The organism is Hanstruepera marina (genome assembly GCF_019880635.1).
Lineage (GTDB): Bacteria > Bacteroidota > Bacteroidia > Flavobacteriales > Flavobacteriaceae > Hanstruepera > Hanstruepera marina.
Window position 1 is genome coordinate 1,277,672 of record NZ_JAINVX010000001.1, and the last position, 57,671, is coordinate 1,335,342.

Annotated in this window: 54 protein-coding genes and 1 other RNA gene (2 of these 55 running past the window's edge); 20 read left to right on the top strand and 35 right to left on the bottom strand. The window is 34.8% G+C overall.

All coding sequences use genetic code 11. From position 1 onward, the window contains the following. Together K7G76_RS05995 and K7G76_RS06000 are read left to right on the top strand one after the other, a co-directional pair. Positions 1-56: the 3' end of a sensor histidine kinase gene (locus tag K7G76_RS05995; RefSeq protein WP_223033259.1), read on the top strand. 1,519 nt of this gene lie to the left of the window's left edge; only the last 56 of its 1,575 coding nucleotides appear in the window; its start codon lies off the left edge, out of view; it ends in the stop codon at positions 54-56. Between the two features lie 4 nt (positions 57-60). Continuing rightward, positions 61-771: a response regulator transcription factor gene (locus tag K7G76_RS06000; RefSeq protein WP_223033260.1), complete on the top strand. Its 711-nt coding sequence runs from the start codon at positions 61-63 to the stop codon at positions 769-771. Positions 772-819: 48 nt separating this feature from the next. Here K7G76_RS06000 and K7G76_RS06005 read toward each other — a convergent pair whose 3' ends face one another. The 9 genes from K7G76_RS06005 to K7G76_RS06045 are packed head-to-tail and all read right to left on the bottom strand — an operon-like array spanning position 820 to position 10,278. Further along, positions 820-1,326, bottom strand: a complete 507-nt coding sequence (locus K7G76_RS06005; protein ID WP_223033261.1) for a nuclear transport factor 2 family protein — start codon at positions 1,324-1,326, stop codon at positions 820-822. Next, positions 1,323-2,234, bottom strand: a complete 912-nt coding sequence (gene miaA, locus K7G76_RS06010) for a tRNA (adenosine(37)-N6)-dimethylallyltransferase MiaA (RefSeq protein WP_223033262.1) — start codon at positions 2,232-2,234, stop codon at positions 1,323-1,325. Before miaA ends, K7G76_RS06005 begins: the two co-directional genes overlap by 4 nt. Beyond that, the gene (locus K7G76_RS06015) at positions 2,227-3,099 is read right to left on the bottom strand and encodes an ion transporter (RefSeq protein WP_223033263.1); all 873 of its coding nucleotides are present in this window, start codon (positions 3,097-3,099) and stop codon (positions 2,227-2,229) included. Before K7G76_RS06015 ends, miaA begins: the two co-directional genes overlap by 8 nt. A gap of 27 nt (positions 3,100-3,126) precedes the next feature. Continuing rightward, on the bottom strand, positions 3,127-5,082 hold the full coding sequence (locus K7G76_RS06020) for a DUF3857 domain-containing protein (RefSeq protein WP_223033264.1): 1,956 nt from the start codon (positions 5,080-5,082) through the stop codon (positions 3,127-3,129). Next, a complete protein-coding gene (locus tag K7G76_RS06025) occupies positions 5,083-6,447 on the bottom strand; it encodes an exonuclease domain-containing protein (protein ID WP_223033265.1) in 1,365 nt (454 codons plus the stop codon). A gap of 22 nt (positions 6,448-6,469) precedes the next feature. After that, the gene (locus K7G76_RS06030) at positions 6,470-7,132 is read right to left on the bottom strand and encodes a YggS family pyridoxal phosphate-dependent enzyme (protein WP_223033615.1); all 663 of its coding nucleotides are present in this window, start codon (positions 7,130-7,132) and stop codon (positions 6,470-6,472) included. Between the two features lies 1 nt (position 7,133). Beyond that, complete coding sequence (locus K7G76_RS06035; RefSeq protein WP_223033266.1) at positions 7,134-8,378, bottom strand: DUF1015 domain-containing protein; 1,245 nt, start codon at positions 8,376-8,378, stop codon at positions 7,134-7,136. Between the two features lie 6 nt (positions 8,379-8,384). Beyond that, a complete protein-coding gene (locus tag K7G76_RS06040; RefSeq protein WP_223033267.1) occupies positions 8,385-9,275 on the bottom strand; it encodes a 3-hydroxyacyl-CoA dehydrogenase family protein in 891 nt (296 codons plus the stop codon). 40 nt (positions 9,276-9,315) lie between these two features. Then, positions 9,316-10,278: a Gfo/Idh/MocA family protein gene (locus K7G76_RS06045; RefSeq protein WP_223033616.1), complete on the bottom strand. Its 963-nt coding sequence runs from the start codon at positions 10,276-10,278 to the stop codon at positions 9,316-9,318. Positions 10,279-10,435: 157 nt separating this feature from the next. Between K7G76_RS06045 and K7G76_RS06050 the strand changes: the two genes are divergently transcribed. Beyond that, the gene (locus tag K7G76_RS06050) at positions 10,436-11,077 is read left to right on the top strand and encodes a protein-L-isoaspartate(D-aspartate) O-methyltransferase (protein WP_223033268.1); all 642 of its coding nucleotides are present in this window, start codon (positions 10,436-10,438) and stop codon (positions 11,075-11,077) included. Here K7G76_RS06050 and K7G76_RS06055 read toward each other — a convergent pair. Continuing rightward, on the bottom strand, positions 11,074-11,601 hold the full coding sequence (locus tag K7G76_RS06055) for a hypothetical protein (RefSeq protein WP_223033269.1): 528 nt from the start codon (positions 11,599-11,601) through the stop codon (positions 11,074-11,076). The two genes, K7G76_RS06050 and K7G76_RS06055, sit on opposite strands and share 4 nt — an antisense overlap. Positions 11,602-11,617: 16 nt before the next feature. Next, positions 11,618-12,073 (bottom strand): SsrA-binding protein SmpB, encoded by a 456-nt coding sequence (gene smpB / locus K7G76_RS06060; RefSeq protein ID WP_223033270.1) that lies wholly within the window; start codon positions 12,071-12,073, stop codon positions 11,618-11,620. Between the two features lie 93 nt (positions 12,074-12,166). Between smpB and K7G76_RS06065 the strand changes: the two genes are divergently transcribed. Beyond that, positions 12,167-12,907 (top strand): DUF6503 family protein, encoded by a 741-nt coding sequence (locus K7G76_RS06065; protein ID WP_223033271.1) that lies wholly within the window; start codon positions 12,167-12,169, stop codon positions 12,905-12,907. Here the strand turns inward: K7G76_RS06065 and K7G76_RS06070 are convergent. From K7G76_RS06070 to clpB, 5 genes are all read right to left on the bottom strand, one after another. Next, positions 12,894-13,427: a phosphoglycerate mutase family protein gene (locus K7G76_RS06070; protein WP_223033272.1), complete on the bottom strand. Its 534-nt coding sequence runs from the start codon at positions 13,425-13,427 to the stop codon at positions 12,894-12,896. The genes K7G76_RS06065 and K7G76_RS06070 overlap by 14 nt on opposite strands. A 4-nt stretch (positions 13,428-13,431) precedes the next feature. After that, positions 13,432-14,217 (bottom strand): alpha/beta hydrolase, encoded by a 786-nt coding sequence (locus tag K7G76_RS06075; protein WP_223033273.1) that lies wholly within the window; start codon positions 14,215-14,217, stop codon positions 13,432-13,434. Positions 14,218-14,295: 78 nt separating this feature from the next. After that, positions 14,296-14,994 carry a purine-nucleoside phosphorylase gene (deoD, locus tag K7G76_RS06080; protein WP_223033274.1) on the bottom strand — a complete coding sequence of 233 codons (699 nt, stop codon included), beginning with the start codon at positions 14,992-14,994 and terminating at the stop codon, positions 14,296-14,298. 3 nt (positions 14,995-14,997) lie between these two features. Further along, the gene (gene deoC, locus K7G76_RS06085) at positions 14,998-15,660 is read right to left on the bottom strand and encodes a deoxyribose-phosphate aldolase (RefSeq protein WP_223033275.1); all 663 of its coding nucleotides are present in this window, start codon (positions 15,658-15,660) and stop codon (positions 14,998-15,000) included. Between the two features lie 348 nt (positions 15,661-16,008). Next, positions 16,009-18,618, bottom strand: coding sequence for an ATP-dependent chaperone ClpB (gene clpB / locus K7G76_RS06090; protein WP_223033276.1), 2,610 nt, complete (start codon positions 18,616-18,618; stop codon positions 16,009-16,011). A 202-nt stretch (positions 18,619-18,820) separates the two neighbouring features. Between clpB and ytxJ the strand changes: the two genes are divergently transcribed. The 5 genes from ytxJ to K7G76_RS06115 all read left to right on the top strand — a co-directional run bounded on the left by ytxJ (position 18,821) and on the right by K7G76_RS06115 (position 23,183). Next, entirely contained in the window at positions 18,821-19,210 is a 390-nt protein-coding gene (gene ytxJ, locus K7G76_RS06095) for a bacillithiol system redox-active protein YtxJ (protein WP_223033277.1), read from the top strand. 67 nt (positions 19,211-19,277) lie between these two features. Beyond that, positions 19,278-20,312, top strand: a complete 1,035-nt coding sequence (locus tag K7G76_RS06100) for a helix-turn-helix domain-containing protein (protein ID WP_223033278.1) — start codon at positions 19,278-19,280, stop codon at positions 20,310-20,312. Positions 20,313-20,408: 96 nt separating this feature from the next. Beyond that, on the top strand, positions 20,409-21,158 hold the full coding sequence (locus K7G76_RS06105) for a type 1 glutamine amidotransferase domain-containing protein (protein ID WP_223033279.1): 750 nt from the start codon (positions 20,409-20,411) through the stop codon (positions 21,156-21,158). A 15-nt stretch (positions 21,159-21,173) separates the two neighbouring features. After that, on the top strand, positions 21,174-21,605 hold the full coding sequence (locus K7G76_RS06110; RefSeq protein WP_223033280.1) for a nuclear transport factor 2 family protein: 432 nt from the start codon (positions 21,174-21,176) through the stop codon (positions 21,603-21,605). A 60-nt stretch (positions 21,606-21,665) separates the two neighbouring features. After that, complete coding sequence (locus tag K7G76_RS06115; RefSeq protein ID WP_223033281.1) at positions 21,666-23,183, top strand: M61 family metallopeptidase; 1,518 nt, start codon at positions 21,666-21,668, stop codon at positions 23,181-23,183. Positions 23,184-23,254: 71 nt separating this feature from the next. On the opposite strand, the gene fahA is transcribed toward K7G76_RS06115, so the two are convergent. Beyond that, positions 23,255-24,547: a fumarylacetoacetase gene (fahA, locus tag K7G76_RS06120; RefSeq protein WP_223033282.1), complete on the bottom strand. Its 1,293-nt coding sequence runs from the start codon at positions 24,545-24,547 to the stop codon at positions 23,255-23,257. Between the two features lie 202 nt (positions 24,548-24,749). On the opposite strand from fahA, the gene K7G76_RS06125 reads away from it, so the two are divergent. Further along, positions 24,750-26,021, top strand: coding sequence for a serine hydroxymethyltransferase (locus K7G76_RS06125; RefSeq protein WP_223033283.1), 1,272 nt, complete (start codon positions 24,750-24,752; stop codon positions 26,019-26,021). Between the two features lie 46 nt (positions 26,022-26,067). Here the strand turns inward: K7G76_RS06125 and K7G76_RS06130 are convergent, their stop codons facing one another. From K7G76_RS06130 to K7G76_RS06155, 6 genes are all read right to left on the bottom strand, one after another. Beyond that, positions 26,068-26,511, bottom strand: a complete 444-nt coding sequence (locus tag K7G76_RS06130) for a nuclear transport factor 2 family protein (RefSeq protein WP_223033284.1) — start codon at positions 26,509-26,511, stop codon at positions 26,068-26,070. 92 nt (positions 26,512-26,603) lie between these two features. Beyond that, entirely contained in the window at positions 26,604-28,169 is a 1,566-nt protein-coding gene (locus K7G76_RS06135; RefSeq protein ID WP_223033285.1) for a hypothetical protein, read from the bottom strand. Positions 28,170-28,266: 97 nt separating this feature from the next. Further along, positions 28,267-29,019, bottom strand: coding sequence for a carboxypeptidase-like regulatory domain-containing protein (locus tag K7G76_RS06140; RefSeq protein WP_223033286.1), 753 nt, complete (start codon positions 29,017-29,019; stop codon positions 28,267-28,269). Positions 29,020-29,111: 92 nt separating this feature from the next. Next, positions 29,112-29,501: an acyl-CoA thioesterase gene (locus K7G76_RS06145; protein WP_223033287.1), complete on the bottom strand. Its 390-nt coding sequence runs from the start codon at positions 29,499-29,501 to the stop codon at positions 29,112-29,114. Between the two features lie 34 nt (positions 29,502-29,535). Then, positions 29,536-30,336 carry a carboxypeptidase-like regulatory domain-containing protein gene (locus K7G76_RS06150; protein ID WP_223033288.1) on the bottom strand — a complete coding sequence of 267 codons (801 nt, stop codon included), beginning with the start codon at positions 30,334-30,336 and terminating at the stop codon, positions 29,536-29,538. A 73-nt stretch (positions 30,337-30,409) separates the two neighbouring features. Then, a complete protein-coding gene (locus K7G76_RS06155) occupies positions 30,410-31,444 on the bottom strand; it encodes a glutaminyl-peptide cyclotransferase (protein WP_223033289.1) in 1,035 nt (344 codons plus the stop codon). Positions 31,445-31,532: 88 nt separating this feature from the next. Between K7G76_RS06155 and ffs the strand changes: the two genes are divergently transcribed. Both ffs and K7G76_RS06165 read left to right on the top strand, forming a co-directional pair. Further along, positions 31,533-31,631: signal recognition particle sRNA small type (gene ffs, locus K7G76_RS06160), an RNA gene on the top strand. 60 nt (positions 31,632-31,691) lie between these two features. Beyond that, positions 31,692-32,495, top strand: a complete 804-nt coding sequence (locus K7G76_RS06165; RefSeq protein WP_223033290.1) for an SDR family oxidoreductase — start codon at positions 31,692-31,694, stop codon at positions 32,493-32,495. A 1-nt stretch (position 32,496) separates the two neighbouring features. Here K7G76_RS06165 and K7G76_RS06170 read toward each other — a convergent pair whose 3' ends face one another. Both K7G76_RS06170 and K7G76_RS06175 read right to left on the bottom strand, forming a co-directional pair. Continuing rightward, on the bottom strand, positions 32,497-33,537 hold the full coding sequence (locus K7G76_RS06170; RefSeq protein ID WP_223033291.1) for a hypothetical protein: 1,041 nt from the start codon (positions 33,535-33,537) through the stop codon (positions 32,497-32,499). A 10-nt stretch (positions 33,538-33,547) separates the two neighbouring features. Beyond that, positions 33,548-34,606 (bottom strand): hypothetical protein, encoded by a 1,059-nt coding sequence (locus tag K7G76_RS06175; RefSeq protein WP_223033292.1) that lies wholly within the window; start codon positions 34,604-34,606, stop codon positions 33,548-33,550. 168 nt (positions 34,607-34,774) lie between these two features. Here K7G76_RS06175 and fsa point away from each other — a divergent pair, with 168 nt between their 5' ends. After that, complete coding sequence (gene fsa, locus K7G76_RS06180) at positions 34,775-35,428, top strand: fructose-6-phosphate aldolase (RefSeq protein ID WP_223033293.1); 654 nt, start codon at positions 34,775-34,777, stop codon at positions 35,426-35,428. 71 nt (positions 35,429-35,499) lie between these two features. On the opposite strand, the gene K7G76_RS06185 is transcribed toward fsa, so the two are convergent. Next, the gene (locus K7G76_RS06185) at positions 35,500-36,939 is read right to left on the bottom strand and encodes a TlpA family protein disulfide reductase (protein WP_223033294.1); all 1,440 of its coding nucleotides are present in this window, start codon (positions 36,937-36,939) and stop codon (positions 35,500-35,502) included. A gap of 155 nt (positions 36,940-37,094) precedes the next feature. Between K7G76_RS06185 and K7G76_RS06190 the strand changes: the two genes are divergently transcribed. After that, the gene (locus tag K7G76_RS06190) at positions 37,095-38,720 is read left to right on the top strand and encodes an ABC-F family ATP-binding cassette domain-containing protein (protein WP_223033295.1); all 1,626 of its coding nucleotides are present in this window, start codon (positions 37,095-37,097) and stop codon (positions 38,718-38,720) included. Positions 38,721-38,725: 5 nt separating this feature from the next. Here K7G76_RS06190 and K7G76_RS06195 read toward each other — a convergent pair whose 3' ends face one another. Then, a complete protein-coding gene (locus K7G76_RS06195; protein ID WP_223033296.1) occupies positions 38,726-38,959 on the bottom strand; it encodes a putative signal transducing protein in 234 nt (77 codons plus the stop codon). A 196-nt stretch (positions 38,960-39,155) separates the two neighbouring features. On the opposite strand from K7G76_RS06195, the gene K7G76_RS06200 reads away from it, so the two are divergent. After that, entirely contained in the window at positions 39,156-39,347 is a 192-nt protein-coding gene (locus K7G76_RS06200; protein WP_223033297.1) for a cold-shock protein, read from the top strand. Between the two features lie 61 nt (positions 39,348-39,408). On the opposite strand, the gene K7G76_RS06205 is transcribed toward K7G76_RS06200, so the two are convergent. After that, the gene (locus K7G76_RS06205; RefSeq protein ID WP_223033298.1) at positions 39,409-40,251 is read right to left on the bottom strand and encodes a phosphatase PAP2 family protein; all 843 of its coding nucleotides are present in this window, start codon (positions 40,249-40,251) and stop codon (positions 39,409-39,411) included. 4 nt (positions 40,252-40,255) lie between these two features. Further along, positions 40,256-42,682: a phenylalanine--tRNA ligase subunit beta gene (pheT, locus tag K7G76_RS06210; protein ID WP_223033299.1), complete on the bottom strand. Its 2,427-nt coding sequence runs from the start codon at positions 42,680-42,682 to the stop codon at positions 40,256-40,258. Positions 42,683-42,817: 135 nt separating this feature from the next. Between pheT and K7G76_RS06215 the strand changes: the two genes are divergently transcribed. Then, positions 42,818-44,029, top strand: a complete 1,212-nt coding sequence (locus K7G76_RS06215) for a TlpA disulfide reductase family protein (RefSeq protein ID WP_223033300.1) — start codon at positions 42,818-42,820, stop codon at positions 44,027-44,029. Between the two features lie 150 nt (positions 44,030-44,179). On the opposite strand, the gene K7G76_RS06220 is transcribed toward K7G76_RS06215, so the two are convergent. Then, positions 44,180-45,253, bottom strand: a complete 1,074-nt coding sequence (locus K7G76_RS06220; RefSeq protein WP_223033301.1) for a hypothetical protein — start codon at positions 45,251-45,253, stop codon at positions 44,180-44,182. Between the two features lie 372 nt (positions 45,254-45,625). On the opposite strand from K7G76_RS06220, the gene K7G76_RS06225 reads away from it, so the two are divergent. Next, the gene (locus K7G76_RS06225; RefSeq protein ID WP_223033302.1) at positions 45,626-46,717 is read left to right on the top strand and encodes a DUF2911 domain-containing protein; all 1,092 of its coding nucleotides are present in this window, start codon (positions 45,626-45,628) and stop codon (positions 46,715-46,717) included. 163 nt (positions 46,718-46,880) lie between these two features. Here the strand turns inward: K7G76_RS06225 and recG are convergent, their stop codons facing one another. Continuing rightward, positions 46,881-48,983: an ATP-dependent DNA helicase RecG gene (gene recG, locus K7G76_RS06230; protein WP_223033303.1), complete on the bottom strand. Its 2,103-nt coding sequence runs from the start codon at positions 48,981-48,983 to the stop codon at positions 46,881-46,883. Between the two features lie 130 nt (positions 48,984-49,113). On the opposite strand from recG, the gene K7G76_RS06235 reads away from it, so the two are divergent. Beyond that, positions 49,114-51,087 (top strand): M1 family metallopeptidase, encoded by a 1,974-nt coding sequence (locus K7G76_RS06235; protein ID WP_255572930.1) that lies wholly within the window; start codon positions 49,114-49,116, stop codon positions 51,085-51,087. A gap of 1 nt (position 51,088) precedes the next feature. Beyond that, positions 51,089-51,988, top strand: a complete 900-nt coding sequence (locus K7G76_RS06240) for a patatin-like phospholipase family protein (RefSeq protein WP_223033305.1) — start codon at positions 51,089-51,091, stop codon at positions 51,986-51,988. Here the strand turns inward: K7G76_RS06240 and K7G76_RS06245 are convergent. Both K7G76_RS06245 and K7G76_RS06250 read right to left on the bottom strand, forming a co-directional pair. Then, positions 51,972-52,493 carry a DUF7935 family protein gene (locus tag K7G76_RS06245; protein ID WP_223033306.1) on the bottom strand — a complete coding sequence of 174 codons (522 nt, stop codon included), beginning with the start codon at positions 52,491-52,493 and terminating at the stop codon, positions 51,972-51,974. The genes K7G76_RS06240 and K7G76_RS06245 overlap by 17 nt on opposite strands. A gap of 11 nt (positions 52,494-52,504) precedes the next feature. After that, complete coding sequence (locus K7G76_RS06250; protein WP_223033307.1) at positions 52,505-54,073, bottom strand: FMN-binding glutamate synthase family protein; 1,569 nt, start codon at positions 54,071-54,073, stop codon at positions 52,505-52,507. Positions 54,074-54,231: 158 nt separating this feature from the next. Between K7G76_RS06250 and K7G76_RS06255 the strand changes: the two genes are divergently transcribed. Next, positions 54,232-56,562, top strand: a complete 2,331-nt coding sequence (locus K7G76_RS06255) for an ATP-dependent helicase (RefSeq protein ID WP_223033308.1) — start codon at positions 54,232-54,234, stop codon at positions 56,560-56,562. A 4-nt stretch (positions 56,563-56,566) separates the two neighbouring features. Here K7G76_RS06255 and K7G76_RS06260 read toward each other — a convergent pair whose 3' ends face one another. Then, the gene (locus K7G76_RS06260) at positions 56,567-57,454 is read right to left on the bottom strand and encodes a hypothetical protein (protein WP_223033309.1); all 888 of its coding nucleotides are present in this window, start codon (positions 57,452-57,454) and stop codon (positions 56,567-56,569) included. Positions 57,455-57,531: 77 nt separating this feature from the next. Then, on the bottom strand, positions 57,532-57,671 hold the 3' end of the coding sequence (locus K7G76_RS06265; RefSeq protein ID WP_223033310.1) for a pepsin/retropepsin-like aspartic protease family protein. It continues 826 nt past the right edge of the window; only the last 140 of its 966 coding nucleotides appear in the window; its start codon lies beyond the right edge, outside the window; the stop codon is at positions 57,532-57,534.

A 57,671-nucleotide genomic window follows, 5' to 3' on the forward strand; every position in this document is an offset into this window, starting at 1 on the left:
AAAGTGAAAAAGAAAAAGGAAGTACATTTATAATTAAGCTTCCATTAATATCGTAAAGTTATGACTGAACAGCAAAAGAAAATCTTATTAGTTGAAGACGACCCAAATTTTGGAACCATTTTAAAAGATTATTTAATAATGAATGAGTATGAAGTTACCCATGCTAAAAATGGTATGGAAGGCTTTGAAAAATTCAAGAAAGATGATTTTGATTTATGTATTCTTGATGTTATGATGCCTTATAAAGATGGGTTTACCTTGGCCAAAGAAATACGAGAAAAAAACACAGATGTGCCCATTGTATTTCTAACAGCTAAAGCTATGAAAGAAGATGTTCTTAAAGGCTATAAAGTTGGTGCAGACGATTACCTAAACAAACCATTTGATAGTGAGGTTTTATTAATGAAAATTAAGGCTATCATACAACGTAAGGCTACTGAAACGGTTGCAGACAGTAAGCAATTTCAGTTTAAGATAGGTAAGTTTGATTTAAACTCAAAATTACGTTTCTTAACTTACGATGGTGGAGAGCAAATTAAATTATCACCTAAAGAAAATGAATTATTGCGCCTTTTGGCTTTACATGAAAATGATTTAATGCCAAGAGAGTTAGCTTTAACAAAAATTTGGAGAGATGATAACTATTTTACGTCTCGTAGTATGGATGTGTATATAGCAAAACTTCGTAAGTACCTTAAGCTTGATCCAAAAGTGGAGATTCTAAATATTCATGGCGAAGGCTTTAGATTGGTGATTAATACAGACTCTTAATTATAACTAATATAGATTTATAACCCAACATGTTCATGTTGGGTTTTTTTAGTATTTAGAATAATCGTTTATGGCAAAAGCGTTGTTATAGGATTCTTCATTAATGGTATTGTTTTCTGAAGAATCATAATCAACAAGAATTTTCCAGATTTCGTTTTCTTTTTTTAACAGCACATGAAACTTCCCATAAAAACTTTGTTCTTGCTCGGTATTAGGGTTGAGTGTTAGTTTGTATATGCCGCGTTCTGAAGCAGATTCATTATTTGCAATGCGCTCTAAAAAACGAAATGATATGGTTTGACTTCGGTTACTGTTAGACCAACGTGATTCGTAACCTTTTATGTAGTCTTTTTTATTTTGAATGTGTTTTCCGTTACCACTTACCCGAATTAAATCTTCGCGATGCAATGATGCAAATAGGTTATAATCAAATGTTTCGAATGCTGATGTAAACGGTTCCCATATTTGCTTGTTTATATCTGTTAAATGAGATTTTTCTTGGGAAAACACTTCACAAACAAAAAAAAGGGTAATAAAAATACATACTTTCTTCATAAGGTTTTAATTTTTGAATTAACAGCTTCAATAATAGTGTTAATGGGTGCTTGATAATCAAACCAAATGGTGTCTTCATTTTTCTTAAACCATGTTAATTGCCTTTTGGCAAATCGCCGGCTATTTTTTTTAATTTCAGAAACAGCAAATTCCAGAGTCCATTCACCATTAAAATAATTGAATAGTTCTTTATACCCAACAGTATTTAAGCTATTTAGATGTTTAAATTTATAAAGATTTTTGGCTTCTTCCAAAAGGCTTTGTTCCATCATAATATCGACACGTTCATTAATACGCTTATAAATGGTTTCGCGATCAGCATTTAATCCTATGGTTAGGGTTTTAAATGGTCTTTTATTTTTCTTTTTGTTTAAATATGAAGAGTAGGGTTGTTGGGTTCCAATACAAATTTCCAAAGCACGCATTACACGATGTGGATTGTCTAGAGCAATAGTTTTGTAGGTTTCTAAATCTAAATGCTCCAATTGTTCTTGTAAGGGTTTTAAGCCTTCATTATCGTATTGTGTTTTTAGTTTCTGCCTAATGTTCGAATCTACTTTCGGGAAATCGTCTAATCCTTTGGTTATAGCATCGACATATAAACCAGAACCACCAACCATAATTACGATGTGATGCTTTTCAAATAATTTTTCAAGTTTTTCAATGGCTTCTTTTTCAAACGTGCCAACATTATAATCATCAACTATAGATTTATGGTGTATAAAGTGATGTGGGGCAGCATTCAGTTCTTCTTGAGTTGGAGCAGCTGTGCCAATTTGCATTTCTTTGAAAAATTGTCTAGAGTCTGAAGAAACTATTTCAGTCTTAAAATAATTAGCTAAAGCAATACTTAAAGATGTTTTGCCTATAGCTGTTGGACCAACGATTGAAATTAAAACTTTAGTCATAATGAAGTTTGCATCCACATTTAAAGCAATATTCAGCACCATCAGCATGCTTTTCGTTTAGACAATTAGCGCAGCACTGCGAATTTAAGTGAACTTCATTCGGGTGGGGCGGTATAGGTCCTAAATCTGAGTTGTCATTGTTGTTAGTCTTTTTTGTATATTCAGCTGAAACAATACCAGTAGGCACGGCAATTATGCCATAACCCAAAATCATAATAATTGTGGCTATAAACTGACCAAGAGGCGTTACCGGTGCTATATCACCAAACCCAACTGTGGTGAGTGTCACAATACACCAATACACACTTTTAGGTATATTAGTAAAACCACTTTCTTCACCTTCAACCAAATACATTATGGTTCCAAAAATGATAGCGGCAATCAATACAGCAAACAAGAAAACAGAAATTTTAGCACGGCTAGCTTTTATGGCCGAAGCTAATTGATTAGAAGCGCCTAAATAACGCGCTAGCTTAAGGATTCGGAATACACGTAACAATCGCAACGCTCTTAAAGCTACAAGGGCATGTGTACCTGCAAAAATTAACGATAGGTATTTAGGTATTGTTGAGAGTAGGTCAATAACACCATAAAAACTGGTAATATACTTGATGGGCTTTTTTACAGAAATTATTCGAAGTATATATTCTATTGAAAATAAAATGGTAATGATCCATTCAGAGATATTAAGAAAAGCATGGTATTTAGCATCTATGCTCTTCACACTTTCAAGCATAACCAATAGAATACTAGCTAAAATAGCAATGAGTAATACAACATCAAATAACTTACCTGCAGGAGTATCTGCTTCATAAATTATTTCATGAAGTTTTGCCTGCCAAGATTTGTTATTGGTGTCGTTCATTATAAATGAATTGCAATTAAAGATAAATTATTTTTTCTTAATCACTATTAATGAGTTGTTTTGTATGTCTACAACATTGCTCATAAAATCTTTTAAATAACTGTAATATTCTTGTTCGTATATTGCTTTAGAAAAGTTAATTTTAAGATATATTTTAACTTGATTGTTTTCTGTTTTAGAAATAAAATTAACTTGACCTGTATTATTAGGTAAGTTAAACGTCTTAGATTCTGGCATTTCAACAACTTCGTACAAATCGTTTAATTCAAGCGTAAGATTGTAGAGATAAGCATCTTTATAACCAAAATCAATTGGGTATGTTCTTTCTTGAAGTTTAAAAGGGTTCTCTTTAAAAAAATTAAAAATAAATGGGTTAATGTAAATATTATCGCCTACAGCTTCTGGTGAATATTCTATTTCGAAATCTTCGTCAAATATAAACTCTGACTTTTCTTTTGTTTTTGTACTGTGGTCTATAACTTCAATATTAGAGTTTTTTTCATTAAAATAATTCACATAATCTTGCTTATTGCTAAAGTATGCCTTTTTTAGTGGAATAGCGTGATAACCACTTGAGGAAGCATGCAATTGTCCTTCTATCAATTCATCTTCGTTAACCGAAAGCTCGGCCTTATATACTATTGTTGATACTTTTTTAGGTGCAATATCAATCCATTCGCTTCCTTTTTTGAAATCTAATTTCCTGCCGTATTGATTAAGGCATCTAAAAGGCAATTCTCCAAAGCTTAAATATTCATCTGTTGCGTCTAATAGATAGGTTTTATTATTGATCTTGGCTTGGACAATTAAATAGTTGAAATCAGAAATAACGGGATATATTTTAGTAGGAAGACCGTTGCCTCTTGTTGACATTAATACTGGAGATACTTCTATATCGTATTCCTCTAAAAGGTTATGAAGCAAAATATTTATTTCGGCCACACTACCTGATTTTTCTCTAGTTAGTTCTTTTACAGAAGACTCATTGTATATGCCATAGCGTTCATTCCAAGTGAAGTTATTCTGAACGTATTTATAAATGCCTTTAGCCCGTTTTAAAAGATTGGTTTCAGATAAAATACTATCAGCAATAGTAACATTTGAGGCTACATTTTTATTTAATTGACGTCCAATATTTTCATCGGTTTTTAATTCCTTGTCAGCAGTCTCCCAAGTTTTGGTTATATTATCTACAGTGCCATCAAAATAGCGGATTATCCTTAATTCGTAGTCTATTTTAGAAAGATAGTTGTCGCGAGTGGTCATGTAGTCTTCTTCTACAAAAGCTGGAATGTTGTTCATAACGTAATCGGCAGTAAAGCAATCAGCATAAGTTCCATTACCACCTTCTATACAACGATTTTTACGTCCTGTTTCATTTTTGACTAATGGAAGTTGGCCTACTAGTTTAATATTGTATTCATAAATAGCAGGTATACTAGTATGATATTCACTATGAATTTTTGGGATATCATCTTGAAACTCCCAGCCTTTATATTTGTAAATAAAAGGCGACTCCATTTCATAACGATACGTAATTACAGAACCCTCTTGCACATTGGGCATGGTAAATTTTACTAGCGTGTAGTTTGCATTATAACGTTCTGTAAAGATTTGATCTTTATTTAATTTTGTTCGAACAACTTTACCATCTACTAAATTTTGAGTTTCAGCATATATGTCGGTTACCTTTTCTTTTTTCTTATTGCTATTGTATAAGTAGATTTTTATGGTGGCTTTTTCAAAACCATCGCGCTTTAGTATTTTTAACTTTTGTTTGTATTCAAAATTTAAGAAAAACGTATTCTTATTAATATAGCTATTACCATATTCATAAATCACCAATGCATTTGCAGTGGTGTCTTTCTTAAAGATATTGGTCTCTAAATCATTTCGCGATACATTATAGTCCTCTGAAGAAAAACTATCTTGAGCATAAGAAGAAAAAGTCAATAAAAACGTAAGTAGGATAAGTAGTCTCATTTAGTCTATTTTAATAATTTTTAATTTTTTATTTCGGCGTATATAGTTTTGTATAATGTGTTGAGCGTCACGATTATTTTCCATAGGTGTAATGATAGATCGTAAAACTTCAACATTGTTAATTTGATAGTTAAGATTAAAATATCCCAAACCTTTAAAAATGCCATTTTCAATTAAAACAGCACTGCGTTCTTCAATATCTCGACCTCTGTCGATAACAACCATATTTTGATTGTCGTAACTATGCTTTGAAATTAGGGATTGAACACGTGCATTATAGTCAGATTCTACTTCTTCTTGAATGCAGGCTCCATTACATTGCTTAATATTATAATTAAAACAACTTGTTTTTGAAGGGTATAAACCCACCAGTTTTTGGCACAAATTGAACTCTTCTACACTATTAAAAAGAAAGCTTTTTGCGCTTTGCCTGTTAGTAAATGTTGTAATGGGTTTTTTACGACCATCTGCTTTGTCGATTTGTAAATTTATGTAACCATTGGCATCTTTAAAACTATAAAGGGCATGTGTAAATAAATTACGTCTCAATGCTCTGTTGAAAAGGGGTTTATTGCGCTTTATCTCTTCGCTTTCTTTTAAAAGAGCTACCAGTTCACTACCAGTTCTTTCATAGGTTACAGCGGCTACTTGCCGTTGTAATTTTTTAGATTTAGATGAGGTGTTAGTAAAATGCTGACTTATTCTGTTTTTAATGTTTTTGCTTTTGCCAATATAAATAACATCACCATTGTCACTGTGCATGTAGTAAATACCAGTGGTGTTTGGTAGTTTATCTATAATCTGCTTTAGATTAGGTGCCATTTGGCTTTTTGGCTCAACCTTTATGGCATCTTGAACAATAAACTTTTCTAAATCTTTAGATAATAGCATTTTAAAGAGCTTAACCGTTGCTATAGCGTCTCCGTTAGCGCGATGCCTATCACTTACAGGAATGCCTAGAGATCTGGCCAGTTTACCCAAACTGTATGAGTCTTGACCAGGAATTAGTTTTTTAGCCAATTCAACAGTGCAGAGTGTTTTTCTTTTAAAACCAAAGCCTAGACGTTTAAACTCTGTTCTTAAAATACGGTAATCAAATTGAGCGTTGTGAGCAACTAAAATACAATCATCAGTAATTTCAACAATACGTTTAGCAACCTCATAAAATTTTGGTGCAGTTCGTAGCATATTGCTATTAATACCCGTAAGATTGACAACAAAGGGTTGTATTTCGCGCTCTGGGTTTACAAGACTAATAAACTGATCGATAACTTTATGTCCATCAAACTTATAAATAGCAATTTCGGTTATACCTTCTTCATTATATTTCCCGCCTGTTGTTTCTATGTCTAAAATTGCGTACAAAAATTTTATCTCTATTTTTTTATTAATTTGAATAATTACGCTCACCAAATATGCTACTTCCAATTCGTACCATATTACTTCCGCATGCAATAGCTAATTGGTAATCACCACTCATGCCCATGCTTATAACTCTTAAATTAGAATCAATGGTTTTTAAATCATCAAAAATGAGTTTTAGAGTATTGAATTCGGTTTTAATTTGATTTTCATTATCTGTAAAGGTAGCCATTCCCATAACACCTGCAATAGTAACATGTTTTAGTTCCTTAAATGCTTCTGATGTTAAAATTGTTTTAGCTTCTTTAGGTGTCATCCCAAATTTAGAATCCTCTTTGGCTATTTTTATTTGCAAAAGACAAGCAATTACACGGTCGTATTTAGCAGCTTGTTTATCGACTTCTTTTAAAACTTTAAAATTTTCAACACCGTGAATAAGGTTCACAAATGGAGCCATGTATTTTACTTTGTTGCGTTGAACATGACCAATCATGTGCCATTCAATATCTTTTGGCATTTGTTCATGTTTTTCAACCATGTCTTGAATTTTGTTTTCGCCAAATATACGTTGTCCCTCGTTATAGGCTTTCATAATATCGCTTACAGGTTTTGTTTTAGATACGGCAACCAATGTTACATGGTTAGGTAAAGCTGATTTTATATTTTTAAGATTTTCTGAAATGGACATATTAAAATTCATAAATGGTTATACCACTGCGCAATTTAGGTAGAATATAAGTGCTCTTTGGTGGCATTTTTAAACCGTCGTCAGCTATTTGCTTCATTTGGGAAATACTTGCATCGCACATGCCAAAACCAACTTTATATTCGCCACTGTCGATACTAGCCTTCATATTTACAACTTCATCAGTGCCATGCGTGTGGGCATAATCTATACGATTGTCGTTACGTAAATCACTTATGCCAAGAATAGGGTTTAAAATAGTTTTGTAAAGTATTTGAGCATCTAACTCATCTAGCGAAGTTTGAAATTCATAATTTGTTTTTCTTAAGTACAACGAATAAAACTCGCCATCTAAATACATGGTAAAGTGATGCTGTTTGGAAGGAGAATAAGGTATAGTGCCTCTATTTTGAATTCTGAAATTAGCATCAAGCTTAATGAGAAATTCTTCTTTGGTTAAATTATTTAAATCCTTTATTAGCCTATTAAAACTGTGTATCACCAAATCTGATTCGGGAATTAAATACGACATAAAAAAGCTATAGGATTCGTTTCCGTTATGGCTTGGGTTTTTCTCCTTTTCTTCCTTATATAGTAAATACGATGAAGCCGATCTATGATGGCCATCGGCAATATAGACGGTTTTCATGTTCTCAAATTCATCTTGAATGATTTTTATAATGGCATCATCATTTACTTTCCATAAGTAATGCGTATCTCTGTAAGTCATAGAAAATTCAAATTCAGCATGCTTTTTTTGAGTTTTCTTTATAATGTCTGCAATAATAGCATTATCCGGATAGGTTAGGAGCACAGGTTCTGCATTAAAACCTACTGTTTTTAAATAGGTTTTAAAGGTTTCCTCACGTAATTCAATAGTGTCCTCATGTTTCCTAATAATATCACGTTCATAATCTTCTGCACTTGTTGCAGCAATAATACCGTTAAAAACCTGATTGTGCCTATTTACTATTTTATAAACATAAAATGAGGGTTTATCATCAGTTATAAATATACCTTCTTCTTTAAATTCCAGATATCGGTTTCTTACCAGTTTGTAACGTTCCTCACCAGTTATAACTTGATCGTACTTATAGCCTGGATTAACAATATGAAGAAAAGTAAAAGGATTGTAATCCATTCGGCTGTCGCGCTCATCTACCGTATAACTTTGATAAGGACGTGAGGCTACCAATCCAACAAGAGCTCTTGTTGGACGAACAGCTTTAAATGGGATTACTTTTACCAATTGCTGCTACTTTACAAATTGACTCGAAACGTGTTCGGCTTTTCTGCTTTCAGAATAGTCATAAAAACCTTCTCCAGATTTCACACCTAATTTACCCGCTCTAACCATATTAACCAACAGCGGACAAGGTGCGTATTTAGGGTTTTTGAATCCATCGTACATAACATGTAAAATAGATAAGCAAACATCTAATCCAATAAAATCGGCTAATTGTAATGGACCCATTGGATGGGCCATACCCAACATCATTACGGTATCAATTTCTTTAACACCTGCAACACCATTATAAAGCGTTTCAATAGATTCGTTTATCATAGGCATTAAAATTCTGTTAGCTACAAAACCAGGATAATCGTTAACTTCAACAGGAATTTTACCTAATGTCTTCGATAGTTCCATAATGGTATTGGTAACCGTATCACTGGTGTTATAACCTCTTATGATTTCAACCAATTTCATGATTGGTACAGGATTCATAAAGTGCATGCCAATTACCATTTCTGGTCTTGATGTTACTGCTGCAATTTGAGTAATGGAAATAGATGATGTATTGGTTGCTAGAATGGTATCTTCTGGGCAAGCTTCATCTAGTTGTTTAAAAATTTTTAGCTTTAAGTCAATGTTTTCTGTGGCTGCTTCAACCACCAAGCTTGCATATTCAACACCTTCAACAACATCGGTAAACGTAGTAATATTGCCCAATGTTTCGGCTTTTTGTTCAGCAGTAATTTTTTCTTTGGCGACCATTCTATCTAAATTTTTTGAAATGGTATCCATGCCCTTTTTAAGGGAAGCTTCGCTTATATCAATTAATTGAACTTTAAATCCGCTTTGTGCAAATGTATGTGCTATACCATTTCCCATGGTTCCTGCTCCAATAACTGCAACGTTTTTCATAAAATGTATATTTTAGTTCCACCCTAGTGGAAATTTTAAATTATTTAAATTGATTTATTATAAGGGTTGCAACACGCAAGGCCTCTGTGCCATCATGTAATGTTACAACTGGTTTTGTATTATTTGTAATGGCATCTGCAAATGTTTCCAGCTCATCTAAAATAGCATTGTTGGCAGCTATTTCTGGATTGTCAAAATAGATTTGCTTTTTAATGCCTTCGGCATTTTGTAAAATCATATCGAAATCACCTGGGTTTTCTGGGGCATCTTTCATTTTTACAACCTCACATTTTTTTTCTAGGAAATCTACTGATATGTAAGCGTCTTTTTGAAAGAAACGCGATTTGCGCATGTTTTTTAAAGAAATACGACTTGCAGTTAAATTGGCAACACAACCATTTTCAAATTCAATTCGTGCATTGGCTATATCAGGCGTATCACTAATAACTGATACACCACTCGCAGATACATTTTTAACTTTAGATTTTACAACGCTTAAAATAATGTCAATATCATGGATCATTAAATCCAAAACCACAGGAACATCGGTTCCTCTTGGGTTAAATTCTGCCAACCTATGCGTTTCAATAAACATAGGATTCTCTATTTTATCCTTTACGGCGGTAAATGCAGGGTTAAATCGCTCTACATGTCCCACTTGTCCGCGAATATTATGTTGTGCTAAAAGCTCGCGAATTTCTTCGGCTTCTTCAACGGTATTTGTAATAGGTTTTTCAATAAAAATATGCTTGCCTTTGGCAATGGCTTGTTTGGCGCAATCGTAATGTGATAGGGTAGGTGTAACGATATCAACCATATCAACAGCATCAATTAAATCGTCAATGGAATTAAAATATTTGTATCCAAACTCATCTACTACCTTTTTGGCATTAGCTTCGTCGGCATCGTAAAAACCAACCAATTCATATTTATCAGATTGTTGCAATAACCTTAAGTGAATTTTACCAAGATGACCAGCACCAAGAACACCAGCTTTAATCATTATTTTATCGTTTTCAACAAAAATAAGATTTTTCACAGTTTAATTACATGAATTTAAACATAAAATCCTACCATAAAAAATCTTATAAAAAATGGCAGCTATTTAATTTTTATGATGAAAATGTTTGATTAATTTTAGCCATAAAATTACCAACCAATTGAAAGACACATTTAAGCATAAAGGTATGCGTCAGCAACTTGTTAAGGTTGTTGAGAGTAAGGGGATTACAGATAAGAATGTTTTAAAAGCTATTGGCAAAATACCAAGACATTTATTTATGGATTCTGGTTTTTTAGATCATGCTTATCAAGACAAAGCATTTCCCATTGCTGCTGATCAAACTATTTCGCAGCCTTATACAGTTGCTTTTCAAACCCAATTATTACAGGTGAAAAGCGGTGATAAAGTATTGGAAATCGGTACTGGTAGTGGTTACCAAACAGCGGTTCTATGTGAATTGGGAGCTCAAGTTTATAGCATAGAGCGACAGCATGAACTATTTAAAAAAACCAGTAAGTTTTTACCAAAATTAGGCTATCGTGCTAAAAAACTAATTTTTGGTGATGGTTATATTGGTCTAAACGAGGAAGCGCCTTTTGCAGGAATTATTGTTACAGCTGGAGCTCCTTTTGTGCCCAAGCCTTTATTAAGCCAATTGGCTATGGGAGGACGTTTGGTCATCCCGGTGGGAGATGATGTTCAAACTATGACCTTATTTATTAGAAAAGGTCCTAAACAATTCGAAAAACACGAGTTTGGCGAATTTAGGTTTGTGCCTTTGTTGGAAGATAAAAACTAATGTTTTGGTAAATACATTTCAGGTATAGGATTATTAGGTGTTTCCTGCATCCAGAAGATATTAACAATCCACCATCTGTTCTCATCAAATAGTAACTGAATACTATTTATGCCACGCATAAATGGTTTTTCGTCGGCCTCGCTATTAAAAGCTTCGTAAGTGCTGAATACTTGAGCAATATTTCCAAAAACATCTACAGTTCTATGGATTTCCTTTTCAAAAAAACCATTATCGGTTAACCACTTTCCAGAAGTATTAATATAATCATCTACTGTCATATATCGCGCTAAAAAATCGCCTTCTTTGTTGCGGCCTGTAGGGATAAGTTTTGAATTGGCGTAAAAAAGATGTTTCATTAAATTCCAATTGCGTTCTTCGCCTTTTTCACCAGAAATAACACTATATAGGTTAGTAATTAATGAATCTATACTAGAGGTTTTTTCAGCATACAATTCTGAAGTATCTTGTGCTTGGACCCAAATGACATTAAGGATAATAAGGGTAGTGCAAACAAACTTTTTCATAATTAAGGGATTTTAATTAATAGCTTTTTTTAATACGATCTAAACGCACTTTATTTTCACGATCTTTTATAGTTTCACGTTTGTCATAAAGCTTTTTACCTTTGGCTAGTGCGATATCTAATTTGGCGTAACCTTTTTCATTGATAAACAAACGTAATGGTATTATTGTAAGACCTGTATTTTGAACTTCTTTTTGTAGTTTTTTAAGTTCCTTTTTGTTTAAAAGCAACTTACGTTCGGCTTTGGGTTTGTGGTTGTAGTAAGTTCCATATAGGTATTCCTCAATCGTCATATTAATGACAAAAAGTTCACCGTTGTCATTAAATTCACAAAAACTTTCAGCAATAGAGGCTTTGCTATTTCTAATCGATTTTATTTCAGTACCTGTTAAAACGATACCAGCAGTGTACTTATCTAAAATTTCATATTGAAATCGCGCTTTTTTATTCTGTATGTTGATTGTTTTTTGCATGTCATCAAAGGTAAATAATTTAAGATTATTTTTTGAAAGAATAGCGTAAGGATTGCATAGCTTTACGACACATTAAAGGTTAATAGGTATATTATGAAACAACTTATTTTGGTTTTAAGTAGCGTTTTGATTTTTTCTTGTGTACAGGATAATAAAAAAGAGTTAACGGCTAACTCTGTTATAAATCAAGCCATTGATGTTTCAGGAGGTGATAAATTTGGTAGTGCTACCATCCAGTTCGATTTTAGGGATAAACATTACAGTGCGACAAGGCATAATGGCTTATTTGAACTGGTTAGAAAATTTAATGATTCAGTTCATGTTATTACAGATTTCTTGACGAACAAAGGTTTTGAAAGATATGTGAATAATAGCAAGGTGGTCGTGCTAGATAGTATGATTCCAAGATATAGTAGCTCTGTTAACTCGGTTCATTACTTTTCGGTTTTGCCCTACGGACTAAATGATAAAGCAGTAAACAAAGAACTTTTGGGGGAGGTAGTAGTTAATGGTCACGACTATTACAAAATAAAAGTGACCTTTGACCAAGAAGGAGGAGGTGAGGATTTTGAGGATATTTTTGTGTATTGGGTAAATAAAAACAGCTTCAAAGTAGACTATTTAGCCTATTCTTATGAGGAAGCTGATGGTGTTGGATTACGCTTCCGCGAAGCCTATAACGAGCGTTACGTTAATGGTTTGCGTTTTGTTGATTACAATAATTACAAGCCTAGCCAAATTCATGTTTCAGTTCCTGATTTAGATAAGCTTTTTGAAAATAAAGAACTGAAATTATTATCCAAAATAGAGTTGAAAAATATTACCGTGGATTAATTTCCAAAACCTGATCGGTTATTACTCCATTAATAATGGTAACCACATAAAGGTTTCCATTGTTCCTATCGTCAATATCGCTATATTTTTCTTTACCAATTACTTGATTGACTAACATGGGCGTTGTATTACTATGACCAACAATTAACACATTTTTTCCACTGTTTTTAGTCTTAAACGATTTAATATTTAAATCTTTTGGATTATAAATGGTTAAGTCAACTTGGCATCTTTTCGCTGTTGGTCTTGCTGTTTCTTTGGTTCTATGGTAATCTGTCGTGTAAACCGCGTCAAACATAACATGCTTTAATATATCATTCCAATGGTCGGCCCTGGCCTTGCCTATTTCAGTTAAATGCGGATCTCTATTTGTTTTGTCGTTGCGGTCTTTCTCAGCATGACGAATAAAATAAAAAGTGGTGATATTATTCTCTAATGGTTCAATTTTACTGTTGTTTTGTGCGCAATTTGACAAGCTGATAAGTAATATACATAATAATGAAGCTGTCTTTAATTTCATGACTTTAATTCTTTTGTTCCTCTAAAAATCGTAATACTACTTTCCAATTGGCTTTAACGGGTGCTTGTACGCGGTCTTCAACCAACATAGACGAACCATGTCTTCCATTGTTAGCCACATAAGTTTGATGACCAAATTGATCGGCTAAAACTATTTGGTTTCTAACACTTTCAATCTGGGCTTCATCGTAAGGTCGTAATAAAAGCATTGGTGTTTTTAAAGTTTCAAACAAGCCGTTAGGGTTGCATCCAGCCATGGGTTCTCCAGAAGCCGGTGAAAAAGCTAAAACGGCATCAATAGCATCTGTGTTTTCATGTGCCAATTTAATGGCTAATGTTGCGCTGAAACTGCTTCCCCAAGCTATGAGCTTACCATTAAATCCATTGCTTTTTATATAGTTTAAGCTAGCTTCTAAATCTGGATAGGCGTCACAGTAATTGTATCTGTTTATGCCAATATCTGCTACTGTACGGTTGTAGCTACCCATTAATTGGCCGCCAACACGTTGGTCAACAGCTAATACATTATAACCTTCCTCAAGAAGTCTAGGGATTATTGGTGCATATTCCGATCTCACATTTGCTCCACCTTGATGGAATAATAAAATAGTGGGAGCTTGTAAATCTTGCTGGTATAAATCGGCATAGACTTTTATACTGTCAGCTGTATAAAAATGAATTTCCTTGCCTTTTGATTTTGTATCATCTGAATGAACTTCAGCATCGGTTTTAGAGTTGCAGGATGTGATGAAAATTACCCATACGAAATAAAAGAAATAGCTAGTTTTCATGATATTATTTAGTTAACTGGTCTACTCAAATATAGACACAGTTTAAGAATACCTGATTTAAATATTTGTTAAAATTAGTTATGCTAGCTCTAAAGCAATCTCAATCATTTCTTTAAAAGTGGATTCACGTTCTTTACTTGTAGTGCGTTCTCCAGTAACCAATGAATCTGAAATGGTTAGGATTGACAAAGCGTTTACATTGTGTTTGGCTGCTACAGTGTATAATCCGGCAGATTCCATTTCTACACAAAGCACACCGAATTTCGACCATTTTTTATAGGATTCGAAATTATCGGCATAAAATTCATCAGAAGTAAATACATTACCTGCTTTAAGCGGAATATTCTTTGCCTTTGCCGCTTCAACTGCTTTTTGAAACAATCCAAAATCGGCTGTAGGTGCATAATCGGCACCGCCAAAACGCAGTTCGTTTACACCGGAGTTGGATGATGCCGCCATAGCTAAAACTATATCCCTAATTTTTACATGCTCTTGATATGAACCAGCACTACCGACACGAATTAGGTTTTTTACGCCAAACTCGCTTATAAGTTCGTGTGCATAAATAGATATACTAGGCACACCCATTCCTGTACCCATAACCGAAACGCGCTTGCCATTGTAGGTGCCAGTATAACCAAACATATTACGGACTCTATTGAAGCATACGGGATTTTCTAAAAACGTTTCGGCTATCCATTTCGCTCGTAACGGATCGCCTGGTAATAAAATGGTTTCAGCAATATCCCCTTTTTTAGCTTCTATATGTACGCTCATAATTTATACGTTTACTATTGCTTTGCTTTCTTGTACAATCGATACACCTGAAGAAGTCCCAATTCTATCAGCTCCTAAATCAATATACTTTAAAGCGGTTTCTAGATTTTTTATACCCCCAGAGGCTTTTATCTTGGCTTGACTACGCACCGTTTTTTTTATCATTTTAACAGCAGTAAGTGTAGCGCCACTTTTACCAAACCCTGTTGAGGTTTTAACAAAATCAGCTTTAGCATCTAAACAAATTTGCGTGGCTTTTACGACCTCATTTTTCGATAGTTCACAAATTTCAATAATAACTTTTAAAGGTGTTTTGCCAATGGCTAATTTAACATCACGAATGTCTTTGTAAACACTTACATAGTTTTCGCTTTTTAGCATGCCAATGTTCATAACCATATCTATTTCGTCTGCACCTTGCTCTACGGCTTGCTTGGCTTCAAATACTTTGGTTTCGGTAGTGCATACACCCAGAGGAAAACCAATAACGGCACACACTTTTACATTAGACTTGGACACTAATTGCTTGGCATAAGGTACATAAGAGCCATTGACACAAACCGAATAAAAACGGTATTTTTTTGCTTCGGCACATAACGCTTTAATGTCTTTTTGTGTGGCAGAGGGTTTAAGGAGCGTATGATCTATATATTCATTAATCTTCATAAGATACTATTGTAGGTTAAAGTGCTGTAAAAATACGATTAACTGTTAAATAATTGCTATGAAATAGCAATTTTATCATAAAATTAAGAGTGCTTATAACAAGTAAATTGAGCTTTCTTTACAATTTGTTGATTTTGAAAATTTGTTCTTTTAGTAATTTAGATATTAATCTGTTGTAAATGAATACTATTTGAATGTTTTAAATTAAAACCTGTAAAGTGAAATTTATAGGATTTATAAAAGGAAAAAAGGCAATACTCCTCAAAAAAGATTTGTATTGCCTTTTCAAACTAACTAACCAACTATTATGAAAACGTAACAGTTTGAAATTTATTACGCTTACTCACATTAAAATTCTTCAACTACCAGATCACCTTGGTTTCTAAAGACTAGTTTATCATCAAAAGCATCTAAAAGTATAATACTATCTGTTGTTACACGACCAGATAAAATTTCCTTGCTCAACTGATTTAGTACTTCTTTTTGTATCACACGCTTTACAGGTCTCGCACCATATTCTGGATTGTAACCTTTTTCAGCCAAGTAGGCAACAGCTTCAGGCGTGGCATCAAAAGTAATACCTTGTTGTGCAATCATTTTGGTAATGCCTTTTAGTTGTAAACCAACAATATCGGTAATGTTTTCCTTGGTCAATGGTGTAAACATAATGGTATCGTCTATACGGTTTAAAAACTCGGGTCTTACCGATTGCTTTAATAAAGCTAATACATCTACTTTAGCGGCTTCCATGGCTGAATCAATATCTTTAGTGGCCTCAAATCGTTCCTGTATGATATGACTTCCCATATTGGAGGTCATGATAATAATGGTGTTCTTGAAATCAGCAATGCGACCTTTATTATCTGTTAAGCGACCTTCATCCAATACTTGCAACAAAATATTGAAGGTGTCTGGATGCGCTTTTTCAATTTCATCCAATAATACCACCGAGTAAGGCTTACGTCTTACAGCTTCAGTTAACTGACCACCTTCGTCGTAACCTACATATCCTGGAGGTGCACCAACCAATCGGCTTACGGCATGACGTTCTTGATATTCACTCATATCAATTCGAGTCATGGCGTTTTCATCATCAAAAAGGTATTCAGCCAAAGCTTTTGCCAATTCTGTTTTACCAACTCCCGTTGTTCCCAGGAATAAGAAGGTTCCTATAGGTTTTTGTGGATTTTGCAATCCAGATCTACTACGTCTCACGGCATCACTAACAGCTTCAATAGCTTCTTCTTGGCCAACTACACGTTTGTGCAATTCGTCTTCCAGTTTCAATAGTTTTTCACGCTCACTTTGTAACATTTTGGTTACTGGAATACCTGTCCATTTAGCAACCACTTCGGCAATATCATCATAAGTTACTTCCTCTTTTATAAGCGAGTTGCCACTTTGATTCTCTTGCAATTCTTTTTGAAGCTTTTCCAAGTTTTCTTGCGCTTCTTTTATTTTGCCATAGCGAATTTCGGCTACTTTACCATAATCACCTTCACGTTCGGCACGTTCGGCTTCCAACTTGAAGTTTTCAATATCCGATTTTGTAGCTTGAATATTATCAACCACTTCTTTTTCACTCTTCCACTTGGCGTTAATTTCGTTTCGCTCTTCCTTAAGATTAGCTAATTCAGAACGTAGTGATTTCAATTTTGCTTCATCCTTTTCGCGCTTAATGGCTTCAATCTCAATTTCCAACTGCATGATTTTACGATCCAACACATCCAATTCTTCTGGTTTGGAGTTGATTTCCATACGCAGTTTTGAAGCCGCCTCATCCATTAAGTCAATGGCTTTGTCTGGTAAAAATCGGTTGGTAATATACCGTTCCGAAAGTTCTACGGCACCAATAATAGCTTCATCCTTAATGCGTACCTTGTGATGGGTTTCGTATTTCTCTTTAATACCACGTAAAATAGAGATAGCACTTTCGGTATCAGGCTCATTAACCGTTACCTTTTGGAAACGACGTTCCAAAGCTTTATCCTTTTCAAAATACTTTTGGTATTCGTCTAGGGTAGTGGCACCAATGGCTCGTAACTCACCACGAGCAAGAGCGGGTTTTAAGATATTGGCTGCATCCATAGCGCCTTGTCCACCACCTGCACCAACCAAAGTGTGAATTTCATCAATAAAGAGTACAATATCACCTTCACTGGTAGTTACTTCCTTAATAACGGCTTTTAAGCGTTCTTCAAACTCACCTTTATATTTGGCACCTGCAATAAGGGCACCCATATCTAAAGCAAAAATTTGTTTTTCCTTTAAATTTTCAGGCACGTCTCCATCTATAATTCTATGTGCTAAGCCTTCGGCAATGGCCGTTTTACCAGTTCCGGGTTCACCCACTAAAATCGGGTTATTTTTGGTTCTACGTGATAGAATTTGAAGAATACGTCTAATCTCCTCGTCACGACCAATAACGGGATCTAGCTTACCGTCTCTGGCCAATTGATTCAAGTTTTTGGCATATTTGCTTAATGAGTTATAAGTTTCTTCCTGACTTTGTGAGGTCACACGATCGCCTTTACGCAGTTCTTCAATAGCTGCTGTTAAGGCTTTTTCGGTGACACCTTGGTCTTTAAGCATTTGAGCTATTTTACTGTTCGATTTAAAAACAGCTAGTATTAAATGCTCAACAGACACGTATTCGTCATTCATTTTTTTTGCAATGATAGATGCCTCGTTCAGGGTTTTTCCAGCATCGCGTGATAACATAATATCGCCGCCAGAAACTTTTGGATAGCTTTCCAATTGCTTATCCAAAGCTTGTTCCAGTACGGTTACATTAACATTTAGTTTCTTTAAAATGAAAGGCAATACGTTTTCATCAACATTGAAAAGCGCTTTAAAAATATGCTCGTTTTCTATTTGTTGATTCTCGAAGCTTTGCGCAAGTTGTTGAGCCTGCTGTATAGCTTCCTGTGATTTTATGGTATAATTGTTAAAATTCATCTGTTTATTTTTCTTTTAAATGTGTGTTGTTTGATAGGTCTATTTCAATTACCTTACCAGTTTAAAATGCAGGACAAAATGTCTGCTTATTGCTGATTGTTAGTGACGTTTCGTCAGTTGTGAGATTTTGAAAACTTAACGACTTAAAAGATTTAAAAGGTAGATTCCGTATCAGCTACGGAATGACAGAAAATGAAATTTTATGGGCATTTTAAACAAATTATTTGGTGGTTCAGCTGAACCAAAAGAAGAAAAACAACTACCATGGATTCCGTTAAACGACATCCAACAGCTTCAACATATAGCCGAAAAATCTAAAACCAAAACACAGGTTATTTTTAAGCACTCTACACGTTGTGGTATTAGCCGTATGGTAATAAACCAGTTTGTTGAAGCTTATAACCTGACCGAAAAGGACTTGGACTTGTATTATCTGGATTTACTATCCTATCGTGATGTGTCTAACGAAGCGGGCTATACTTTTCAGGTGATACATGAGTCACCACAGCTAATAGTTATTAAAAATGGTATGACCGTAACACATGCCAGTCATGGGGCTATTAATGCTGTAGAATTAGAACAGTTTGTTTAAAACCTAGTAAAAAAAATAGGTTTAGCGTGTATTGAAATTGTTAGTTTAAAAAACTAACTTCGCCCTAATGAATTTTGACAGCCAAATTATTTTTTTCTTTAGTGCGTTGGGAGCCTTTAATGGGTTTATACTTGCTATTTATTTTGCAATAATTGCAGAGAAGAAAAAATTTTCCAATTATTTTTTAGCTTTATTGTTGTTGGTATTAAGTATCCGGATTATTAAATCGGTGTTTTACTTTTTTAACCCTGAATTGTCTGGTGTATTTATTCAAATTGGGCTTTCGGCCTGTATTTTAATTGGTCCGTTTTTGTACCTCTATCTCAAGTCCCAAACCTCACAAAAAACCAAAGCATGGACTGTTCATGTTTTGCCCTACTTAATTGGGATTACCATTTTGGGTATAAGCTATCCGTACATAGAGCATCGTCCAATATGGAGTCGGTATATTGTAAGAGGTATTTACCTGCAATGGTTGGTGTATGTTGTTTTATCCTTTAAATATGTAAAACCGCTTTTTAAAATTGCGATTGAAAAAAAAGATAGGCTTAAGAGTATAGATATTTGGTTGTTAAGTATATTTTCTGGAGTTTCGGTAATTTGGTTTGCTTATAATATAGCCTCGTATACCTCTTATATTGTCGGTGCATTGTCCTTTTCATTTGTACTGTATTTAATTGTATTGCTTTTTGTGTTTAGAAATAAAAAGGAAGTCACGTTTTTTGAGGAAAAGGAAAAATATAAGAACAGTAAAATTGATGCCGAAACAGTCGCGCTTATTGCCACTAGAATCAAACGATTCAAGGAACAGGACTTGTATTTAAACCCTAAAATGACTTTAGCTAATACTGCCAAGGAATTAAATATTTCAAAGCATCAGCTTTCGCAGTTTTTAAATAATAACCTCAATAAATCGTTTTCGGTTTTTATCAATGAATTACGAATTGAAAAAGCCAAAGAGCTATTGCAGGCAACCAATCAATATACCATTGAAGGAATAGGTTACGAATGTGGCTTTAACTCGAAATCGACTTTTCACACTACTTTTAAGAAAGTAACCGGACAAACACCTTCCGACTACCAAAAATCATTAGCAAAATAAGTTTGATATTATAAATTAGAACTTCTACTTGATAAGTTAGAACCCCTAAGCCATCAGGTTTTCTCATATTTGCTTTAAAATATTACTTAAATAGATATGCGAACACTTGTAATTTCTTTTTTAATGCTATTTATAGCATCAAACGGTTTGTCCCAACATAAACAATCTGGGCGAATAGTATTTGTGACTTCCAATCAGGAAACTTATGGGGACTCCAATAAAAAGACAGCCAATCATTTTGGTGAAATTGTATTGGCCTATGATGTGTTTGTAAAACACGGCTACTCAATTGATTTTATAAGTCCAAATGGTGGAGCGATACCTATAGGGTATATTTCTAAATCAGATTCCATTCAGAACCATTACTTAAATGATACCAAATTTATGAAGGCATTAAAAAACACCTTTCGTCCTACAGCTATCAATCCTTCAGATTACGATGCTGTATATTACAGTGGTGGTGGTTCGGCCATGTTTGGAATAGCTAATAACACCACAATTAACAGCATAGCCGAAGCTATTTACAGAAATAATGGTATTATTTCAGCTGTATGTCATGGTACTGCAGGAATTACCAACCTAAAGACCAAAACTGGTGAACCGCTTTACCAAGGAAAGCAGATTAGTGGCTATCCAGATATATTCGAAAATAAAGATGCTGCGTATTACAAAACTTTTCCGTTTTCTATTGAAGAAAAAATAAAGCAGAACAAAGGTGAGTTTCGCTATTCTGAAAAGAAACGGGATAACTTTTATGTTATAGACGGTCAATTTATTACGGGTCAAGATCCGTCTTCAACTATTTCTGTAGCAACACAGGTAGTTAAAACATTACAAAACCAATAAACTAAACTTTATATCATGAAAAACACCATTTTATCCATTCTTTTTGTTTTTTCGTTAAACCTTATTAGTGCTCAAAGCCAAAGTGGAACGACAGATATTCAAGAGATTTCAGAAACCTTAATGTTGTACATTGACGGTACCCAAAACGGAAAGCCAGAAAAATTAAAAAAGGCCTTTCATCCAGACTTTAATCTTTATACGGTAACCGAAGAAGATAGTTTGCGTATCCGTTCTGGCGCCAAGTACGTTTCCAATGTAAGAGAAGGGAAAATAAGTAATCGTATTGGGCGTATTATTTCTATTGATTATGAAAATGATGCCGCTATTGCTAAAGTGGAAATTTTAGTACCCAATAGAATTTATACAGATTATTTTTTGTTGTTGAAATATGAAGGATCTTGGAAAATCGTTCATAAGAGTTATACCTGGAAACCAACAAAAAATTAAATGTTATGTAACAAAAAGTAATGATTTAAGTCATATAGTAGTTCATCAAATCAAAAAAACATGTTTTTAAATCAACTCACCCGATTACACATCGCAAGTCTGTTTATTGCCTTAATGTTGTTTAGTATTAAATCGAATGCTGAAACAATTGATAGCAAACAAGCTACCACTTACACCATAACAATTCATAAAAGCAATCCTAAACTAGCTCAAATAGAAGCCAAATTTACACTCAAGGATAGCTTGTTGTATATGGGTTGGGGCGCATCGAAACTGCCCAATAGATGGGCAACCTTTGTGCACAACCTAGAGGTTATGGACAAACAAGAGCAAGTATTGTCTGTGCAAGCGTTAGATGATGCCCAATGGAAAATTAATGCGCCAATACATACTGAAATAAGATTACGCTATGAGGTTCATTTAGATCATGAAAACTATGATTGGAGTAGTGGTATTGATGCAGTGGCTTATACAACAGATTTAGGAGTTTTCTATACGGGTAGGACCTTATTTGTACTTAACGGTGAAGACCGAACCAATATTAATGTAAGGTTTAACATACCCAAGGATTGGGCAGTAACCAACCCATGGTCTAAAAGTGCTGAAAAAGCGAATAGTTTTCAGGCAGCAAATATTACCGATTTGTTAACAGCACTGATTTTTGCTGGAAATCACAAAGAAATATCACTTAAACGTGATGATTTTGAGTTGGTTTTTGCTTTGGGTTCTACAGATATTATGAATCAGGAAGCTGAACTCAAGGAACTAGCCCAAGGTGTTTTGGATTATTATATTGAGCTCATGGGTGGAATCCCTAATCCGAGTCCAGATAATCCCTTACGTAAGTCTGTGGTTGTTATTAGCTCATCGGAGAAAACAGATGGCGAAGCTCTTGGTAACAATGTGAGTGTGCTAATTGAAAAAAATGGTGATCAATTATCGAAAACTTTTTCAAGGTTCATTTTTGCTCATGAATTTTTTCATCTATGGTGTGGTAAATCTTTTAGTCCAGCATCTGATGATACCGAATGGTTTAAGGAAGGTTTTACAAATTACTATACGTTGAAAGCTTTGCATCACGTGAATTTTTTAACAGACGAATCCTATTTAGATTTTTTAAGTAGCTTTTTTTATAAACGATATCATAACGACGAGGGAGTTGGACGCTATGCGATGGCAGATGGTAAAAAAAAGCATGACCATTGGGGTTTGGTTTATGCAGGTGGAATGTTGGTTGGCATGTCTCAAGACCTTACTATCCGTAGTGCCACAAACAATGAAAAAAGCATAGACGATTTAATGAAGCAATTATTTGAAAAATATGGTGGAAGTAACAATACATATACATTAAATGAACTTCAAGAGTTATATGTAGAATTGAGTGGCACCAATCCAACCGAATTTTTCAATATGTATATATTAGGCACAAATAAAATACCAATTGACGAGTACTTAACTTTAGCAGGATTAGATGCTAAAATTGAAAACGGTCAATTAATTCTATCAAAAAAAGATGTAACAACACTTAAGCAACGGGCTATATTAGAAGGTTTTTTTGGTGAGTTAAACACGAAATAAGATTATCGGCCTTACCATACATAAAAAACTCCCAACAATGGTTGGGAGTTTTTTATGCGTTTAAGCTAATATTACTTGCTCTTTTTGGGATTGTAAATTGGCAATAATTGTGTAGAAACCTCACCAAAACCAATACGTGTGCCATCTTTTTCGCAATGTCCACGCATAATCACGGTATCGTAATCGTTTATAAACTTACGCTCGGTGCCATCGGTCATTTTTAAAGGTTTTTCACCACGCCAAGTCAGTTCCAACATAGAGCCGTAAGAGTCTGGTGTTGGTCCAGAAATGGTACCGCTACCCATCATATCGCCAGAGTTTACTGGGCAACCGTTTACCGTATGGTGTGCCAATTGTTGGCACATGTTCCAATACATGTATTTAAAGTTGGAGTTGGTCACAATAGTTTCTTTAGCTTTTTTGGGCTTAATGGCTACTTCCAAATTAATATCATAACTCTTTTTGCCTTTATATTGTAAGTAAGGTAATTGAGGTTTTTTAGGTTTTGGACTTTCAACTCGGAAAGGCTCCAAAGCATCCAAGGTCACAATCCAAGGCGATATGGAAGACGCAAAGTTTTTGGCTAAGAATGGACCTAGTGGTACGTATTCCCACTTTTGTATATCACGAGCAGACCAGTCGTTAAATAGTACTAGTCCAAAAATATACTCTTCAGCTTCTTCAATCGGGATAGGTTCACCCAAATCGTTCGCATCGGTCGTAATAAAGGCCATTTCTAATTCGAAATCTACCAATTTACTCGGGCCAAAAACAGGTGTGTCGCTATCAGCTGGTAAGGTTTGTCCTTGTGGTCTGTGTACCGGAATTCCCGAAGGAATAATGGAACTACTTCTACCATGATAACCCACAGGAATATGCAGCCAGTTTGGCATCAAGGAATTTTCTGGGTCACGAAACATGGTGCCTACATTGGTTGCGTGTTCAATGCTCGAATAGAAATCGGTATAGTCGCCTATTTGTACAGGTAATTGCATTTCAATTTCGTCCAAACGGAAGAGTACAATTTCCTTGTGTTTTTTGTTGTTTTTTAACTCACTATTTTCAGCATCAAAAATTTGGGCAATGCGGTTACGTACAGAACGCCAAGTTTTTCGACCATCGGCAATAAAGTCGTTTAGGGAATCCTGAAGAAATATATCGTCGGTTAACGGAATACCATCAAAATAACCCAATTGGTGCAAGGCACCCAAATCAATTGCCGTATCACCAATTCGTGTTCCAATGGTAATAATATCGTCGCGTGTTAAAAACACACCAAACGGAATATTTTGAATCGGGAAATCAGAATTTTTATCGACATGTAACCAAGACCTTCTATCTGGATTGTTGGCTGAAAGTGGCATAGTATTGTTTAAATTTAATAGTTGATAAATCTAGTCAAACCTACATAACTTTTTATTTTAAAACTAATTTTAATCCTAAAATATAGGTTGTAGAAAGTTATTTACAGCTGTGCAAAACTTCTTGAGGTAAATATATGTTTTTTGAATAATTAAACACATGGATTTGTTATTTTTGACTTCAATTTAACTATAACCAAAATTTATGCAACGCGACGAACAAATTTTTGAATTGATAGCAGCTGAAAAAGAACGTCAGCTTCACGGTATAGAACTTATTGCATCGGAGAATTTTGTAAGCGACCAGGTAATGGAAGCGGCAGGTTCGGTTTTAACCAATAAATACGCTGAAGGTTACCCAGGAAAGCGCTATTATGGCGGCTGTGAAGTGGTTGATGAAGTGGAGAATTTAGCTATTGAACGTGCTAAAACCTTGTTTAATGCTGAATATGTAAACGTACAGCCACATTCGGGAAGTCAGGCCAACACAGCAGTTTTTGCCGCTTGCCTGAAACCAGGTGATACCATTTTAGGTTTTGATTTGTCGCATGGTGGTCATTTAACCCATGGCTCTCCCGTTAATTTTTCTGGTAAATTATACAACCCCGTTTTTTATGGTGTAAAAAAGGAAACTGGTTTAATTGATTATGACCATGTTTCTGAAATGGCAGAAAAGCATAAGCCAAAATTGATTATTGCTGGAGCTTCTGCCTATTCACGTGATATGGATTTTAAACGTTTTCGTGAAATTGCGGATTCAGTGGGAGCGATTTTATTGGCCGATATTTCACATCCTGCTGGTTTGATTGCCAAAGGTATTTTAAACGATCCATTACCACATTGTCATATAGTAACGACAACAACCCATAAAACGTTACGTGGTCCAAGAGGAGGTATGATTATGATGGGCCAGGATTTTGATAATCCGTTTGGATTAACATTAAAAAACGGCAGTTTACGCAAAATGTCGTCGTTATTGGATTCAGGAGTGTTTCCTGGAAATCAAGGTGGGCCGTTAGAGCATATTATTGCAGCAAAAGCCATTGCATTTGGCGAAGCCCTAACAGATGATTTTATGCATTATATGTTACAGGTAAAGAAAAATGCAGCTGCCATGGCTGACGCTTTTGTAAAACGTGGTTATCATATTATTTCAGGCGGAACTGACAACCACATGATGCTGATTGATTTACGAAATAAAAACATTACTGGCAAAGATGCCGAGCAGGCTCTTGTTAAAGCAGAAATTACCGTAAACAAAAACATGGTGCCATTTGATGATAAAAGTCCTTTTGTAACATCTGGTATTCGCGTGGGAACACCTGCAATTACGACCAGAGGATTAAAAGAAGATGATATGGAAGCTATCGTAGCTTTAGTTGATGAGGTGATTATGAACTATGAAGATGAAACTACATTACAGCAGGTAGCTGAAAAGGTTAATGCTATGATGCAAGACTTACCGTTATTTACTTAAAATAAGTTTAAGAATAAAAAAAAGCCTGCTCGAAAGCAGGCTTTTTTTATGATTTTTCCTCATAGGGACCTTCCCAAAGTACCTGTTCAATCATCCATTTATCACCACGTTTGGAGAGAAGCATATAGTCAATGCCCCACCATGCTGTTACTTTAGCTGCAGCAATATTGTTTCCAATATTTAGGACTTCTACTTGTTTAGGCGCATCAGGTTTAGCAAAATTCTTTTTAGCTTTTACATTTTCGGCGTAAGCCAATGCTTGATCAAAAGACATGTGGTCAACTTGCTTATATTCACCAGTATCCTTGTTTTTCCAAAAGCCAAATTTGTTGAGTTCGGGCTGTAAGCAGGCTTTGAGTTTGGCAGAGTCGCCTTCATAGAAGCCTTCAATGTAGCTATAACAGGCTTTTTCGACCAATTCTTTATTGGTTTGTGAATGACCTATTGCCATTCCAGTTATAAGTAAAGCGAGTGTAATAAATTTTTCCATACTGTTCGTTAGTTTGATTAATATTAAGCACCTTTTGGTACGTAATAAAAGTAACTATTAAAACAGTAAGTAGTTGTTAACGAGACGTTAATCTAAAAATCAATATGTTGGTAGGCACCAGCATCAGGATTTGGACTAGTAGGTCTTGGCTCCATTAAAATATCAAATTGAGTTGTACCATTAACAAATGATGGATTTCCAATTTCTATTGCGCCAGAATCTTCACCAATAATCAATTGGTTTTCATAAGGTTCCATGAAATGTGGATCTTGATTGAATACATTGTTCTCATATAAACTCGTATCATCGAAATCGTAGTTGTCTCCGGTAAAATTGTTGTTCGGATCAGAGAAATATAACAAGCAATTTGAAAACTTAAATTCAAACAGGACTGGATTGGTGTTGTCGTTAATTTCGTCTAAAATAAATTCTGGATTATCATTACCATAAATAATACAATTATTAAAATTGGCTTCGGTTAAATCTGCAATTATTGTGGCATCAGATGTTTCCGTAAAATTGTTTAACAATAGGGCAGGGAACTGCCTAAAACTATTTCTCCAATAATTAGCTATGGTGCAGTGGGTAAAATTGTATTTACCTCCTAGAGTTCCTGCAAACGAAGACTGACCAGAATTATTAATCACAACATTTTCAGCTAAAATAGAAGTGTTTCTTCCTAAAATCCCGAAGTTACTCGAATTGTATATTTGAGAGTTTGTAATAGTAAGTTTATCAGTGGCAGCATCAGGATTACCGTCGCTTAAAATACCAACACCCGAATTTTTAATGGTTGCATAATTGAATATATTGTTTACACTACCTTCAAATAACCAAATCGTGCCCCATTGTCCGGGAACATCACTGAAAATAGGTTCCAATCGGTCACCTTCAAAAATCACTTCGTTTTCTAAAGCTTCTGGATCATTACTAAATAACCCATTAACATGAATGGAAGCATCTTCAGATACGAGAATACCCGAATCGGCATGGAAATGCACGCGAGCACCAGCTTCTATGGTTAGTGTTTCGCCATTGGGAACAGCGGCATAACCATAAATGACATAAGGGCGCTCATTGGTAAAGGTAAATTCATCTGGCATAAGATAACGGCCTTGAATGTCAGTTTCAATTTGCTCGCCACCCACATTAAGCGTTAGTGTTTCTATTATTCCTGTTGCATTATCTCGATCTGGATAGATAAATACAGCATCTTTAACCAAGGTTACCAAATCGACATCTTGCATATTTGAGCCTGAATCGAAAATAATTTTATCGGTGTATAAAAACTCGCCGTCTGTGCTTGGTAGATTGTTAATGTCTATAGTGGTCTCAATAAAAATAAATAAGCTGTCATTGGCTAATAATTCTACATCTTGAAAGGTTCTACCTGGCATACCATCAACATTTAAGCGGTATTCGGAATCCTCGCCACGTTCTAATCCCAATGTGGGAATGTTAATATCGTTATCACTACGGTTGTATATTTTCAGGTTGTATGTGCTTGATCCGATGTTTGTAAAAACGGTATCTAGATACACGGTATCTCGCGAGAATTCAAGATTTCCAGTACTGGGTTCAAATTCAAAATCTTTTCGGCAGGAGCTCCATAATACTAAAAAGGCTAAACAAGAAATAAAGTATACTAATCGTTTCATTGACATTATTTAAATTTTAAGACCAATTGGTAGCGTTTCAAAAATATAACTTTTGAATTGATGATTTAGTATGAAAGCAGATTTATATTTAAAAAATCTAATCTTCTTGGGTGTTTTTGTGGTTTTCAACCAATATTAGAAAGGACTGACTTAATTGAATGAGTTCTTCCAATAATTGGACTTGATTTTCCTTTGAGAACAATTTTTTGTCAATTTGATGGGCACTACAATATTCAAAAAACAACTGTTTAAGATTGTCGGGAATGTTGAGTTCGTTTTTTAGAAGGTCTTCTGTAAAAAAAGAATCGGTAAGAAATAAGTGATTGAAATCTTGATATAGGGCAATTTCTTGAACAGTTTTTTTCTTGTTTTTAAAAAGCTTGCTAATCATACCAAATATTTTCACAAAATCTATATTACCACTTGGAGGAGGATTGTATAAATGTGGGTTGTTTTTCATATCGTTGGCAATTTGGCTGTTTTGCCTACGTTGAACTTCCTCCGTAAGGGTTTGCTCATTTTTTTTCTTGATAGATTGAATGGATACTTCATCTAAAGCATTAGTAGCTTCTTTAAGTTCGATAACATTTATTTGGTTTAAGTGTGTTTCAGTTACCAGAAGTGTCTGTTCTTGATAAAAAAGGGAACTGAATATTAGTGTATCGTTTACTGTAGCTTGAATTGAAAAATGACCATCTTTATTCGTGTAGGTAAGTACTTGTTCGGTGCTGTTAAAAACCTTAATGTTCTCTAAAGCTGATTTGGAATCGTAAACTTTCCCCTCAAATGTTTGGGCGTTTAGGTTGCTAAAAGCTAAAAGTAGCAGCAAGAAAAAGCGAAATGAATACACAGAAAGTTGGTTATGGTTTCTGTAAATGTAATTTTTTAAGCTGTTGGTATAGCTTCTTGTTAAGAAAGTTTAACAGCCATTTTACATATTAATTAACAAAACAAGGATGTGATGTCTGAAGTTATTCGTGCGGGTTTTTGGGTCTCCTTGGACATAAAACACCATTTGGTTTCTGATTCGGCCAACAATTTTCTGGTATTAGCGTTACGAATTTCGACTACACGTGTTGAGGTAACACCTTCGGATTTAATGACGAAGGTTTTTAAACTGATTTGATCGTTTACAAAAGCCGGACTTTTATATGTGATATGGTGTGAAAGCATGACCCAAAAGTATTTATCTAATATATTTTGAGAAGCCCTAGAGAGCCAATGTTGCTCTGCAATATCTTGAACCCATTGTACATAACGTACATTATTAACATGGTTTAAGGCATCTAAATCGTTTTGGGTAGTGGTTATGGTTTTTTCAAAAATCTGCATGTTCAAAAATAATGCAAAAAAATCGAGAATCTCATTATTTAAAAGGGTGTGTTATACTGTAAAAGAATTTACCAAGATTACTGCGCTCTAGTTCTCCCTTTTTTATTTTCTGACGTTTTTCTTGACGTTTAGCCTTTTTAAAGGCTTTTCTTTTGTCTCTTTCACAATCTTTTTTCCAGTTTGATGATGGGAAACCAGCAACAATAACATTATCGCAATCTAATTCATCAACAATCATATCTGTTTTGTAATTGGTTTCTGTAGTAATAAAGATTAATCTTTCTTTATACCCAATAAACGACAAGCCTAAAGTATCTCCTTTATGAGCTGTTACTTTGAAGTTTCCATCAAAATCTGTTTGGGTGCCTCTACTAGTGCCTTTTACAATTATGTTTACTCCCGGTAAGGGTAATCCGTTTTCATCAGCAATAGTTCCAGATATCATTTTAGTATTTAAAACGGAAACTGCTGTTTTGCCTTTTACTACGGGTTGTTTTTTAGTGTCAGTTTGTTCTGTGCCTGGTTTTTCTTGACCAAAGGCCTGATAGGTTGAGAATGATAAAAACGATAGTAATCCTGAAGCTAGTAATGTTCTATAACTATTTGATGATTTTCGACTGTAAACCAATTCCTTATTTAGTTGTTTGCCTTTGAATCGCCCACATAAGTTTTGATTGTTTAAATAGGCTTTTACAATTTGTTCATCGGTTTTATTCGTAAAATCGTAAACCGTTTTTGTGCATACAGCACAATGGCGACCTCTGTCAACCGGTGTCATGTCGTTCCAGTTTTCATGACATGGTTCTGGAATGGATAGTGTTAGTGTTTTTCTCATAGTTCAAATAACTATAAGAAACCATACTTATAAAAAGTGTAATACGTGAAAACCTTATTTGATTGAGTGAAAGCTACTTTTCGGTGATTTCAACCTCAAAGAGTTTATCCCAATACTTACCGGTTACAAACAAAGTTTCTGTTTCTGGGTTATAGGCAATGCCGTTTAGCACGTCTAGTTTAGGGTGTTGTTTTACACTGTCTTTTAAAGGTGTAAAATCTATAACGCCTTCAACAGCACCATTTTCTGGATTAATTATGGCCACGCCGTTTTTGTTCCAGCGGTTAGCATAGATTTTTCCGTTTACCCATTCAAGCTCGTTAAGCTCTACAACTTTTCCTTTGTTGTGGTAGGCTTGTATGTATTCTTCTTCAACTAGAGTTTCTGGGTTAAGGGTCCAAATTTTTTCAGTGCCATCACTTTTGTACAGTTTAGAACCATCGTTACAAATACCCCAACCTTCTAAACTGTTACCGTATTTAAAGCTTCCGGTTTTTTCAAAAGAGTTGACATCGTAAACAAAACCCGTTCCTTTTTTCCAGGTTAGTTGGTAAATTTTATCATTCATAATGGTTATACCTTCACCAAAGTACTCATTAGGTAAGTCTACGTTTTTTAAAACTTCACCAGTTTTATAATCTACTTTGCGCAGTTTTGATTCACGATATTGACCAGTGCCTTCATATAATTCACCATTATAAAATTCTAATCCTTGTGTATACGAACTCATGTCATGAGGATATTCGTTTATAATGGTATAGGTGTATATTTTAGGTGTTTGGTTATTTAAAATTGTAATGCTTTTAGAAATACTAGCTTGTTCACCATTTACTGAAAAACTGGCTTGTAGATCATGTGCACCCAATTTCATACTATTAATTACCTCATTTGAGGTGACAGCATTACCATCTAACGTAAATGATACATTTTCTATAGGGTGATTTTTAGGATTGTTTAAACTGAATTCCAATTTGTCGCCTAGCGTTAAAGCATCGTTTTGGGCATTTGTGGTTATGGATAAATCTTGTTTGACTTCAGTTATGCTGGCTCCACAGGATACCATTAAAACACATAAAAATATGATTGTAAGAGACTTATAAAGCTTCATGATTTTTGTAGAATTTGGAGCAAGATATTTATTAAAATTCAGTTTAAAAAATCATTGTGATAAATTTAAAAGATTGTATCTTTGCACTCGGCAAGTCCTACACAACCAGCTCCTGTTGAATCCTCCAGGGCGGGAACGCAGCAAAGGTAAGCGGTCGTAGCGGTGTGATGTAGGTAGCTTGCCTTTTTTTATGCCCTAAACTTTCCTTTTTTATTGTACTTTTGAAACGCAAAAAAACCATTTACAGATGTCTAAAGTTGTTTTAATTACAGGTGGGTCTTCCGGAATCGGAAAATCAGTAGGTGAGTATCTCTCTCAAAAAGGGTTTGCAGTATATGGCACCAGCAGGTCTCCCGAAAAATATACCAATAGCTTGTTTCCTATTGTTGGATTGGATGTTGCCAAAGTGGATACTATTGCGCAAGCTGTTAAAACGGTTGTAGAAAAGGAAGGTCGTATTGATGTTTTGGTAAACAATGCAGGGGCTGGAATTACAGGTCCTATAGAAGAAATTCCTGAAGCTGAAATAAAAAACAACTTTGAAACCAATTTCTTTGGACCTATTAATGTTATTAAAGCCGTGTTGCCGCACATGCGTAAACAGCAATCGGGTTTGATTATTAATGTAACGTCTATCGCTGGTTATATGGGCTTACCGTATCGTGGTATTTATAGCGCGAGTAAAGGTGCTTTGGAGTTGTTGACCGAGGCATTTAGAATGGAATTAAAACCTTTTAATATTGAGATGACCAATGTGGCACCTGGTGATTTTGCTACTAATATTGCTGCAGGCCGTTATCATGCTCCTGTATTGGATGGTTCGCCTTATAAAGAGACCTACGGAAAATCTTTGGAATTGATGAACGAACATGTGGATGCTGGTAAAGACCCGTTGGAAATGGCAAAGGCTATTTTAAAAACAATCAACACACCAAAACCTAAAGTTCATTATAAGGTAGGGGAGTTTATGCAAAAATTCTCCATAGTTTTAAAGCGTATTCTTCCAGATACGGTTTATGAAAAAATGCTTATGAACCATTATAAGTTATAGATTACTCAATTATAATATGCTCATTAGGTGTTGGGTTTAAATAGGTTTCATGAATGATAATCTCGCAATCATTACCCAAAATGCTAAAGTTGATATAGCCGTAATGTGGTTCACCATTCACCATCATTTTAATAGCATAATGAATGTTCGTTAAGGTAGATAAATTGTAAGGTTCGTTAGTATAACCTCTTGTCCAAAAATTAAATTGTTTATAAGGATAAATGCTTTCATGTATAAAATCTGTGTACCAAATAACATAATCTTCATCACGTCCTGATTGATCCAGATTTTCTGTAAAAACTGGCAGATCGAGATTATAAGTGCCAGCTAGAATTGTATTGTTGTTGTCTGCTTCAAAAACAATAATATTTCTTAATATCGGTATTATTTCAGGGAAAGCAGGATCTTCTAAAAATTGCTCATCACGTGTAAATTTAAAATCATCTACACCATCATTGTTAATATCAATATTCATAGGTAATTGACTGCCTAAACAATTTTGAAAAGAAATGTAATCAGGAACTTCTTCAATAAAAAAATCGTCTGTTGTAAAATCAATCCAAAAATCAATATTATGAATTTCACCATCATATTCCCCAATCAATCGTCCAACTAGTTTTTCATCAGGAATATATTCTTGAATAATAAAGTCATGTTCTGTGAAATACTCATAAACGCGGTTTATGCTTGGAGTAATACCACCCATTACAACTTCATATCTATAATCGAATTTTATACAATTGTTTATTTTTTTGAAGACAAATATTACATTGCCATGACTTTCAGGTGAATAACCTCGCTCATAACTCAACTCTACAATATTTTCAGAATATCTTGCTTTCCATGGCGTGTTATCGTTAATAGCCGATGGATTTTCATGTTGTTCAGGTATAACAATTGCATGAGCTTCAGTTAATCCTAAATCATCAAACTGCATCTCACAGGTTTCTTCTGGAACAATACTGTTTTCTTGATTGTCATCATCATTTTGACAATTGAAGAGTAGTAGTGATAAACAAAATATGAATAATAGTTTTTTCATAGAATATGATTTACTCAATAACTATATGCTCATTTGGTGTTGGGTTTAGATACGTTTCGTGAATAATAATTTCGCAATCATTACCTAAAATACTAAAGTTAATATAGCCATAATGTGGTTCACCATTAACTATCATTTTAATAGCATAATGTATATCTGATAGGTTTGAGGTTTCAAAAGCATAGCCATCCTGACTTGTCCAAAAATTAAATTGTTTATAGGGATAGTTGTTTTCATAAAGGAAGTCATAGTGAGTCATAGATAAATACTCATTACCCTCGTCTGGAAAATCTTCAGTGGAAGCTGGAAGATCATAATTTGAAAGGCCTGCTCTACTTAAAACACCACCAAAATATATTCCTAAAATAGTATGATCGCCATTGTTAGCTTTAATATTGATTCTACTTCGTTTATATGGTATTATGTTTTCAAATATAAATTCGTCTACGACTTCTTGGCTATATGTGAATTTAAAGTCATGAGTGCCATCATTATTTACATCAATATGAAAAGGTAATAGGTCACTCATACAATTCTGGAAAGAGATATAATTAGGAACTTCTTCAATAAAAAAATCGTCTGTTGTAAGATCTATCCAAAAATCAATATTTTCATTGATACCAAAATTGTCAGTAACTAAACGACCAACTAATCGTTCATCTGGCAAATATTCTTGAATAATAAAATCATGTTCGGAAAAATATTCTTCAATCCAACTATATCCCCCAGTTGAATGCTCATTATTTACTGAATATGAGTAGTCATATTTTATACAATCGTTTAATTTTTTAAAAATAAAAATATTTTTGCTATTACACTCGTCACCACAATAATCATTGTAACTCAATTCTACAGTGTTTTCAGAATATCTGGCGGTCCAAGCAACGTTTTCGCTTATTCCGCTGTATGTAAAGGTTATAAAGGCATTAGATTCTGTTAGTCCCAAATCATCAAATTGCATTTCGCAGGTCTCTTCTTCAGGAATAGAACTATTATCTTGATTATCGTCGTCGTTTTGGCAGTTTAAGCATAGCAATACTATACCTATAAAGGGTAGTATTTTTTTCATAGCGGTTGTCTTTTTTATTTAAAGTTACAATTTTTACTGATACTTAAAAATTTTCACCATTTATACTAGCTTTAATTGTTAATTAATTTTCATAACAAATCAACAAGAAAACTCGCATTTAGTTGTACTTTTGCGCCATTAACAAACACAACTTATAATAAATAGTTTATGAAATTTTTTATTGATACGGCTAATTTGGACCAGATTCGTGAAGCTCAAGATTTGGGTGTGCTTGATGGTGTAACCACTAATCCATCTTTAATGGCTAAAGAAGGTATTACTGGGCACGACAACATAATGAAACACTATGTTGATATCTGCAATATTGTAGATGGTGATGTTAGTGCGGAGGTTATCGCAACCGATTTTGAAGGTATGATTCGTGAAGGTGAAGCTTTAGCTGAACTACATGACCAAATTGTAGTAAAATTACCGATGATTAAAGATGGTGTAAAGGCTTGTAAATACTTTTCGGATAAGGGTATTAAAACGAATGTGACTTTAGTGTTTTCTCCAGGTCAGGCCTTATTGGCTGCCAAAGCGGGTGCAACTTATGTGTCACCTTTTATTGGTCGTTTAGATGATATTTCAACGGATGGTTTAAACCTTATTGCAGAAATTCGCCACATTTATGACAATTATGCTTTTGATACTGAAATATTAGCAGCTTCTGTGCGCCATACCATGCATGTTATTGACTGTGCTAAATTAGGAGCCGATGTTATGACAGGGCCTTTAAGTGCTATTGAAGGTTTATTAAAACATCCTTTAACGGATATTGGTTTAGCTAAATTTTTAGAAGATTTTAAAAAAGGAAACTAAACATTTTTACCTGATATAAAAAAAGCCTTAACGTAATTGTTAAGGCTTTTTTAGTTTTAACAATTAAGTAATTATCTGTTTAACAAACCTAACAACTCATCTTCAAATCCAATATAAAACATATTAGTGTGGGCATTGACTATTTCAGCCTTGTCATCTAAAATTATAACTTTATTTATCGGATAAATAGCCAATTGATGTCTAGCTTCTTTTGGGTTTTTAAAAACGTATTCTTGTTTTGAATTGTATTTGTGCTCCTTAATAATTTTGCGCCAAAGCTTATCGTTTTCTACATTTACGTTAATGGCAATAAAATCTACTTCAGGATACTTTTGCTTTAACTCGAAAGCTTTTTTGTGGCTATCAATATGGGTTCTGTAAGCTGTAGACCAAAAGTAAATTACTGTAGGTCGCTTTATTAACGACCGTATTGTTTTTTGGACGTTGTTAAAATCTGTAACCTCAACTTGCGGGATTGGGTTACCAGGCTTCAAGCTTTTTAAAGAGTTAATTAAATTGGTTACATAATCTTGTTGATGACCATCTGTACATTTAGATTTAAATGACTCTAATAATGGGTCAAATTTATCAACGTCTTTACTTTTGGTAATAAACTCAACAGCAGCTTCCATCAATAATGAATTTTTAAGCTCTTTATCGGTTACTAAACTGTCAATTAAATTTAAGCGAATTAAATTGTAGTCTAATGATTTAATATTGAAAACACTATCATCCGTTTTTTCAAAATATTTGGCAAGTGCCATATTTTCGAAATGGTACTTTAGAAACGAGGAGTAAGGAAAATAGTCCCTTACCATTTTATGGTCATAGTTTACATCTTTTCTGTAGCTATAAAAATCTTCAGGTAAAGACTCTAATGTTTTACGCTCGCTATTAACATAGTTAACAAACGGGTAAACCTCTTTACTTAAATAGTAATCATAATTAATGTTGGCTTCTGCTATTTCGTTAAAAGCAGGAGTAGCATCGTAATTCTCTATAAAATAATTGAGCTTGTCCAATTTGCTGTTTCTAATAGAATCGATACGCTTTGTAAAATCGGTAACAGGCAATTGACAAAGCCCTAAAACTTCCTTGTCTTCAATTTCGCCTTCTAGGAACAGGTTAATTAAGTAGTTGTTTTTTTTAGCACCTTTTCCACTAAATACAAGAGTCTCGTCAAATTCCATAGTATTTAAACGAAACATAATACTGTCTTGAGGCTCCAGTAAAACCATTTGATACTCCAAACCTTGTGCAGCCCAAAGACGAAAGGTGTAAAGTCCAGATTCTACAGGTTTTACTTTGTATATAAATCTATTATTCTCGTCTAAAGTGATGGTATCTAGAGCTTTGTCAGATTTTGTGATAATTACAAAATCTTTAATAGGGTTTACTACTTCACCCCCAAAATAGGCGATATCGCCTTCATCAATTTTATTGTCTTTTTTGCAAGACACCAATGTCACGCTAGTAAACGCAATAAGAAACAGAAATCGTAGTAATCTCATATTTATTAATCCCAATCTTGAAAGTTAGTTACTACAAAAGTAAAAGTTGTGGGTGTTACCTGTTGTTAATTGACTGTTAAATATTATTATACTTGGATTTTCTTCAACTTATGGTTGCTTTTTTTTACTTTTGCGCCAAATTTAAAAAGCAAGCTATGTTATCAGTTTCTAATTTATCGGTTCAGTTTGGAAAACGTGTGTTGTTTGATGAGGTGAGTACAACCTTTAACCAAGGCAATTGCTATGGTATTATTGGTGCTAATGGAGCCGGAAAATCTACTTTTTTAAAAATCCTTTCTGGTAAACAAGAACCTACGTCTGGTAGTGTGCATTTAGAGCCAGGAAAACGTATGTCTGTATTGGAACAAAACCACAATTTGTACGATGAGAATACGGTTTTAGAAACTGTAATAATGGGTAACAAGCCTTTGCATAAAATTAAAACGGAAATAGATGCCCTATATGCTGATTATACGGATGAAAATGCCGAGAAAATTGGAGAGCTTCAGGTAGAGTTTGAAGAAATGAACGGTTGGAATGCCGATAGTGATGCCGCAGCATTATTATCTAATTTGGGTATAAAAGAAGATTTACATTATACCATGATGGCCGATTTGGATGGTAAGCAAAAAGTTCGTGTGCTTTTGGCACAGGCGCTTTTTGGAAATCCTGATGTTTTAATTATGGATGAGCCTACCAACGATTTGGATTATGAAACCATATCATGGTTAGAAAACTTCTTGGCTAATTATGATAACTGCGTGATTGTGGTATCTCATGACCGTCACTTTTTAGATGCTGTGTGTACACATGTATCTGATATCGATTTTGGAAAAATTAATCACTTTTCAGGTAACTATACGTTTTGGTATGAATCCTCTCAATTAGCTGCCAAACAGCGTGCTCAACAGAACAAAAAAGCTGAAGAAAAGAAGAAGGAGTTAGAGGAATTTATCCGTCGTTTTTCTGCAAACGTGGCAAAGAGTAAGCAGGCCACCAGTAGAAAGAAAATGATTGACAAGTTAAATATTGATGAAATTAGGCCAACTAGTCGTCGTTACCCTGCCATTATTTTTGAGCGCGAGCGTGAGGCAGGCGATCAAATTTTAAATGTTGAAGGTTTAGCAGCTTCTTTAGATGGAGAGGTGTTATTCAGAAACATAGATTTAAATTTAGCCAAAGGTGATAAAGTGGTTGTTTACTCTAAAGATTCTCGTGCAACCACAGCTTTTTATGAAATTTTAAATGATAATCAAAAAGCCGACGCTGGTAAATTTGCTTGGGGAATTACCACAACACAGTCGTACTTGCCTTTGGACAACAGTAAATTCTTTGACAACAATTTAACTTTGGTCGATTGGTTACGTCAGTGGGCCAAAACCGAAGAAGAACGTGAGGAAGTTCATATTCGTGGATTTTTGGGTAAAATGATTTTTAGTGGAGAAGAGGCACTTAAAAAATCCAATGTTTTATCAGGAGGGGAAAAGGTGCGTTGTATGCTAAGTCGTATGATGATGTTGCGCGCTAATGTATTGATGCTGGACGAGCCAACTAACCATCTAGATTTAGAAAGTATTACGGCGTTTAACAACTCCTTAAAGAATTTTAAAGGCACAGTGTTATTTACAACTCATGATCATGAGTTTGCACAAACTGTTGCAAACCGTGTTATTGAATTAACGCCTAATGGTATCATAGACAGGTATACTACTTTTGATGAGTACATGCAGGATTCTAAAATAAAAGACCTACGCGATAAAATGTATGCTGTTACAGCATAATTATATTAGTTTTCCAATTCAGACGTTACATCGTTAACAATAGGCATGGCATTTTCAAGCTCGTCTTGATGTACATATACATCTTGATAACCTGGAACTGAAGAACCGAATCCAGCCAATCTACCAGATTCTGTTTCATCCTTTATTATTGCAGTTATGTCAACGGCTTTAAGTTTGTCGACTATTAATTGGGCAACTATAAAACTACCTGTAAAAACTTTTTTATATTCTGAATCCATAATAAGTATTTTGCTGTTACTTAAAGATACGAAATTTCTGAATTAAAACACATGTATTTAATCACGAATTGGGTAAATAAAAACTGGATTTGTAACGTATTGAAAATGGGTTAATTGAAAAATAACACTAAAAAAACATGTTACTAATATTATTAGGTTATATTTGTACATTATTAAAAATTTTTAAATTATTACAATGAGTAAAGGAACAGTAAAATTCTTCAACGATTCTAAAGGTTTTGGATTTATCGTAGAAGATGACACAAACAAAGAACATTTTGTTCACATTTCTGGATTAATCGATGAGATTCGTGAAGGTGATGTAGTTGAATTCGATCTTACAGAAGGTAGAAAAGGAATGAACGCAGTAAACGTTAAAGTATTATAATATATATTTTAAACTTATTGAAAAACTAAAGCCTCAAAATATTTTGAGGCTTTTTTTATGCCTAAAAAGTTCCTATAAATCCAATTTGATTGGTTGAAAACGTGAAGTTCCAACTTATTTTTGGAGGGTTTTTATACGTGTATTTTTTCTTGGTAAATAAAAATTTATCAATACTGTCTACTACTACAACGCTTAAAATTGTACCTACAGCTACATCGGTTAGCCAATGCGCACCTTCTACTAATCGTGTTATTGGAGTAATAGCACCAACTGAATAAATGCCAATTTTAACCCAAGTATTATCAAATTGCTTGGCAATAGCATGTGCCATGGTAACCGATAGAACCGTATGTCCTGATGGGAATGAATGGTACATGGCTTCACTAGAAAACGGGTTAAAGTCATCATAACCTTTACCAGAACTTGGTCTTGCTCTACCAAAGGCCGTTTTGCTAAAGGATTGGAGGGTTCCTGCTGTTATTGCTGATGAAATTATTAAAACACTGGTTTTTCTTACCGCTTCATTTTTAGTTAGTAAACCATAACCATACAAGCCAGCATTCAATGCAAAAAATGTTTGGGGCTTACCAAACCTAAAACCAAAGTCTAAAGCAAATTGAGGATAGTTTTCTTTTTGTCCGGTAAAAAATTCGTTGGCGGTTTCATCAGCCAAAGAAAGTGCAAAGACTCCAACGGTTAAGGTTGTTAGTTTCCTAAAGTCATCATTGTCCCATCGTAAAGGACTCGTGTAGGCATAGGCTACACCTTGAGCTGTGTTTTTTGCATCATATTTAAGTAACTCCCAAACTGTGAGTGAATTTTGAGTATGTTCTGTGGTATTGGCATGTTGCCCAAAACACACTAAACTATACAAACTATATACTAGGCAAAGAATATGCCGCATAAACTTATCGTAATTCTGCACCAAGCTGCTTTTCAAAATTAGCTTGCAGCTTGTTCATTATTTTGTCAATTTGCTTGTCGGTTAAGGTTTTGTTCTCGTCTTGTAACGTAAAGCTAATGGCGTAACTTTTCTTGCCGGCTGGTAGATTTTTGCCTTCATAAACATCAAACAAATTCACATCTTTTAAAAGTTGCTTTTCGGTTTGCATGGCAATAGCATCAATTTCTGCGAAACTTACGGACTGGTCCAACAACAAGGCAAAATCACGGCGTACTTCAGGATATTTAGGAATAGCTTTAAATGTTACATGGTTTGCTTTGGTAGCTTCAATTACGGCATCCCATTTAAAGTTCGCATACAGAACAGGTTGCGAAATACCAAAATGCTTTAAAACCGATTTTTTCACCAAACCAAACTCAACTAAAGCTGTTTTTTTGGTTGATAACAGCATACCCTCACTAAACACATCAGTTTTAAAAGGGTCAGCTTTCAACTTGTTGATACCTAATCGTTGTAATATGGCTTCAATTGTACCTTTTAAGTAATAAAAATCACTTGGCTTACTCTCGGAGTTCCAGCGTTCGGTTTGTTTGTTTCCAGTTACAATTAAAGATAAATGCTTAAATTCTTCGCGCTTACCATTATAATCATGGTAGGTTTTGCCAAATTCAAATAGTTTTAAATCTTCACGCTTACGGTTAACGTTGTGGCGTACATTTTCTAATCCTGAGAACAACATAGATTGACGCATGACACTTAAATCATTACTCAATGGGTTGAGCATTTCTACATTATGTTCAGCGTTTATGTCTTCACTTAAATTCGCATATTCTGGTGTAGTTAACGAGTTTGTCATGGTTTCGTAAAACCCTTGCGATGCCAACTGGTTACCTATAATGTTTTGTAATTTATAGTCTTCAAATTTCGACGTATTCGAAATTGAGGCGTTAAGTTTTTCGGTTGTTTTTATATTGTTGTAACCGTAAACACGCAGAATTTCTTCAATAATATCAGCTTCACGTTGTACATCGTTTCGATACGCAGGAACGGTTAAACCCAGTCCAGCTTCAGTTACGTTGTTAATTTTAATATCCAAGGACATTAATATCTCCTTTATCTTTTCACGTGGGATTTCTTCACCTATAAGTTTTTTTGCATTTTCAAAACTCATACGTACTTGAAAGTCTTCAATTTTATTTGGGTATAAATCCACGATGTCACTTGTGATTTCCCCTCCAGCAATTTCTTCAATCAAAAGTACAGCACGTTTTAAGGCATATTCCGTAATATTTGGATCTATACCGCGTTCAAATCGGAAAGAGGCATCAGTATTCAAGCCATGACGTTTAGCTGTTTTACGAATGCTCACCGGATTAAAATAGGCACTTTCTAAAAAGATGCTTGTAGTTTGCTCGGTTACACCAGATTCCATACCGCCAAAAACACCAGCAATGCACATAGGTGTTTCGGCATTACAGATCATTAAATCGTCTTCATGTAATTCGCGTTCAACACCATCAAGCGTTGTAAACTTTGTACCCGATTTTAAGGTTTTTACCACAACCTTGTTGCCTGTTATTTTTGCAGCATCAAAAGCATGTAGCGGCTGGCCCAATTCGTGTAATACATAATTGGTAATATCTACCACATTATTAATTGGTGTTAAGCCTATGGCTTTCAATCGGTTTTGAATCCAAGCTGGCGATTCAGCCACTTTAATACCCGAAATCGTTACACCACAATAACGCGGAGCCAATTGTTTGTTCAGAACATCCACATCAATTTTTAAGGAACGGTTATCTACATGAAATGCAGAAACCGAAGGAGTAATTAACTCCCTGTTTTTTTCTTGCTGTAAAAGGCCTGCTTTTAAATCGCGTGCCACACCATAATGGCTCATGGCATCAGCACGATTAGGTGTTAGGCCAATTTCAAAAACATGGTCGTTTTCAATATTAAAAATATCAGACAGTTTTGCACCAACATTTGTAGCCTCGTCCAACACTAAAATACCATCATGCGATTGTCCCAGGCCAAGTTCGTCTTCAGCACAAATCATCCCATGACTGGCTTCGCCGCGTATTTTACCTTTTTTAATTTTCCAGGCCTCACCTTCAGGTGTGTATAAGGTAGTTCCAATAGTTGCCACTGGTACTTTTTGTCCGGCTGCTACATTTGGTGCGCCACAAACAATTTGCAAAGGTTCGTTATCACCAATATTTACGGTAGTAATTTTTAGTCTATCTGCATTTGGGTGCTGTTCGCAAGTCAATACCTCGCCAACTACAATACCTTCTAAACCACCTTTAACCGATTGGTATTCGGTAAGACCTTCTACTTCTAAACCTAAATCGGTTAGTAGCTCGCTAATCGTTTCAGGATTTGCGTCTAACTTGATAAATTGTTTTAACCAATTATAAGAAACCTTCATGTGCTATGCGCTATTTTAAGAATGCAAAGATAAAATATTGCTTGTAGCATTCAAACAAAGCGCCTTAAATTGTAAACTTAAATTTGTTGTAAGTATTTTTGTGAAACACCGATTAACTATGCATATTTACATTCTATGAGAAATTTCCTGTACCTATTCGTTTTAATGCTCTTGTTTTCATGTCAAGAAGAAGCCTCAAAGCAACTTGAAACCACCACTTACCGGGCGGTTTTAAAAGTGAATGATTCTGTAGATATGCCTTTTGTGTTTGAGGTAAAGTCGCCAACAGAATTAGTTATTTTCAATGCCGAAGAACGCATTGAAGTGGATGAGGTGAGTTACAAAAACGATTCCGTTTTTATAAAAACACCGGTTTTTGAAGGGTTTATTGCAGCCAAATTACAAGATGATGGTGCGTTGTCTGGCAGTTATATAAAAGAAAATTTAAATCGTATGGTGCCATTTTATGCTGAAAAAGGTACAGCACGTTTTAAGGTGAATACCCAAGCTGAATTTGATGTTTCGGGAAATTGGGAAACGGTCTTTAGTCCTAATGACGACGCTGACAGCTACATTGGCAAAGGTATATTTAAGCAAGATGGAAACACCATATCGGGAACGTTTAGAACCACAACGGGCGACTATCGGTTTTTGGAAGGCGTTGTAGATGGCAACCAACTAAAACTCTCTACGTTTGATGGTGCCCATGCCTTTTTGTTTACAGCAACAGTAACCGATAGCACCATGCAAGGCCAGTTCTATTCTGGAAATCATTGGCAGGAACCTTTTGTGGCCAAACGTAATGAAAGTTTTGAGTTACCAGATTCAGATAGTTTAACCTATTTAAAGGAAGGGTATGATAAGGTAAGTTTTAGCTTTCCCGATAGCAATGGTAATCTGGTGAGTTTAAAGGATCAGCGTTTTAAGGATAAAGTGGTTTTGGTACAGATTATGGGAACCTGGTGCCCAAACTGTTTAGATGAAAGTAAATACTTTGCCGAGTTTTATAAGCAACATCAAAATACCGATTTAGAAATAATAGCCTTGGCTTTTGAGTATGTAAAAACCGAAGCGCAAGGTTTTGAAAACATACAACGTTTAACCGACCGTGTTGATATTACCTATCCTGTGCTCTTGGCGCAAACTGGAACGTCCAGTAAAACCGCTGCACAAGAAAAATTGCCTATGCTGAATAGGGTGTTAAGCTACCCAACCACTATTTTTATTGATAAAACAGGGCAGGTACGCAAAATACATACGGGTTTTAATGGTCCAGCCACAGGTGAGAAATACACCGAATTTAAAAACGAATTTGAAAGTTTTGTAAAACAGCTATTGGAGGAGTAATTGTTAGTTACGCTTATCGGTCTAGTGTATGATTTCGTTGCGATTTCCATTAAGATAATAAATAGGAGCGAACCAATTGTTCAGAAGCGAAGAAACTCGATTAGGAATTTCCGAGCAATGAGCTATAAATGTTGTTGTAATGCGTTTTTATTAATAATATTCAATTTCTCTTGTCCAAACAAATAGTTTTTCGCCATTAACTGATTTTATTTGTTTTATCCAATTGTTTTTATCGTCAAATATGTATTCAAATTCTACCTTATGTTTTCCGCGCTCATCGGTGTAGATAAGTTCGATTGGAAACTCGTGAGAATCATACGAGAACACTAAATTTTGGTTGTTATCTGGATATTTAGGAAATGTAAATGTTTCTTTTACTTTTCTTTGATTTTCATCGTATTCATATTTTTTAAAACTTGTAATAGAGTCTTTACCATCATAATAATAAAATTCCGTCAATAAATTATTTTCGTATATGGAAATTTCTTTTTTGTATAGCGCAGGTATGTTGTTGTCATTAAAGTCAGGATTGTATGAATATTTTTCTATGATTCTATCTTTTTCGTCATACACAAATTTACGACTTATCATATCGCTTCCATTTTCAGTACGTTTCTGTCTACTACCTTTTTTTGTCTTTATCCAAATAAAAGGTGAATGATTAATGATTTTGGTTTTTCTACCTTTTGCATCATACTCGTAAAGAGATCCGTAATCAGTTCCGTATTCGTCAAAGTTTCTAATTTCAATTAGGTTACCAATTGAATCATAGTATTTTTCTGTTCTTCTAATCTCTTTTGGATAATCGGAATTGTAGTATTCATATTCCGAAACCAAGTTATCGTTATTGTATTTATATTTTTGTGTAGAATAACTACTGTCAACATTTATTGTTTTTATGAGTATGAGATTATTATTTTCATCGTAAGTATAACTTGAATTAGATTCTTGGTAAGACTTGCATTTATGAGTTTTAATTTTACCTAATTTATTGTAAGAATATTCATTATAGCGAATTGTATCTTGTTTTTTATTAAACCATATTTCTTTTATCACTCTATTGTCTTGGTCAAACTCTTTATAATAATTAATGTAGTGAACCCAATAAGTATTGTACCACCAACTATGAAATCTGCTGAAAGTGTATTCCGCATTCATAAATCCGTTATGTCCGTAATCGCCTTCTGTACTGAATAATTTTCTATTTTGATGATTTTCTTTCAAAAATGAAAGTTTTTCTCTAATCGATTTTATTTTGCCATAAATTGTATCTTTTTGTTGAGAAAATGAATATGAGTTTACGAATAGAAAGCCGAGTATAATGATATATTTTTTGGTCATAGTTGATTATTTACTATAAATTTAACTTTCATTTTATTGCTTTTAACAGCTCAATTAGTTAGTCTATCTATTTTGGAAGTAAAGTTGTCTGTTGGTTTAGGCAAATTTCAATACGTACTTATACGTAATTATAAACAGTTGCCAACTCTTAACAAAGCGTTAATTAACAGAAGTTTTATGTTAATTAACACAACGCTAACAACTTACAATTGGGTTTGTATCTAACTTCATGACACTAATTTAAACTTAATTATTATGAAACAGAACAACCTTTTTACAGCCTTGCTGTGCTTTTTCTTATTATTTAGCTTAAACACAACGGCACAGCTGCAAACACCGCAGGCTAGTGCCAAAGCTACAGTTATGCAACGCATTGGTGTTACCGATATTAGCGTTACCTATTCCAGACCAAGTGTTAATGGTCGTGATCTTTGGGGTAATCTGGTGCCTTACGGCATGAACAATTTGGGCTTTGGTACGGCAACTGCTGCGCCTTGGCGTGCTGGTGCCAATGAGAATACTACTATTACCTTTGCTAACGATGCTTCGGTAGAAGGTAAAACCATTAAAGCCGGTACCTATGGCTTGTTTTTTGAAGTTAAACCTAATAATCAGGCTACCTTAATACTATCGCACGATACCCAAGCTTGGGGTAGTTTTTTCTATGATAAAAACCATGATGCCTTGCGTGCCGATATTACAACAACAGAGGCACCTCACCATGAATTATTGACTTTTGAGTTTAGTAATATTACGCCAACAAGTGCTGTATTGTCGTTGGTTTGGGGTGAAAAGGCTTTTCCGGTAAATATTTCGGTTAATACCACACAAATTGTTTTAGACGATTTTAAAGCAAAATCTACAGGGCAGTTTGGGTTTAATCGTCAGAATTGGGAACAGGCTGCTGCCTATGCCCTTAATAATGGTGGTGATTTAAACGAAGCCTTAACATGGATTGATGGTGCTATTGCTGGTAATTTTTACAGTCAGAAAAACTTTAATAATGTAGCCATAAAAGCCCAGATTTTAAACAAAATGGGTCGTACAGACGAATATGCTTCGCTTATGGATGAGGCAGCAGGTATGGCAAACAAGCAGCAGTTAAATGCCTTGGGTTACCAAATGATTGCAGCAAAAGATTATGATAGGGCTGAAAAATACTTTAAACAAAATATTGCCAATCACCCAGAAGATCCAAATGGTTATGATAGCTTGGGTGAATGTTATAAAAACATGGGTGATACTAAAAATGCCATTAAGTATTTTAAGAAATCGCTATCCATGAATCCACCAGCCAATGTTAAAGCTAATTCTGAAAAACATTTAAAGGAATTAGGCGCACTGTAATAGTTTTGTTTTTAGGGACAAACTGTTTTGTTCAAAAGACTGTTTAAATATATGATAGGGTAGTTTTAAGCGTTTATTGCGAAATCTGTGAATTTTTAGTGTTATTAATCAATAGCAATTAAACGTATTTGTATCTAGTAGTTTTAAGCAGTCTTTTTCTTTTTTAACTGATATAATTCCAAATATTACGATACTTGCTCATTTGTTTGTAGGTATTTAAAATAGCAGCATTATTAGGAGAAGTGAGGCTAGGGTCGTTGTTAAGAACCTGTTTAGCCCAATATCGGGCTGTTTTTAGAATGTCGTTGTCCTTTATTAAGTCTGCTATTTTTAAATTTAATACACCGCTTTGTTGGGTGCCCATAATATCGCCTGGACCACGTAGTTTTAAATCCACTTCGGCAATTTCAAATCCATCGTTGGTGCGAACCATAGTATCTAAACGGACTTTACTGTCGTTACTTAATTTATGACTCGTCATGAGTATACAGTAACTTTGTTCAGCACCACGACCCACGCGACCACGTAATTGGTGTAATTGTGAAAGGCCAAAGCGTTCGGCACTTTCAATAACCATAACCGATGCATTGGGCACATTAACACCAACCTCAATAACGGTAGTAGCGACCATAATTTGCGTTTCGCCCTTGGCAAAGCGCTGCATTTCATAATCTTTGTCGGTAGCTTTCATTTTGCCATGAACAATAGAAATTTGATATTCTGGCTTCGGAAAATCACGTTCAATGCTAGCATAACCATCCATTAAATCTTTATAATCCATTTTTTCACTTTCTTGAATTAATGGATATACAATATATACTTGCCTGCCTTTTGCAATTTCATCGCGTATAAAACGAAATACTTTTAGACGGTTGTTATCATATCTGTGAACTGTTTTTATGGCTTGCCTGCCTGGTGGTAATTCGTCAATAATTGAGATGTCTAAATCACCATAAACGGACATGGCTAGTGTTCGTGGAATAGGCGTAGCCGTCATCACCAAAATATGTGGAGGAGACGTATTTTTGTGCCACAATTTACTTCTTTGCGCAACTCCAAATCGGTGTTGCTCATCTATTATGGCTAGTCCTAAATTTTTAAATTTCACCTTATCTTCTAAAAGCGCATGAGTGCCAATAAGTATCTGTAAGTCGCCATTTTCGAGATTTTCGTGAATATTTTTTCTGTTTAAAGTGTTACTTGAACCAGTAAGCAATTTTATACTGATATTCAATTTTTTACACCATTCAAATAGCCCGTTGTAATGCTGAACTGACAAAATTTCAGTCGGAGCCATTAAACAGGCTTGAAAACCGTTGTCAAGCGCCATGAGTATTGACATGAAGGCTACTATGGTCTTTCCAGATCCTACATCGCCTTGTAAAAGACGATTCATTTGTGCGTTGCTGCCTAAATCAGCTCGAATTTCTTTCAATACACGTTTCTGGGCGTTGGTTAATTCAAAGGGCAAATGGTCTTTAAAAAAGGCATTAAAATAATCGCCTACTTGCTCAAACGGAAATCCTTTGATTTTAGATTTATGGATGAGATTTTTTAAAATTAATTGCAGTTGAATATAAAATAATTCTTCAAACTTAAGTCGATATTGAGCTCGAGCTAACAACTCTTGGTTTTGTGGAAAATGCACGTTAAAAAGTGCTTGGCTTTTGGAGATTAGTTTTTGATTATTGAGTAGTTCGGGTGACAATGTTTCTACAAACCTGCCTTTGGTTTCGGTAAATAATTGCTGCATTATTTTTATGATCACCCGATTGCTGACACCCTTGTTTGTTAATTTTTCCGTTGAAGGATAAATGGGTTGCATGGCCGATTGTATGTTTTTTTCATGATCCTTAAGTAGTTCCATGTCGGGATGCGGCATGGAAAACTTGCCATTGAACCAATTGGTTTTTCCAAAAATCACATAATCCGTTTTTAGTTTTAGGTTTTCCCGAATCCATTTATGGCCGCGAAACCAAACCAATTCCATTGTACTTGTATTGTCTTGAAATGTGGCTACAAGTCGTTTGCCGTGTTTTTGGGCAACTTCTTCAAACTTAATAATCTGTCCAATAATTTGGACATCAGCACTATTGCGTTGCAGTTCATTGATTTTGTAATACCGTGTACGGTCTAAATACCGATTGGGAAACAAATTTATTAAATCTTGATAGGTATGAATACCGAGCTCTTTTCGTAATAGTTCAGCACGATTGGGGCCAACGCCTTTCAGGTAATCAATAGGTGTTTGAAGGTTGGTACTCATATTAGCGAAATTAAGTGTTTTCAATCAATTCGAGAAATGCATTTTTTTGTATTTTGGACTAATCTTTGTGTTCAGATTGCCTATGAGATTGTTTTTAAGCCTACTGTTCTTCATTTGTGTCAAAATTACTTTGGCACAACAAACCGATTATGTGGATTTTACCTTTTGTAAGGCTTTTGTGAAGTTTGACACCATAGAGAAATCGGTTTCCGGTATAGTACGTCATAAATTTATTATGTTAAAAGATGCGGATTCTGTATTTGTTGATGCGCAAAAAATGAAGATCACAGATCCATTGGAATTGTTGGATTTTGAAAACTCTGAAACTCATAAAATAGCTTATAGAAACGACAGCAGTAAGATTTGGCTTAAACATGGTTTTAAAGCTGGTAAGCAGTACGAGGCTATTATAAATTACATAGCGATTCCTAATAAAGCCTTGTATTTTTTGGGCTGGAGCAATAAGGCACCTAATCAAATTTGGACGCAAGGTCAAGGGAAGTATACAAGTAATTGGTTGCCCAGTTTTGATGACATGAACGAGAAGGTGAGCTTTGCTTTAACTATTCAGTTTAATGATCAATACGAAGTTATTTCCAATGGAAAAAAAGTTTTTGAAACGCAAACTGAAGATGGCAAAACCGACCATGTGTTTATGATGGGAAAGCCTATGTCTAGTTATCTTGTTGCACTGGCAATAGGAAAGTATGATAAAAAAGTCGAAACGTCTGCGAGTGGAATTCCTTTGGAGATGTATTATTACCCTGAAGATTCTTTAAAAGCAGAGCCAACATACCGTTACACGAAGCACATGTTCGACTTTTTAGAGCAAGAAATTGGCGTACCTTATCCTTGGCAGAATTATAAGCAGGTTCCAGTTCATGATTTTTTGTATGCTGGTATGGAAAATACGACGGCTACTATCTTTTCGGATGGATTTGTGGTAGATTCTATTGGGTTTAACGATAAGAATTATGTTAATGTTAATGCACATGAATTAGCGCACCAATGGTTCGGTGATTTGGTTACCGAAACGTCTGGAACACATCATTGGTTGCAAGAGGGTTTTGCAACCTATTATGCTTTACTTGCGGAGCGCGATATATTTGGAGATAAGTATTATTATTGGCGATTATACGAATATGCTCAAGAGCTTTTAGATCAGGACAATCGTGGAGCAGGAACAGCTTTATTGAATCCAAAATCGAGTAGTATTACGTTTTATAAAAAAGGGGCTTGGCTATTGCATATGCTTCGAGAAAAAATAGGTAATTCAGCCTTTAATCAGGCCGTAAGAAAGTATTTGATGGCTCATCAATTTCAAAACGTGACGTCGGAAGATTTTATTCGAGAAGTTAAGAATGTAACAGATATTGAGATTGATGAATTCTTTGAACAATGGCTTGAAAGCCCTATCTTTTCTTATAATGAGGTTATGGCTAGTTTGGAGCAATCTAAATTTATTCAGGAATATCTAATGGCTGATTGTGAGGCAAACAATGCTAAATGTGATTATTATTTAGAAGCACCACTGTCTGTGCAAGCAAAGGAAAAAATAATTTCGCAAGTACCAGAGCGTATTACGTTAGATGTTTTTAATGAAGGTATAAAAGTGAGGCAGGCCATAGCAATGCATGTGAGTGAGATACCAGATTCCTTAAAAATAGAATATGAATCACTTTTAAAAGATGATTCTTATATCACTATTGAGGCTGCTTTGTACAATTTGTGGTCAAACTATCCAGATGAACGTGTAAAGTACCTCGATAAAACCAAAAGTGTTATTGGATTTCGTGATAAAAATGTGCGTTTATTGTGGTTGGTTTTGGCCTTGTCGACTCTGGACTATGAGCAAAACAATAAACAAGCCTATTTTGATGAATTGATTGGTTATACAGCGACAGATTATGGGTTTGAGGTACGTATGGGCGCTTTCTCATATTTACAAGCTTTAAATCTATTTCCTGAAGCAGCTTTGGTGAATTTGGTAGATGCTACAAAACATTTCAATTGGCAGTTTAGGTCCTTTGCCAGGGATTTAGTGGACGCTTTGTCTAACGATGAGCGTTATGCTGATATACTAGAAAAATTGAAAAACAATTAATATGCGAGCATTAGTGATTTCAGGTGGAGGAAGTAAAGGGGCTTATGCAGGTGGTGTTGCTCAATATTTAATGGAGGTAGAGGGTAAAAAGTACGATATGTTTTTAGGTACCTCTACAGGTAGTTTGTTGGTACCGCATTTGGCGGTTGATAATATTCCAAAGCTTTATGATATTTTCACTAACGTGCAGCAGCATGATATTTTTAGTGTAAGTCCTTTTGTGCAACGTAAAAAAGGAGATCGTGAATATGTGTCCATTGATTTTGTGAATTCGTTGTGGCAGTTTATTCGATTAAAACGAACTTTTGGAGAGAGTAAGGCTTTACGACGTAATGTTAGAAAGAATTTTACTAGGGAAGAATATGAGATTGTAAAAACAACCAAACATGATTTGGTGGTAACGGTTTCTAACCTGTCGAAAAATAGAGTGGAGTACAAGTCCATTAAGGATTGTACTTATGAAGAGTTTTGCAATTGGATTTGGATTTCCTGTAATTATATTCCATTTATGTCCATAGCCAAGGTCAATGGTTATGAATATGCCGATGGAGGTCTGGGGTGTGTGGTTCCTATTCGTGAGGCTATAAAGCGAGGTGCTACCGAAGTAGATGCGATTGTTTTAGAAGCTGAAAACATGGACCGCAATAAGGTATTGGGTAAAAATCCATTCTCCTTAATGTTAAATTTATTCGGACACTTATTAGATCAAGTAGAGCGTAATGATATCATTATTGGGCAATTGGCTGCAAAAAATAGAGGTGTTAAGTTGAATATGTATTATACCCCTACAACATTAACCGAAAACTCGTTAATATTCAGTAAACGATTAATGACTAAATGGTGGCAACAAGGTTATGATTATGCGCAAGAAAAACACGGTAATATTACCACATCTCGCTAACTTCCTGTTTTATATAAGATAATGCCGCATCACTTGGCGCACGTTTTTCCATCATTTCGGTAAGAACCACTTCACGAAGCTTGTTGGCGGTATCAGTTTTTTCTAATAAACTGGCCTTTCTAATAAGTTGAATGGTTGCATTTTTGGCAGCCGTAATAATGTTCCAACACTCGTCGCTTAAATAGATTTGCTGTGATAAATTGTGGTCAAACTCTTGTTCAATGCTCTGTATTAGTAAAGATTCATAATCTTCTTTGTTAGAAGAAATTGGAGCCACACGAATAAGTAGTTTTGAAGGTGTGATACGTTCTAAAAACAATGCCATACGCTCATAAGCTTGAAGTCTCAAGGGCATGGAGTTAACTTGCATGTCTTTATGTAATAAAAAGCGCCTGCGACCATCTTCATTTTTAGTGTGCTCCTTAAAAAAGAAATAAGCAATTAATCCGGTTATTAAAGCTGGAACAGCATAGAGAAAAACTTCAAAAATTTTATCGACTTCCATAGTAGGTTTTTTTAAGTATTGGTGTTTTTAGAACCTCCCAAATATAAACAATCTTTTAAATCCTGAATACTTGTAAATGGGACTTTCGTTTTTTCATACATATACGTTCTGTTCAATTCTTCAGATAAGTTATGGTCATCTACATTAACATCAATGTCCTCCATTGTAAATTGGCAAGGATGTTCGTAGCCTGCTGCGTGTGTAATTTCTATTAGTTCTTTTCTAAACGTTTTAAAGTATTGTGCTAAACGTTCAGATTTTAAAGGTATGTTTATACCATTTTGCAACCACTTGCTTTGCGTGGCTACTCCACTAGGACAACGATTGGTGTGACAGACTTGAGCTTGAATGCAACCAATACTCATCATGGCTTCACGAGCAACATTAATACAGTCAACACCCATTGAGAAAGCCATGGCTCCTTTAGCTGGAAACCCTAATTTACCACTTCCAATAAATACAATGCGTGAGGTAAGATTTCGCTTTTGGAAAACCTTGTATAAGTCACTAAAACCATATACCCAAGGTAATGATACATGGTCGGCGAAACTAGGAGGAGCAGCTCCTGTGCCGCCTTCACCACCATCTACGGTTATAAAATCAGGGCCTTTGCCTGTTTGTTCCATAATATTGGCTAGCTCATGCCATTGATCTAATTTACCAATAGCAGCTTTTATACCAACTGGAAGTCCAGTGTTTTCTGCAATGGATTCAATGAAATCAACCATTTCCTGAACATTAGAAAAGGCAGAATGATTAGGAGGCGACAAAACATCTTTACCAATAGGAACGTGTCTAATATCAGCTATTTCTTTAGTTATTTTTGCTGCTGGGAGCACGCCTCCTTTACCAGGTTTTGCACCTTGGGAAAGTTTGATTTCGATTGCGCGAACAAAAGAATTTTTGTTTACCAAATCAACAAGTTTATCCATAGAGAAATTTCCGTGTTCGTCCCTTACTCCAAAATAGCCAGTTCCAAAGTGAAAGATAACATCGCCGCCATTGGAGTGATAGGGTGATAATCCACCTTCGCCTGTATTGTGGTAAGCACCCGATATTTTAACACCTTTATTTAACGATTCAACCGCTTTGGCCGACAAAGAACCGAAACTCATAGCTGAAACATTAATTATTGAGGCTGGTCTATATGGCTTTTTTCTTTGGTTGTGCAAACCCATAACTTTGGCGCAAGGCAAAAAGGATTTGTCAATTGTATTAGGATGGTTTTTCTCTAATTTAAAAGGCATCATGGCATTGTTTATAAAAATATGCTGATGTGCGTAAATATCACGATCTGTACCAAAGCCTTCATAATTGTTTTCGTTTTTTGCAGAGGCATAAATCCAACCTCTTTCTATCCTATTGAAAGGAAGCTCTTCTCTATTGTTTGCAACAAAATATTGACGGATTTCAGGGCCTATACTTTCAAACAAATATCTAATGTGACCAATAATGGGATAGTTGTGGCTAATGGTATGGCGTTTTTGGATAAAGATGTCTCGAATTGCTACGATTACCAAAGCAATAATAATCCATATCCACCATGAAATAGTGCTCAAGAATTCAAAAAAAGCATCCATACTATCTATTTTTAAGTAAATATATTTAAAAATATGGATATAAAAAGGCGTAACAGTCATGTGTGGTATTTACCTTTAAAATTGTTTATAATTATTAATAATTCTGACGGTTTAAAAGGTTAACAATACTTATTTTCACACTTTGAAAAAAGAGTCCCTTGGAAAAATATTTAAGTCAGTTAAATGATGCGCAATTGGCACCAACTTTGCAAAAAGATGGCCCTATGATTGTAATTGCTGGAGCAGGTTCTGGAAAGACACGTGTTTTAACATATCGTATAGCCTATCTTATGAGTCAAGGGTTGGATGCGTTTAATATTTTAGCATTGACATTTACTAATAAGGCAGCCAGAGAAATGAAAGGTCGTATTGCTGAAATAGTTGGTGATGGAGAGGCGAAAAACCTTTGGATGGGAACATTTCATTCAGTATTTGCTAAAATTTTACGTTTTGAGGCTGATAAATTAGGTTACCCAAGTAACTTTACCATTTATGACACACAAGATTCTGATCGATTGATAGCATCTATTATCAAAGAAATGAATCTAGACAAAGATGTGTATAAATACAAGCAAATTCGCTCTCGTATATCCTCATATAAAAACAGTTTGATTACGGTTAAGGCTTATTTTCAAAATCCTGAATTAATTGAAGCCGATACTATGGCCAGGCGTCCGCGTTTGGGTGAAATATACAAGAATTATGTAGACCGTTGTTTTAAAGCTGGAGCTATGGATTTTGATGATTTGTTATTGAAAACTAATGAGTTGTTAACTAGATTTCCAGATGTGTTAGCGAAGTACCAAGATAAGTTTCGTTATATTTTGGTGGATGAGTATCAGGATACAAACCATTCACAATATTTGATTGTTAGGGCGCTTTCCGATAGATTTCAAAACATATGTGTAGTCGGTGATGATGCCCAAAGTATTTATGCCTTCAGAGGTGCTAATATTAATAATATTCTGAACTTCCAAAGGGATTATGATGATGTAAAGGTATTCCGTTTAGAACAGAATTATCGCTCAACGAAGAATATCGTGAATGCTGCCAATTCCATTATAGATAAAAACCAAACCAAATTGGACAAGGTGGTTTGGACGGCCAATGACGAAGGGCCTAAAATAATTGTCAACCGTTCATTGACTGATGGTGATGAAGGCCGATATGTAGCGAGCTCTATTTTTGAGAATAAAATGCAAAATCAGCTTCATAACAGCGATTTTGCTGTTCTGTACCGTACAAACGCACAATCTCGTGCTATTGAGGATGCCTTAAGAAAGCGCGATATTCCATATAGAATATACGGAGGCTTGTCGTTTTACCAACTTAAAGAGATCAAGGATGTGCTATCATATTTACGATTGGTTATCAATCCGGCAGACGAAGAAGCTTTAAAGCGGGTTATAAATTATCCTGCCCGTGGAATTGGACAAACCACTTTAGATAAGTTGATTGTAGCGGCAAATGGTTACGAGCGAACCATTTTTGAAGTTCTTGAGAATATTGACAAGATAGATGTTGGTATAAATTCTGGGACAAAAACTAAACTGAAGAATTTTGTGACTTTAATCAGAAGTTTTCAGGTTATGAATGAAATGGCCAATGCATTTGAATTGGCGGAACATGTTGTCAAAGCCAGTGGCTTAATTCGTGAGTTTAATAAAGATGGCACACCCGAGGGGGTTGCCAGAATGGAAAACATTGAAGAGTTGCTTAATGGTATTAAGGACTTTGTTGAAGGGCAAAAAGAAATTGCTGATGCTACGGCATCATTGGCAGAATTTTTAGAAGATGTAGCACTTGCCACCGATTTAGATGCTGATAAGGGTGATAGCAATCATGTGGCTTTAATGACTATTCATTTGGCAAAGGGATTGGAGTTTCCGTATGTATACATAGTAGGTCTGGAGGAAGATTTATTTCCAAGTGCTATGAGTATGAATACACGTAGTGAGTTGGAGGAGGAGCGACGCTTATTTTACGTAGCATTGACACGAGCGGAAAAACAAGCTTATTTAACCTATGCTTTGTCTCGCTATCGCTGGGGAAAATTAATAGATTCTGAACCTAGCAGGTTTATTGAAGAAATAGATGACCAATATTTAGAGGTTGTTACACCTATTGAGGAGCGACGCTTTAACCCTATGTTAGATGCTGATATTTTTGGTGATGTTGAACCCAACAAAATCAGATTTAAAAAACCTGTTCAACCAACATTTAAAAAAGGTAGAGCGGTTAATAAAGTCGAAAAGAAAACAGTTTTAGCACCTAAAAACCTAAAACCTGTTTCTAAAACTTCAAATAACACCAACTTGTTTGATAGTAAGTTGGTGGCTGGTAATATTGTAGAACATTTACGGTTTGGAAAAGGAGAGGTGCTTAAAATTGAAGGTACAGGAAGTGATGTTAAAGCTGAAATTAAATTTGATAATGGCGGTGTAAAAAAATTATTGTTACGCTTTGCAAAACTTGAGGTTATAGGTTGAAAGTTTATTTAACCATGCAAACCGAATTAATATTGCCTTTACCATCATATTCTTTTACCGGATTATCGGGATCTATCAACCACTCATTATCCACAATAAATTTGTAATGATGTTTTCCGCCAGCTAAAGTTAAGGTTAGTGTCCAACCCCATTCTGTTTTTTTCATTTTTGGTTCATTTTCAGACCAATTGTTAAAACTTCCGGACAAAATGACTTTTTCGGCATCTATAAAACCTCGTAATTCAAAAGTTACCTCTTTACTAATATTGATTACCGAGTTGTATTCGCCAAATTCGTTTCCGACTTTATTGGGATTGTAAGGGTCTTCAATCCATTTACCATCAACTATATATCGGTATTCATACGATCCGGGTTTGATTTGTAATATTATTTCCCAGCCATTTTCCACTTTGTTCATTGTAAATAAATTCTCGTCCCATTTGTTGAAGGAACCAGCTAGGATTACCTCGTTTGCGTTGTTATAACCATAGAGTTTAAAACAAGCGTTGCCATCTTCATTTTGATAAGCTGTATAGAACTTTAAATTGTAAACGTTTAAAGGCTTGCCATTTGGTGTTTTAGCGGGAACAATATTGGCGATATTATCTGTTGGTTCGGCCCAATATTTACCATTAATTAGAAATTTAAATTCCCAAGAAGATTCATTTGAAAAATCTGTTATCTTTTTTCTTAATTCAAAGGTGTTGTCATCAATTTTGTTCATTCGCCATTTATCACGTGTCCAGTTGTTAAACTGCCCAGACACAATAACATTCTCTATGTTTAAATCATCAAAATCTTTTATACTACCAGATGAATCAGACGTAGCCTTTTCGTAATCACGGATATCGAAAACAAAAACAATGTCATCACCATCTATTTTGTAGCCCAAAACATTTTTCTCTTGAGAAATGCCCTTAGTACAAGTTAGAAATAAAAAAATATAAACGATATGTTTAATTACTAACTTCAATGTCTTTTTAACGGATAGTTAATAAAATAAAGTTTCTCTTTCTGATAGTTTATAATGGTTCTTTTGTATTTAAAGAATTCGTACCCTAATATGCCATCTAAATCTGTACCAAAAGCTTCGTTAACCCTTTTTAAGT

Coding starts and splice junctions, on each gene's coding strand:
- K7G76_RS06240 (WP_223033305.1), top strand. CDS start 51,089: ATGCGAGCATTAGTGATTTCAGGTGGAGGAAGTAAAGGGGCTTATGCA.
- fsa (WP_223033293.1), top strand. CDS start 34,775: ATGAAATTTTTTATTGATACGGCTAATTTGGACCAGATTCGTGAAGCT.
- K7G76_RS06000 (WP_223033260.1), top strand. CDS start 61: ATGACTGAACAGCAAAAGAAAATCTTATTAGTTGAAGACGACCCAAAT.
- K7G76_RS06170 (WP_223033291.1), bottom strand. CDS start 33,537: ATGAAAAAACTATTATTCATATTTTGTTTATCACTACTACTCTTCAAT.
- K7G76_RS06190 (WP_223033295.1), top strand. CDS start 37,095: ATGTTATCAGTTTCTAATTTATCGGTTCAGTTTGGAAAACGTGTGTTG.
- K7G76_RS06130 (WP_223033284.1), bottom strand. CDS start 26,511: ATGGAAAAATTTATTACACTCGCTTTACTTATAACTGGAATGGCAATA.
- K7G76_RS06105 (WP_223033279.1), top strand. CDS start 20,409: ATGCGAACACTTGTAATTTCTTTTTTAATGCTATTTATAGCATCAAAC.
- K7G76_RS06155 (WP_223033289.1), bottom strand. CDS start 31,444: ATGAAGCTTTATAAGTCTCTTACAATCATATTTTTATGTGTTTTAATG.
- K7G76_RS06045 (WP_223033616.1), bottom strand. CDS start 10,278: ATGATTAAAGCTGGTGTTCTTGGTGCTGGTCATCTTGGTAAAATTCAC.
- K7G76_RS06070 (WP_223033272.1), bottom strand. CDS start 13,427: ATGAAATTAAAGACAGCTTCATTATTATGTATATTACTTATCAGCTTG.
- K7G76_RS06100 (WP_223033278.1), top strand. CDS start 19,278: ATGAATTTTGACAGCCAAATTATTTTTTTCTTTAGTGCGTTGGGAGCC.
- deoD (WP_223033274.1), bottom strand. CDS start 14,994: ATGAGCGTACATATAGAAGCTAAAAAAGGGGATATTGCTGAAACCATT.
- K7G76_RS06135 (WP_223033285.1), bottom strand. CDS start 28,169: ATGAAACGATTAGTATACTTTATTTCTTGTTTAGCCTTTTTAGTATTA.
- K7G76_RS06015 (WP_223033263.1), bottom strand. CDS start 3,099: ATGAACGACACCAATAACAAATCTTGGCAGGCAAAACTTCATGAAATA.
- ytxJ (WP_223033277.1), top strand. CDS start 18,821: ATGGGCATTTTAAACAAATTATTTGGTGGTTCAGCTGAACCAAAAGAA.
- K7G76_RS06115 (WP_223033281.1), top strand. CDS start 21,666: ATGTTTTTAAATCAACTCACCCGATTACACATCGCAAGTCTGTTTATT.
- K7G76_RS06245 (WP_223033306.1), bottom strand. CDS start 52,493: ATGGAAGTCGATAAAATTTTTGAAGTTTTTCTCTATGCTGTTCCAGCT.
- K7G76_RS06020 (WP_223033264.1), bottom strand. CDS start 5,082: ATGAGACTACTTATCCTACTTACGTTTTTATTGACTTTTTCTTCTTAT.
- pheT (WP_223033299.1), bottom strand. CDS start 42,682: ATGAAGGTTTCTTATAATTGGTTAAAACAATTTATCAAGTTAGACGCA.
- K7G76_RS06185 (WP_223033294.1), bottom strand. CDS start 36,939: ATGAGATTACTACGATTTCTGTTTCTTATTGCGTTTACTAGCGTGACA.
- K7G76_RS06150 (WP_223033288.1), bottom strand. CDS start 30,336: ATGAGAAAAACACTAACACTATCCATTCCAGAACCATGTCATGAAAAC.
- K7G76_RS06125 (WP_223033283.1), top strand. CDS start 24,750: ATGCAACGCGACGAACAAATTTTTGAATTGATAGCAGCTGAAAAAGAA.
- recG (WP_223033303.1), bottom strand. CDS start 48,983: ATGAGTACCAACCTTCAAACACCTATTGATTACCTGAAAGGCGTTGGC.
- K7G76_RS06250 (WP_223033307.1), bottom strand. CDS start 54,073: ATGGATGCTTTTTTTGAATTCTTGAGCACTATTTCATGGTGGATATGG.
- K7G76_RS06225 (WP_223033302.1), top strand. CDS start 45,626: ATGAAACAGAACAACCTTTTTACAGCCTTGCTGTGCTTTTTCTTATTA.
- clpB (WP_223033276.1), bottom strand. CDS start 18,618: ATGAATTTTAACAATTATACCATAAAATCACAGGAAGCTATACAGCAG.
- K7G76_RS06200 (WP_223033297.1), top strand. CDS start 39,156: ATGAGTAAAGGAACAGTAAAATTCTTCAACGATTCTAAAGGTTTTGGA.
- K7G76_RS06165 (WP_223033290.1), top strand. CDS start 31,692: ATGTCTAAAGTTGTTTTAATTACAGGTGGGTCTTCCGGAATCGGAAAA.
- K7G76_RS06005 (WP_223033261.1), bottom strand. CDS start 1,326: ATGAAGAAAGTATGTATTTTTATTACCCTTTTTTTTGTTTGTGAAGTG.
- smpB (WP_223033270.1), bottom strand. CDS start 12,073: ATGCAAAAAACAATCAACATACAGAATAAAAAAGCGCGATTTCAATAT.
- K7G76_RS06145 (WP_223033287.1), bottom strand. CDS start 29,501: ATGCAGATTTTTGAAAAAACCATAACCACTACCCAAAACGATTTAGAT.
- K7G76_RS06065 (WP_223033271.1), top strand. CDS start 12,167: ATGAAACAACTTATTTTGGTTTTAAGTAGCGTTTTGATTTTTTCTTGT.
- deoC (WP_223033275.1), bottom strand. CDS start 15,660: ATGAAGATTAATGAATATATAGATCATACGCTCCTTAAACCCTCTGCC.
- K7G76_RS06205 (WP_223033298.1), bottom strand. CDS start 40,251: ATGCGGCATATTCTTTGCCTAGTATATAGTTTGTATAGTTTAGTGTGT.
- K7G76_RS06055 (WP_223033269.1), bottom strand. CDS start 11,601: ATGAAAAAGTTTGTTTGCACTACCCTTATTATCCTTAATGTCATTTGG.
- K7G76_RS06040 (WP_223033267.1), bottom strand. CDS start 9,275: ATGAAAAACGTTGCAGTTATTGGAGCAGGAACCATGGGAAATGGTATA.
- K7G76_RS06075 (WP_223033273.1), bottom strand. CDS start 14,217: ATGAAAACTAGCTATTTCTTTTATTTCGTATGGGTAATTTTCATCACA.
- K7G76_RS06175 (WP_223033292.1), bottom strand. CDS start 34,606: ATGAAAAAAATACTACCCTTTATAGGTATAGTATTGCTATGCTTAAAC.
- K7G76_RS06030 (WP_223033615.1), bottom strand. CDS start 7,132: ATGTCCATTTCAGAAAATCTTAAAAATATAAAATCAGCTTTACCTAAC.
- K7G76_RS06195 (WP_223033296.1), bottom strand. CDS start 38,959: ATGGATTCAGAATATAAAAAAGTTTTTACAGGTAGTTTTATAGTTGCC.
- miaA (WP_223033262.1), bottom strand. CDS start 2,234: ATGACTAAAGTTTTAATTTCAATCGTTGGTCCAACAGCTATAGGCAAA.
- K7G76_RS06215 (WP_223033300.1), top strand. CDS start 42,818: ATGAGAAATTTCCTGTACCTATTCGTTTTAATGCTCTTGTTTTCATGT.
- K7G76_RS06110 (WP_223033280.1), top strand. CDS start 21,174: ATGAAAAACACCATTTTATCCATTCTTTTTGTTTTTTCGTTAAACCTT.
- fahA (WP_223033282.1), bottom strand. CDS start 24,547: ATGCCACTTTCAGCCAACAATCCAGATAGAAGGTCTTGGTTACATGTC.